This is a genomic window from Rhizobium sp. 862_C5_N1_2 (assembly GCF_051811205.1).
GTDB lineage: Bacteria > Pseudomonadota > Alphaproteobacteria > Rhizobiales > Rhizobiaceae > Rhizobium > Rhizobium leguminosarum.
Genome location: NZ_JBPWPT010000001.1, coordinates 4,364,797 through 4,420,980, shown reverse-complemented (window position 1 = coordinate 4,420,980; position 56,184 = coordinate 4,364,797). Strand labels below are relative to the sequence as shown.

The 56,184-nt window shown below is 61.3% G+C and carries 52 protein-coding genes and 1 riboswitch (2 of these 53 cut by a window edge); of the genes, 36 read left to right on the top strand and 16 right to left on the bottom strand.

Translation table 11 applies throughout. The features are described 5' to 3' along the window. Together ACD590_RS21805 and ACD590_RS21800 are read left to right on the top strand one after the other, a co-directional pair. On the top strand, positions 1-451 hold the 3' portion of the coding sequence (locus ACD590_RS21805; RefSeq protein WP_439003344.1) for a cupin domain-containing protein. The gene continues 38 nt to the left of window position 1, outside the view; 451 of the gene's 489 nt are visible here — the last part of the coding sequence; the start codon falls outside the window, past its left edge; its stop codon occupies positions 449-451. Positions 452-518: 67 nt separating this feature from the next. Beyond that, positions 519-953: a DoxX family protein gene (locus ACD590_RS21800; RefSeq protein WP_018244065.1), complete on the top strand. Its 435-nt coding sequence runs from the start codon at positions 519-521 to the stop codon at positions 951-953. 66 nt (positions 954-1,019) lie between these two features. Here the strand turns inward: ACD590_RS21800 and ACD590_RS21795 are convergent, their stop codons facing one another. Further along, complete coding sequence (locus tag ACD590_RS21795; protein WP_018244064.1) at positions 1,020-1,934, bottom strand: polyprenyl synthetase family protein; 915 nt, start codon at positions 1,932-1,934, stop codon at positions 1,020-1,022. Between the two features lie 136 nt (positions 1,935-2,070). Between ACD590_RS21795 and mtgA the strand changes: the two genes are divergently transcribed. The 5 genes from mtgA (at position 2,071) to ACD590_RS21770 (ending at position 5,337) form a co-directional block, all read left to right on the top strand. Then, on the top strand, positions 2,071-2,808 hold the full coding sequence (mtgA, locus tag ACD590_RS21790) for a monofunctional biosynthetic peptidoglycan transglycosylase (protein WP_018244063.1): 738 nt from the start codon (positions 2,071-2,073) through the stop codon (positions 2,806-2,808). Positions 2,809-2,954: 146 nt separating this feature from the next. Beyond that, on the top strand, positions 2,955-3,677 hold the full coding sequence (locus tag ACD590_RS21785) for a DUF1868 domain-containing protein (protein WP_018244062.1): 723 nt from the start codon (positions 2,955-2,957) through the stop codon (positions 3,675-3,677). 13 nt (positions 3,678-3,690) lie between these two features. Next, entirely contained in the window at positions 3,691-4,338 is a 648-nt protein-coding gene (locus ACD590_RS21780) for a glutathione S-transferase family protein (protein ID WP_018244061.1), read from the top strand. Positions 4,339-4,493: 155 nt separating this feature from the next. Beyond that, complete coding sequence (rpmF, locus tag ACD590_RS21775) at positions 4,494-4,679, top strand: 50S ribosomal protein L32 (RefSeq protein WP_003543812.1); 186 nt, start codon at positions 4,494-4,496, stop codon at positions 4,677-4,679. Between the two features lie 250 nt (positions 4,680-4,929). Further along, positions 4,930-5,337, top strand: coding sequence for a hypothetical protein (locus tag ACD590_RS21770; protein WP_003543801.1), 408 nt, complete (start codon positions 4,930-4,932; stop codon positions 5,335-5,337). Here ACD590_RS21770 and phaR read toward each other — a convergent pair. Continuing rightward, positions 5,332-5,904 carry a polyhydroxyalkanoate synthesis repressor PhaR gene (gene phaR / locus ACD590_RS21765; RefSeq protein ID WP_003543798.1) on the bottom strand — a complete coding sequence of 191 codons (573 nt, stop codon included), beginning with the start codon at positions 5,902-5,904 and terminating at the stop codon, positions 5,332-5,334. The two genes, ACD590_RS21770 and phaR, sit on opposite strands and share 6 nt — an antisense overlap. A 239-nt stretch (positions 5,905-6,143) precedes the next feature. On the opposite strand from phaR, the gene ACD590_RS21760 reads away from it, so the two are divergent. Together ACD590_RS21760 and ACD590_RS21755 are read left to right on the top strand one after the other, a co-directional pair. Continuing rightward, positions 6,144-7,325 carry an acetyl-CoA C-acetyltransferase gene (locus ACD590_RS21760; RefSeq protein ID WP_018244060.1) on the top strand — a complete coding sequence of 394 codons (1,182 nt, stop codon included), beginning with the start codon at positions 6,144-6,146 and terminating at the stop codon, positions 7,323-7,325. A gap of 71 nt (positions 7,326-7,396) precedes the next feature. Further along, on the top strand, positions 7,397-8,122 hold the full coding sequence (locus tag ACD590_RS21755; protein ID WP_026230971.1) for a beta-ketoacyl-ACP reductase: 726 nt from the start codon (positions 7,397-7,399) through the stop codon (positions 8,120-8,122). Between the two features lie 95 nt (positions 8,123-8,217). On the opposite strand, the gene ACD590_RS21750 is transcribed toward ACD590_RS21755, so the two are convergent. From ACD590_RS21750 to ACD590_RS21740, 3 genes are all read right to left on the bottom strand, one after another. Beyond that, positions 8,218-8,376, bottom strand: coding sequence for a hypothetical protein (locus ACD590_RS21750; protein WP_439003343.1), 159 nt, complete (start codon positions 8,374-8,376; stop codon positions 8,218-8,220). Positions 8,377-8,568: 192 nt separating this feature from the next. Then, complete coding sequence (locus tag ACD590_RS21745) at positions 8,569-8,826, bottom strand: YMGG-like glycine zipper-containing protein (RefSeq protein ID WP_018244057.1); 258 nt, start codon at positions 8,824-8,826, stop codon at positions 8,569-8,571. 27 nt (positions 8,827-8,853) lie between these two features. After that, positions 8,854-9,009, bottom strand: coding sequence for a DUF3309 family protein (locus ACD590_RS21740; protein ID WP_007632343.1), 156 nt, complete (start codon positions 9,007-9,009; stop codon positions 8,854-8,856). Between the two features lie 865 nt (positions 9,010-9,874). On the opposite strand from ACD590_RS21740, the gene ACD590_RS21735 reads away from it, so the two are divergent. The 5 genes from ACD590_RS21735 to ACD590_RS21715 all read left to right on the top strand — a co-directional run bounded on the left by ACD590_RS21735 (position 9,875) and on the right by ACD590_RS21715 (position 16,291). Continuing rightward, complete coding sequence (locus ACD590_RS21735) at positions 9,875-13,144, top strand: helicase-related protein (protein WP_439003342.1); 3,270 nt, start codon at positions 9,875-9,877, stop codon at positions 13,142-13,144. Positions 13,145-13,146: 2 nt separating this feature from the next. After that, on the top strand, positions 13,147-13,551 hold the full coding sequence (locus ACD590_RS21730; RefSeq protein ID WP_012759434.1) for an RNA-binding S4 domain-containing protein: 405 nt from the start codon (positions 13,147-13,149) through the stop codon (positions 13,549-13,551). 194 nt (positions 13,552-13,745) lie between these two features. After that, complete coding sequence (gene fdxA / locus ACD590_RS21725) at positions 13,746-14,084, top strand: ferredoxin FdxA (protein WP_026188554.1); 339 nt, start codon at positions 13,746-13,748, stop codon at positions 14,082-14,084. Positions 14,085-14,477: 393 nt separating this feature from the next. Then, on the top strand, positions 14,478-15,050 hold the full coding sequence (locus ACD590_RS21720; protein ID WP_003543775.1) for a CarD family transcriptional regulator: 573 nt from the start codon (positions 14,478-14,480) through the stop codon (positions 15,048-15,050). Between the two features lie 377 nt (positions 15,051-15,427). Further along, a complete protein-coding gene (locus tag ACD590_RS21715) occupies positions 15,428-16,291 on the top strand; it encodes an RNA polymerase factor sigma-32 (protein WP_018244054.1) in 864 nt (287 codons plus the stop codon). Positions 16,292-16,442: 151 nt separating this feature from the next. Here ACD590_RS21715 and ACD590_RS21710 read toward each other — a convergent pair whose 3' ends face one another. Together ACD590_RS21710 and ACD590_RS21705 are read right to left on the bottom strand one after the other, a co-directional pair. Next, on the bottom strand, positions 16,443-17,987 hold the full coding sequence (locus tag ACD590_RS21710) for a M48 family metalloprotease (protein ID WP_047620233.1): 1,545 nt from the start codon (positions 17,985-17,987) through the stop codon (positions 16,443-16,445). 387 nt (positions 17,988-18,374) lie between these two features. Further along, positions 18,375-19,913: an MDR family MFS transporter gene (locus ACD590_RS21705; protein ID WP_439003341.1), complete on the bottom strand. Its 1,539-nt coding sequence runs from the start codon at positions 19,911-19,913 to the stop codon at positions 18,375-18,377. Positions 19,914-20,029: 116 nt separating this feature from the next. On the opposite strand from ACD590_RS21705, the gene ACD590_RS21700 reads away from it, so the two are divergent. The 4 genes from ACD590_RS21700 to ACD590_RS21685 all read left to right on the top strand — a co-directional run bounded on the left by ACD590_RS21700 (position 20,030) and on the right by ACD590_RS21685 (position 23,887). Then, positions 20,030-20,557, top strand: a complete 528-nt coding sequence (locus ACD590_RS21700; protein WP_018448324.1) for a MarR family winged helix-turn-helix transcriptional regulator — start codon at positions 20,030-20,032, stop codon at positions 20,555-20,557. A 102-nt stretch (positions 20,558-20,659) separates the two neighbouring features. Further along, entirely contained in the window at positions 20,660-21,316 is a 657-nt protein-coding gene (locus ACD590_RS21695; protein ID WP_439020954.1) for a thiamine diphosphokinase, read from the top strand. A gap of 3 nt (positions 21,317-21,319) precedes the next feature. After that, the gene (locus ACD590_RS21690) at positions 21,320-23,137 is read left to right on the top strand and encodes an ABC-F family ATP-binding cassette domain-containing protein (RefSeq protein ID WP_222286125.1); all 1,818 of its coding nucleotides are present in this window, start codon (positions 21,320-21,322) and stop codon (positions 23,135-23,137) included. Between the two features lie 120 nt (positions 23,138-23,257). Then, positions 23,258-23,887, top strand: a complete 630-nt coding sequence (locus tag ACD590_RS21685; protein WP_439003339.1) for a hypothetical protein — start codon at positions 23,258-23,260, stop codon at positions 23,885-23,887. Between the two features lie 71 nt (positions 23,888-23,958). Here ACD590_RS21685 and ACD590_RS21680 read toward each other — a convergent pair whose 3' ends face one another. Then, a complete protein-coding gene (locus ACD590_RS21680; RefSeq protein ID WP_334540537.1) occupies positions 23,959-25,848 on the bottom strand; it encodes an ABC transporter ATP-binding protein/permease in 1,890 nt (629 codons plus the stop codon). 112 nt (positions 25,849-25,960) lie between these two features. Next, positions 25,961-26,038, top strand: a riboswitch (SAM riboswitch). A 47-nt stretch (positions 26,039-26,085) separates the two neighbouring features. Between ACD590_RS21680 and metA the strand changes: the two genes are divergently transcribed. The 6 genes from metA (at position 26,086) to ACD590_RS21650 (ending at position 32,223) form a co-directional block, all read left to right on the top strand. Continuing rightward, positions 26,086-27,009, top strand: a complete 924-nt coding sequence (metA, locus tag ACD590_RS21675; RefSeq protein WP_018244046.1) for a homoserine O-acetyltransferase MetA — start codon at positions 26,086-26,088, stop codon at positions 27,007-27,009. Positions 27,010-27,235: 226 nt separating this feature from the next. Then, complete coding sequence (locus ACD590_RS21670; protein WP_439020952.1) at positions 27,236-28,258, top strand: aldose epimerase family protein; 1,023 nt, start codon at positions 27,236-27,238, stop codon at positions 28,256-28,258. A 162-nt stretch (positions 28,259-28,420) separates the two neighbouring features. Next, a complete protein-coding gene (locus tag ACD590_RS21665; RefSeq protein ID WP_003543751.1) occupies positions 28,421-29,194 on the top strand; it encodes a GntR family transcriptional regulator in 774 nt (257 codons plus the stop codon). Further along, positions 29,191-30,222 carry an SIS domain-containing protein gene (locus ACD590_RS21660; RefSeq protein ID WP_439003337.1) on the top strand — a complete coding sequence of 344 codons (1,032 nt, stop codon included), beginning with the start codon at positions 29,191-29,193 and terminating at the stop codon, positions 30,220-30,222. The genes ACD590_RS21665 and ACD590_RS21660 overlap by 4 nt, the downstream gene beginning before the upstream one ends. Then, positions 30,222-31,373, top strand: a complete 1,152-nt coding sequence (gene nagA, locus ACD590_RS21655; protein WP_018448316.1) for an N-acetylglucosamine-6-phosphate deacetylase — start codon at positions 30,222-30,224, stop codon at positions 31,371-31,373. The genes ACD590_RS21660 and nagA overlap by 1 nt, the downstream gene beginning before the upstream one ends. Positions 31,374-31,494: 121 nt before the next feature. Next, entirely contained in the window at positions 31,495-32,223 is a 729-nt protein-coding gene (locus ACD590_RS21650) for an SIS domain-containing protein (protein ID WP_439003336.1), read from the top strand. Between the two features lie 63 nt (positions 32,224-32,286). On the opposite strand, the gene ACD590_RS21645 is transcribed toward ACD590_RS21650, so the two are convergent. The 4 genes from ACD590_RS21645 to ACD590_RS21630 form a co-directional block, all read right to left on the bottom strand. After that, entirely contained in the window at positions 32,287-33,483 is a 1,197-nt protein-coding gene (locus ACD590_RS21645; RefSeq protein ID WP_018244041.1) for an NAD(P)/FAD-dependent oxidoreductase, read from the bottom strand. A gap of 210 nt (positions 33,484-33,693) precedes the next feature. Then, the gene (locus ACD590_RS21640; RefSeq protein ID WP_018244040.1) at positions 33,694-34,494 is read right to left on the bottom strand and encodes an amino acid ABC transporter ATP-binding protein; all 801 of its coding nucleotides are present in this window, start codon (positions 34,492-34,494) and stop codon (positions 33,694-33,696) included. After that, on the bottom strand, positions 34,491-35,240 hold the full coding sequence (locus tag ACD590_RS21635; protein ID WP_018244039.1) for an amino acid ABC transporter permease: 750 nt from the start codon (positions 35,238-35,240) through the stop codon (positions 34,491-34,493). Before ACD590_RS21635 ends, ACD590_RS21640 begins: the two co-directional genes overlap by 4 nt. A 9-nt stretch (positions 35,241-35,249) precedes the next feature. Next, positions 35,250-36,176, bottom strand: coding sequence for a substrate-binding periplasmic protein (locus ACD590_RS21630; protein ID WP_439003335.1), 927 nt, complete (start codon positions 36,174-36,176; stop codon positions 35,250-35,252). A gap of 145 nt (positions 36,177-36,321) precedes the next feature. Between ACD590_RS21630 and ACD590_RS21625 the strand changes: the two genes are divergently transcribed. Further along, complete coding sequence (locus tag ACD590_RS21625) at positions 36,322-36,996, top strand: GntR family transcriptional regulator (protein WP_018244037.1); 675 nt, start codon at positions 36,322-36,324, stop codon at positions 36,994-36,996. Positions 36,997-37,166: 170 nt separating this feature from the next. On the opposite strand, the gene efp is transcribed toward ACD590_RS21625, so the two are convergent. Continuing rightward, entirely contained in the window at positions 37,167-37,736 is a 570-nt protein-coding gene (gene efp, locus ACD590_RS21620; RefSeq protein ID WP_018244036.1) for an elongation factor P, read from the bottom strand. Between the two features lie 148 nt (positions 37,737-37,884). Between efp and epmA the strand changes: the two genes are divergently transcribed. From epmA to ACD590_RS21575, 9 genes are all read left to right on the top strand, one after another. Then, positions 37,885-38,946, top strand: coding sequence for an EF-P lysine aminoacylase EpmA (epmA, locus tag ACD590_RS21615; RefSeq protein ID WP_439003334.1), 1,062 nt, complete (start codon positions 37,885-37,887; stop codon positions 38,944-38,946). Next, the gene (locus tag ACD590_RS21610; protein ID WP_439003333.1) at positions 38,943-39,998 is read left to right on the top strand and encodes a lysine-2,3-aminomutase-like protein; all 1,056 of its coding nucleotides are present in this window, start codon (positions 38,943-38,945) and stop codon (positions 39,996-39,998) included. Before epmA ends, ACD590_RS21610 begins: the two co-directional genes overlap by 4 nt. A gap of 264 nt (positions 39,999-40,262) precedes the next feature. Continuing rightward, complete coding sequence (locus ACD590_RS21605; protein ID WP_003543737.1) at positions 40,263-40,514, top strand: acyl carrier protein; 252 nt, start codon at positions 40,263-40,265, stop codon at positions 40,512-40,514. Beyond that, the gene (locus tag ACD590_RS21600; protein ID WP_439003332.1) at positions 40,514-41,695 is read left to right on the top strand and encodes an acyl-CoA dehydrogenase family protein; all 1,182 of its coding nucleotides are present in this window, start codon (positions 40,514-40,516) and stop codon (positions 41,693-41,695) included. Before ACD590_RS21605 ends, ACD590_RS21600 begins: the two co-directional genes overlap by 1 nt. Before the next feature lie 5 nt (positions 41,696-41,700). Next, positions 41,701-42,609 carry an amino acid--[acyl-carrier-protein] ligase gene (locus ACD590_RS21595; protein ID WP_439003331.1) on the top strand — a complete coding sequence of 303 codons (909 nt, stop codon included), beginning with the start codon at positions 41,701-41,703 and terminating at the stop codon, positions 42,607-42,609. After that, positions 42,600-43,580 (top strand): DUF1839 family protein, encoded by a 981-nt coding sequence (locus tag ACD590_RS21590; protein ID WP_439020963.1) that lies wholly within the window; start codon positions 42,600-42,602, stop codon positions 43,578-43,580. The genes ACD590_RS21595 and ACD590_RS21590 overlap by 10 nt, the downstream gene beginning before the upstream one ends. A 16-nt stretch (positions 43,581-43,596) precedes the next feature. Further along, positions 43,597-46,074 (top strand): glycosyl hydrolase 2 galactose-binding domain-containing protein, encoded by a 2,478-nt coding sequence (locus ACD590_RS21585; RefSeq protein WP_439003329.1) that lies wholly within the window; start codon positions 43,597-43,599, stop codon positions 46,072-46,074. A gap of 45 nt (positions 46,075-46,119) precedes the next feature. Then, entirely contained in the window at positions 46,120-47,298 is a 1,179-nt protein-coding gene (locus ACD590_RS21580) for a glycosyltransferase family 4 protein (RefSeq protein WP_439003328.1), read from the top strand. 88 nt (positions 47,299-47,386) lie between these two features. Beyond that, complete coding sequence (locus ACD590_RS21575; protein ID WP_131605681.1) at positions 47,387-50,698, top strand: oligosaccharide flippase family protein; 3,312 nt, start codon at positions 47,387-47,389, stop codon at positions 50,696-50,698. 227 nt (positions 50,699-50,925) lie between these two features. Here ACD590_RS21575 and ACD590_RS21570 read toward each other — a convergent pair whose 3' ends face one another. The 3 genes from ACD590_RS21570 to ACD590_RS21560 form a co-directional block, all read right to left on the bottom strand. Beyond that, on the bottom strand, positions 50,926-52,104 hold the full coding sequence (locus tag ACD590_RS21570) for a glycosyltransferase family 4 protein (RefSeq protein ID WP_439003327.1): 1,179 nt from the start codon (positions 52,102-52,104) through the stop codon (positions 50,926-50,928). A gap of 272 nt (positions 52,105-52,376) precedes the next feature. Further along, positions 52,377-52,613, bottom strand: coding sequence for an Lrp/AsnC ligand binding domain-containing protein (locus ACD590_RS21565; RefSeq protein ID WP_003543721.1), 237 nt, complete (start codon positions 52,611-52,613; stop codon positions 52,377-52,379). Between the two features lie 68 nt (positions 52,614-52,681). Beyond that, on the bottom strand, positions 52,682-53,590 hold the full coding sequence (locus ACD590_RS21560; protein WP_439003326.1) for a LysR family transcriptional regulator: 909 nt from the start codon (positions 53,588-53,590) through the stop codon (positions 52,682-52,684). Between the two features lie 84 nt (positions 53,591-53,674). Between ACD590_RS21560 and hglS the strand changes: the two genes are divergently transcribed. Both hglS and ACD590_RS21550 read left to right on the top strand, forming a co-directional pair. Continuing rightward, the gene (gene hglS / locus ACD590_RS21555; protein WP_439003325.1) at positions 53,675-55,105 is read left to right on the top strand and encodes a 2-oxoadipate dioxygenase/decarboxylase HglS; all 1,431 of its coding nucleotides are present in this window, start codon (positions 53,675-53,677) and stop codon (positions 55,103-55,105) included. Positions 55,106-55,173: 68 nt separating this feature from the next. Further along, positions 55,174-56,184: the 5' portion of an NAD(P)/FAD-dependent oxidoreductase gene (locus ACD590_RS21550; RefSeq protein ID WP_439003324.1), read on the top strand. It continues 273 nt past the right edge of the window; 1,011 of the gene's 1,284 nt are visible here — the first part of the coding sequence; it begins with the start codon at positions 55,174-55,176; its stop codon lies beyond the right edge, outside the window.

Sequence of the window (56,184 nt, the reverse complement as noted above, 5' to 3'; positions counted from 1 at the left end):
TGCGCCGATGACCGTCCATTTTCTTGGCAATATCCTCACCTTTCGTGCCCGCTACGCGGATACCAAAGGCAGCTTCACCGTCATCGAAGCCTATACGGCTCCGAACGCCGGCCCGCCGCCGCACACGCAGACGGATCAGGAAGCCTTTCTCATCCTCGAAGGCCGTTACGAGATCGTCGTCGGCGACGAGACCAAGCATTGCGGCCCCGGCGATTTCGTCCACGTCTCTCCGGGCAAGCTGCATTCCTTCCGGAATATTGCCGAGACGCCCTCGAAGCTGCTTTTGATCAATTTCCCCGGCGATCTGCATGAGGAGTTCTTCATGGCGGTCGGCGAGCCGGTCGCACCCGGCACGACAGCCTTTCCGCCGATGAGCGCGCCCGACGTTCCGAAGATCGTCGCGACGGCCGCCCGTTTCGGCATCGACATTCCGCCGCCGCCGCAGGCGTGAGCCCGCGGCCCCGGGAGCAAGCGCTGCGACGCCGATCCCAATCCTTTCGACAATCGAGGAATCAACAATGAGAATGCATCATGTCGATCGCCTGCTGGCATCGAGCAGCTTTCGGATCTTTGCCCGCATTCTGCTGACGCTGGTCTTCTGGTCGAGCGGGCTTGCGAAGCTCTTCGACTTCCCGACCGCGATCGCAGAGATGGAGCACTACGGCCTTGCGCCTGCTGCGCCGACTGCGATTGCCGTCATATTCGTGCAGCTAGCCGGCTCCGCCCTTGTCATCTCAGGTCGGCATATCTGGCTCGGGGCGGGCGCTCTCGGCGTCTTTACCGTGCTGACGATCCCGATCGCGCACGCTTTCTGGTCGATGAGCGGCCAAGCCGCCTTTCTCGAGATGCTGTTTGCGATCGAGCATCTGAGCGTCGTCGGCGGTCTGATGATCGTTGCGATCCTGGGGCGGCGAACAGCTGCGGTTCAGGCGCCTGTTTTAGCCGGCGCCTGAACGATCGGATCATCGGCGTCGGGGAACAGTCAAAGCTCCCCAACGCCGGAGGTGGGCCTGGGGATGTCAGCTCTTCCGATCGGCGATGAAATGCGCCGCGGCGGTGAGGATCGAGGCGCGGGGGCCGTAGGGGGCAAGCAGCGCCTCGGCATCGCGGACATGCTCACGGAGCTGGGCTTCGGCCCATTCCATGCCGCGAAGAGCTACAAGTGTTCCCTTGCCGCGGGCCGCATCCTTGCCGGTTGCCTTGCCCATGGTCGCGGTGTCCGAGGTCAGGTCGAGAATGTCGTCTGCAAGCTGGAAGGCAAGACCGATCTTTTCGCCGAAGGCGCGCAGGCGGCGGCGATCTTCCGGCGGGCTTGCCGAGATGACGGCGCCGGCTTCACAGGCGAAGCGGATCAGCGCACCGGTTTTCATCGCCTGCAGGCGGATGATGCCGGCTTCGTCGGGGGCCTGCTTTTCTGCCGCGAGATCGAGCGCCTGGCCGCCGGCCATGCCGCCGAGACCGGCTGCGCGGGCAAGGGCCAGCACCAGCGATGCCTTGCTGGTATCGGGAAGGGTCGTTTCCGGCGCAGCGATGATGTCGAAGGCGTAGGTCAGCAGGCTGTCGCCTGCGAGGATTGCCGTCGCTTCGTCGAACTTGATGTGTACCGTCGGTTTGCCGCGGCGCAGGTCGTCATCGTCCATGGCCGGCAGGTCGTCATGCACGAGGGAATAGCAGTGAACGCATTCAAGGGCGGCGCCGACGCGAAGTGCCGCCTCTGCGTCGCCGCCGAGAAGAGCTGCACTTTCGACGACGAGAAACGGGCGCAGCCGCTTGCCGCCGTTCAGCACGGCATAATGCATGGCATCGCGCAGCGTCTCGGGCCTGGCGATTTCATCGGAAAGGCTGCTCGGCGAGAGCAATAGGTCGAGCAGCGCCTCGATCTCGTGGGCGTTGTTCTTCAGCCTCGTCTCGAAAGTGTCCCGGTTCGCGTCCATGGGCGCTGTTTGGCATGAGCGCCCACGGGCTTGCAACGGAATTGTCGATGGCGGCAGCAAGATTCGCCACGCACTCTGGCATAAGCTCTGCACAGGCGTTATGAGAACGACAGGAGCGAAATCGGACTTGGGGACATTGGATATAGCGCCAGAGAGAGAGGACAGCGTCGACATGCCGGCTCGTCGGCGATGGTTCGAAGACCGGCGTGTGTTGAAACGCATTGTTCTTGCCGTGCTGATCTTGCTGATCCTTCCCTATGCACTGATCTTTTTCTATCTGCTGCCCTTCATTCACCCCGTCTCGACGCTGATGCTGCGCGATCTCGTGCTGCTGCGTGGTTACGACAGGCAATGGGTGTCTCTTGATGACATCGCCCCGGTTGTGGTGCAGTCGGTGATGATGTCGGAGGACGGGCAATATTGCTTTCACGGTGGCGTCGACTGGGCGGAAATGCGCATGCTGGTCGAGGATACGCTGAAAGGTCAGGCGACACGCGGCGGCAGTACCATTCCGATGCAGACGGCGAAGAACCTCTTCCTCTGGAACAGCCGCTCCTTCGTGCGCAAAGCGCTGGAACTTCCGCTCGCGGTGACCACGGATTTCGTCCTGTCGAAACGGCGGTTGATGGAAATCTATCTCAACATTGCTGAATGGGGTCCCGGCATCTACGGCATCGAGGCCGCGGCCCAGCATCATTTCAAGGTGCCGGCCTCGAAGCTGACGCGGCGCCAGGCATCGCTGCTTGCCGTCTCGCTGCCGAACCCGATCGACCGCAATGCCGGCAAGCCTGGACGAGGCCTTCGCCGGCTGGCCGGCGTCATCGAGAGACGCGCACAAGGTTCAGGCGACTACATCAGGTGCATCTATGATTGACATCAGAACTTGTCGTTAGAGCAGGATGTCGTCCGAAAACCGCTCACACTTTTCGGCATCATGCTCTAGAAGCGGCAAGTGTCATCTGACATTCTTGGTTCTGCCATATGGGCGAATGCAGTCCAACCAGAGCCCCCGAGTCGCCCATGACCACCACGACGTTTTCGCCCGAACTCCTCCTTTATTCGAAGAGGCATAATCCGACCCCGCCCGTCCATCTCGGCAGCCGCTATCGCAAGGTCGGCGGCTTTCTGCCGGAAGCCGGCAACACCATCGTCTGCCATCTCGAGAAGGGCTCGCAGACGCAGACGGCGCTGATCGAGGCGCGTGAGAAATATCTGGCGATGCCCGAGGCCCCGCAGTTCCTCTTCACGCCGATATCAAGCATTCACATGACGCTTTTCGAAGGTGTCATCGAGACCAGGCGCCGGCAGGATTCCTGGCCGGGCGACCTCCCACTCGATACGCCGATCGAAGACATGACCGCGCTGATGGCGGCCAGGCTCGAAGGTTTCTCGATGTTCGATCCCTTCAAGGTCGCCATCGTCGACGCTCGCCCATCGGGCCTGCTCGTCGACGGGGCGACGGAGAACGACCGCAGGGTCATGCGCGCCTGGCGCAATGCGCTGGCTGATCTTCTGGGCTATCGCCAGCCGAGCCATGAGGAATACAAGTTCCACATGACCTTTGCCTATGCGATCGAACGGCTGGAGGATGAAGCCTTGCCGCGCTGGCAGGCGATGCTCGATGAGGTGGCCGACGATATCCGCCGCAAGGCCCCTGTTCTCGAGCTGACCCCGCCGGCATTCTGCGTGTTCGAGGATATGAACCATTTCCACGAATTGCTGATTTTCGATTTCGAAGCCTGAACGGGAGAGGCCCATGGATAAACCGACGCTGTACATTGCCAACAAGAACTACTCTTCCTGGTCGTTCCGGCCCTGGATGGCGCTGACGGGCGCCGGCGTCGATTTCGAGGAAGTCCTGATCCCCTTCGACTATCCTGGTGGCAATCCCAATATCAAGGCGATTTCGCCGACCGGGCGGGTGCCGATCCTGCAGCACGGCGCATTGAAGATCTGGGAATCGCTGGCGATCATCGAGTATGTCGCCGAGCTTTATCCGGACGCCGGCCTTCTGCCGAGGGATCGTGCCGAGCGGGCGCTCGCCCGTTCGGTTTCGATGGAAATGCTCTCGAGCTTCCGGGCGCTGCGTAGCGCCTGCCCGATGAATATCCGCCGGCCGAAGGGCAAGATCGCGCTGCCGGATGGTGTCGACGCCGATATCAGCCGCATCGAGACGATCTGGCGCGACCTGCTGCAGCAATCCGGCGGACCATTTCTGTTTGGCGCGTTCAGCGGGGCGGATGCGATGTTTGCGCCTGTCGTCAACCGGTTCGACATCTACGATCTCGTCAGCCGAAACGATATCCTGGCCTATATGGAGACCATGAAGGCGCATCCGGCCTGGCGGAAATGGGAAGAGGCGGCCCGCGCCGAGCCTTGGATCGTGCCGGAAGACGAAGTCTGAGCCTGGAATCATCGGCTTCGCAAAAAATACGTATGGGGACTGGTCAAGGCCACACCTTGCATGTATAAGCGCGCCAAATTCCGAAATCGCGACATGTCCGTTTCGGCCGCCAGTCTGGCCGTGGGAATGTTTTGCCCGCAAGTGGAGTAAGTGAAATGGCTGTACCGAAGAGAAAAACAAGCCCGTCCAAGCGCGGTATGCGCCGTTCGGCAGACGCACTGAAGGCTCCGACCTACGTCGAAGACAAGAATTCCGGCGAACTGCGCCGCCCGCATCATATCGACCTGAAGACCGGCATGTATCGCGGCCGCCAGGTCCTGACGCCGAAGGAAAGCGCATAATTTCCCGATCCGGCTTGTCCGATCGAAGTTTCAAGGCCGGCGTCATGCCGGCCTTTTGCATTTCGACAATATAATATTTGCAATGACTTGCAGTCAGACAACGGTTTGCGGCAGTATTCTTCTTGCGCGCTACTGTGCCGCGCGTCTTTTCAGACGCGCAAAGGACGCTGTAGCACTTTGAAGCTACGCATCATGCTTTCCGAAAATCGCATCCGATTTTCGGAAAGCATGATGCGCTGGGAGATTGCCGATGATAGCCGCCATGCCCCTGATGATTATCCCGTTTATTCTTTACAATCTGGCGATGCTGGGCCTGATGGGCGATGGCGGCATTCCGGCACTGCAGCATGATATCATCGTGCTGTCGATGATCTCGGGCGCGATCTGGAGCATGGCGCTCGGCGATCTTTTCATCGTCATCGCACTTGTCGTGCTGTTCTTCGAAATTCTCAAAGCGACCAGAACCGGTCCCGGCAATCTCGTCAACCACATGTTGTCGATGCTGGTCTTCATCGCCTTCCTGGTCGAGTTTTTGCTCGTCCGGGATGCTGCGACGCAGGTATTCTTCATTTTGATGACGATCGCTCTGATCGATGTCATCGGCGGTTTTGCCGTGTCGATCCGAAGCGCCGGGCGGGATGTCTCGATCGGACTATAGGTTGTCGAGCTTGTTCTGAAGGGCGCGGAGCTGTTCCTTCAGCTCGTCGATATCCTTGGCCTCGGCCTTGCGGCTTTCCTTGGCAGGCGGCGTCATGAAGGGCGAGAACATCTGCATTGCCTGCTGAAACAGCTCGGTGTTGCGGCGAACATGGTCCTCGACCATCTGCATCGGCAACTGCAGGTTCTTGCCGAGCGGCGTTTCGCCGAAAGCGCGGGTCACCTGCTCGCGCATCTGGGCTTGTTGTTCGGTGAAGGAGCGCATCGAATGTTCGAGAAAGCTCGGCACGACCATCTGCATCTGGTCGCCGTAATAGGTGATGAGCTGGCGCAGGAAGGAGATGGGGAGCAGTGTGTTTCCGGTCTTTGATTCCTGTTCGAAGATGATCTGGGTCAGCACCGAATGGGTGATGTCATCTCCGCTTTTTGCATCTTGTACGGTAAATTCTTCGCCCTTCTTCACCATCTCCGCCAGGTCTTCCAGCGTCACGTAAGTGCTGGTGCCCGTGTTGTATAGGCGGCGATTGGCGTATTTCTTGATAACAATCTGACCCTCATGCTTCGCCATATCAGTCTCCTGAACCCCCGTCTGATTTATGGATATTCCTCCAGTTGAGACTGTAAACGCAAAAGAAGGCCGGTGACAATCTCTTTGTGCGATGCGGCAAACCTTTCACAGAGCAGATGAATCGGGCTTTCGCGGGCTGCTGCCGAAAAATGACGGCAGCCGGTCTTCGCGTTTGACTTGTGCTCCAAGCTTTGCCAGTTTCCACTTATGTAAGTGAGACGAAAACGAGGAGCGTCCCCATGAGCAATCCATCCATCGTCATCGCCAGTGCAGGGCGAACAGCAGTCGGCGCTTTCAACGGCGCTTTCGCGACGGTTCTCGCGCATGAGCTCGGGGCGGCCGTCGTCAAGGGCGCGCTCGAGCGCGCCGGCGTCGATCCCGGCGAGGTGGACGAGGTGATCCTCGGCCAGGTGCTCTCCGCCGGCGAGGGCCAGAACCCGGCCCGCCAGGCGGCGATGAAGGCCGGCATTCCGAAGGAGGCGACCGCTTGGGGCGTCAATCAGCTTTGCGGCTCGGGGCTGCGCGCGGTTGCGCTCGGCATGCAGCAGATCGCCACCGGCGACGCCAAGATCATCGTTGCCGGCGGCCAAGAATCCATGTCGATGGCCCCGCATGCCGCGCATCTGCGCGGCGGCGTCAAGATGGGCGACATGAAGATGATCGACACGATGATCAAGGACGGCTTGACCGACGCTTTCCACGGCTACCACATGGGCATCACCGCCGAGAATGTTGCGCGCCAGTGGCAGCTTTCGCGCGACGACCAGGATCAATTCGCCGTCAGCTCGCAGAACAAGGCGGAGGCAGCGCAGAAGGCCGGCCGCTTTGTCGACGAGATCATCCCTTACGTCATCAAGACACGTAAGGGCGACGTTACGGTCGATGCTGACGAATATATCCGTCACGGCGCCACGCTCGAGGCGATGGGGAAATTGCGCCCGGCCTTCGACAAGGACGGCACGGTTACGGCCGCGAACGCGTCCGGCCTCAACGATGGTGCCGCTGTGGCGGTGCTGATGAGTGAAGCGGAGGCAGTCCGGCGCGGCATCCAGCCGCTCGCTCGCATCGTTTCCTGGGCAACGGCAGGTGTTGATCCGCAGATCATGGGCACCGGACCGATCCCGGCTTCGCGCAAGGCGCTCGAGAAGGCCGGCTGGTCGGTGAACGATCTCGATCTCGTTGAAGCCAACGAGGCCTTCGCGGCGCAAGCCTGCGCCGTCACCAAGGATCTCGGGTGGGATCCGTCGATCGTCAACGTCAACGGCGGGGCGATCGCGATCGGCCACCCGATCGGCGCCTCCGGCGCGCGCGTTCTCAACACGCTGCTGTTCGAAATGAAGCGCCGCGGTGCGAAGAAAGGTCTTGCCACGCTTTGCATCGGGGGCGGCATGGGTGTGGCCATGTGCTTTGAAGCGCTTTAAATAGCATACGATCCATGTTTGATTGAAGATCCCGCCACGCGGCGGGGCGAAAAACAAAAGGGGAGCGGAACATGAGCAGAGTGGCTGTGGTCACTGGGGGTACACGCGGCATCGGCGCGGCAATATCCATGGCACTGAAAAACGCCGGATACAGGGTCGCGGCCAGCTATGCGGGCAACGACGAGAAGGCCAAAGCCTTCCATGATGTCACCGGCGTTCCGGTGTTCAAATGGGATGTTTCGGATTACCTCGCCTGCGGCGAGGGAATTGCCAGGATCGAAAGCGAGATCGGGCCTGTCGAAATCCTCGTCAACAATGCCGGCATCACCCGCGACGCGATGTTCCACAAGATGACGCAGCAGCAGTGGCACGAGGTGATCAATACCAACCTCACCGGCCTGTTCAACATGACGCATCAGGTCTGGACCGGCATGCGTGACCGCAACTTCGGCCGTATCGTCAATATATCGTCGATCAACGGGCAGAAGGGCCAGATGGGCCAGGTGAATTATTCGGCGGCCAAGGCGGGCGATCTCGGCTTCACCAAGGCGCTGGCGCAGGAAGGGGCAAACAAGAACATCACCGTCAACGCCATTTGCCCCGGTTACATCGGAACGGAAATGGTGCTTGCCGTGCCGGAGAAGGTGCTGAATGAACGCATTATTCCGCAGATCCCCGTCGGCCGTCTCGGCGAACCGGAAGAGATCGCGCGCTGCGTCACCTTCCTCGTCTCCGACGATGCCGGCTTCATCACCGGTTCGACGCTGACGGCCAATGGTGGGCAATACTTCGCCTAGGCAATTCCATTCCTCGAGTCGGTAATACGGATTATCGGCAGATTCAAAGCGATGACGCGCCGGGAGACGCGCCATCGCTTATTTCATTTGCTGGATCAAAACCGGCGGTCGGTGTTTGGATGTCGCTGTTTCCGAACTCTGGCTGGGACTTTGGCGAGCGAGCGGTCGCCGCTGCTGAGGGCTGATATCGCGGTCGTCAGGAAAGCCGATGCGATGAGAGCGGCGACGAGGGAATTCAGGAAAATCTGGATCATGGAAACGTTCCTTTCCGGTGCGCCGGGCGGCTCTGCCTGTCCGTTGCGCTCGTGAAGGAGATATGGGCCTGCCCGTCGGGCGGCGGTAGATTTGACTTTCGCAACCGAGTGTCAACGACTCGTTGACGGGTGTGAGCGGCAAAGAAAACGGGCGCCGAAGCGCCCGTCGGGAGTCCGATATGCCTTTGCCGATTAGCGGCAACGAGCCTCGTAGCGGCGGCCGTAGCGGTCGCGATAGACGCAGTAGCCGCGGCGTTCGACCGAATGACCGATCAGAGCACCGGTCAGACCGCCTGCAACGGCGCCGACGGCTGCGCCGCCCCAGCTGTTGGTGACGACACCGCCAATGACCGCACCGGTGCCGGCGCCGATCGCCGTACCTTGCTCGGTCGCCGTGCAGGATGCCAGAGCGCCGACGAGCGCACCAATAAGAACAATCTTCTTCATCATGTCGTAACTCCCCAGGTTTGTAGGCCTTTAGACGCGGCCCATGAGTACAAGGATAATGATAATGACGAGAACTAGCCCCAAACCGCCAGAAGGTCCATAGCCCCAGCCACGGCTGTAACCCCAATTCGGCAGGGCTCCGATCAGAAGCAGAATAAGGATAACAAGAAGTATCGTGCCGAGCATAGTGTGTTCCCTTCATTTCATCTGCAATTCGAATGGACGAGAAACACTTATTGGCGATTTTTGTTCCCGGCTAAGCTCTCGAAATGTGACGAAACCTTGTTTGCGGTTTTCTGAGGAGCATGGCCGCTTTCACGAACGGTCGGCAGCATCGGTCGAATTCGACCATCCCGGGAAATCACCCCTATGGTTAAAAACTCCTTTAAATACAATATGTTGCGGTGAACAAAGCGGGAAAATCGTGATGTCGCCGATTCGTCAGCGATTCGTTCCCTCTTTGATCAACGCCTGCACTCGGCACCCGTATCGGCTGCCGCAGTTTAACGCGATCTGAATCCGGCTCCCGAAAGATTAATGCCGGTGCGATGAGGTGGAACGAAGGCCCCTGCCGCCGATCCGCATCTAGCGCCCGGACCTGAAGCTGCTACCAGATGTGGCCGTGAACGAAAGGCGAAAACGACGGAGTCAGCGATTCGTCTCCGATTCGTTCCGGCTTTGGTCGAGAGGTTAATTTCGGGCGGATTTTCGCTTGTTCAAGATCAGGCGGGAATCGGTCACTCACGATAGCGAAAATACGAACAAGAGAGAGTCTCACGATTCAGCATCTAGTGGGAAAAAGTGATTCAAAATCAACACTTAGCCGTGAACAAAAGCTGAATCAGCTGGAGTCACCGATTCGTCGCTGATTCGTTCTCACGCTGTTCCGAATCGGCAATTCGGGCGCTCCACGGGACTCGCAAAGGTCGTAATCCCCGAGGCATTTTGAAATCTGCCCTTGCGTTTGCGGCGGCAGCTGTCCATGTGTTCACTGGCTTCCATCGAGGAGCCGAGATTTTCCTGGGGCCACCCGCCTCATTTGCATGGACTCATGACTCTGACTTCGCAGCCGATGATTCTGAGTGGGCGCGGTGTGACCGCGGTGCTCGGGCCGACCAATACCGGCAAGACCCATTATGCCATCGAGCGCATGGTTGCGCACGGGACGGGCGTGATCGGCCTGCCGCTCCGGCTGCTAGCGCGCGAGGTCTATACGCGGGTGGTGGAGAAGGTCGGCGTGCAGAATGTGGCGCTGGTCACCGGCGAGGAAAAGATTTCGCCGCCCAATGCGCGTTTTTCCGTCTGCACCGTCGAAGCGATGCCGCGCGAGACTAAGGCCGCCTTCGTCGCGATCGACGAGGTGCAGCTCGCCGGCGATCTCGAGCGCGGCCATATCTTCACCGACCGCATCCTGCATCTTCGCGGCCGAGAGGAAACGCTGCTGCTCGGTGCGGCGACGATGCGGCCGATTCTGCTGCAGCTGCTGCCCGGCATCAATATCGTCGAGCGGCCGCGGCTTTCGCATCTTTTCTACGCCGGGCAGAAGAAGATCACCCGGCTGCCGCAGCGTTCGGCCATCGTCGCCTTCTCCGCCGACGAGGTCTATGCCATCGCCGAGCTCATCCGCCGGCAGCGCGGCGGCGCCGCGGTCGTGCTTGGCGCGCTCAGCCCGCGCACCCGCAATGCGCAGGTGGCGCTCTATCAGGCAGGCGACGTCGAATATCTGGTGGCGACCGATGCGATCGGCATGGGCCTCAACCTCGATGTCGATCACGTTGCCTTCGCCCAGGACCGGAAATTCGACGGTTACCAATTCCGCAATCTCAATCCTGGCGAACTCGGCCAGGTCGCCGGGCGCGCCGGGCGACACGTGCGGGACGGGACCTTCGGCGTCACCGGACAGGTCTCGCCCTTCGACGATGAGCTGGTGCAGCGCATCGAGGGGCACGAGTTCGACAACGTCAAGGTTTTGCAGTGGCGGACGACGGAGATGGACTTCTCCTCAATCGCATCGCTGCGCGCCAGCCTTGAGGTGGGACCGCGCGTACCGGGGCTGACGCGGGCGCTGCCTGCGGTCGACCAGCAGGCGCTGGAACAGCTTTCGCGCTATCCCGAGGTCATCGATCTCGCCGACAGGCCGGCGCGCGTCGAAAAACTCTGGGAGGCTTGCGCGCTTCCCGACTATCGGCGTATCACCCCAGCACAACATGCCGATCTTATCGCGACCCTCTTTTCCGATCTCGTCCGCTATGGCACGGTGAACGAGCAGTTTCTGGCGGAGCAGGTTCATCGCTCCGATCGAACAGATGGGGAAATTGACACGCTTTCGGCGCGAATCGCGCAGATAAGGACCTGGACCTACGTTTCGAATCGGCCCGGTTGGCTTGCCGATCCGACACACTGGCAGGAAAAGACGCGGGAAATCGAAGATCGATTGTCCGACGCGTTACATGAAAGGTTGACGAAACGCTTTGTTGATCGCAGGACATCTGTGCTCATGAAGCGCCTGAGAGAGAATGCGATGCTGGAAGCTGAAATCAGTGTGAATGGCGATGTCTTCGTTGAAGGACATCATGTAGGGCAGTTGAGCGGATTCCGTTTCACGCCGGTGGCGGGAACGGACGGACCGGATGCCAAGGCGGTTCAGGCTGCGTCGCAGAAGGCGCTCGGGCTCGAGTTCGAAGCCCGCGCGGCGCGGATGCATGCCGCCGGCAACAGCGATCTGGTGATCGGCTCGGACGGTTTGATCCGTTGGCTGGGCGACCCGGTGGCGCGGCTTTCGGGCAGCGATCACATCATGCGTCCGCGCGTGATCCTGCTGGCCGACGAACAACTGACGGGCAATGCCCGTGATCACGTCGCCGCCCGCATCGAGCGCTTCGTCAATCATCATATCAGCACGGTGCTGAAGCCGCTCGATGATCTGTCGCGCGCCGAGGACCTGCAGGGTCTCGCCAAGGGGCTTGCCTTCCAGCTCGTCGAGAATCTCGGGGTGCTCTTCCGTCGCGACGTGACCGAGGAGGTGAAGTCGCTGGACCAGGAGGCCCGTGCCTCCATGCGCCGTTACGGCGTGCGTTTCGGCGCCTATCATATCTTCGTTCCGGCACTTCTGAAGCCGGCGCCTGCCGAGCTCATCACGCTGCTCTGGGCGCTGAAGAATGACGGTCTCGACAAGGCGGGTTATGGCGATCTCATTCCGGTGCTTGCCGCCGGCCGCACCTCCGTCGTCACCGATCCGAGCTTCGAGCGGATGTTCTACAAGCTCGCCGGCTTCCGTTTCCTCGGCAAGCGTGCCGTGCGCATCGACATTCTGGAAAGGCTTGCCGATATCATCCGACCGCTGCTGCAATGGAAGCCCGGTCAAAACAACCGTCCGGAGGGCGCCTATGACGGCCGCCGCTTCACGACGACGACGGCGATGCTGTCGATCCTCGGTGCGACGCTCGAGGACATGGAAGAAATCCTCAAGGGTCTCGGCTATCGCGCCGATGCCGTGAAGGCGGAAGAGGCATCAGTACATCTTGCGACGCAGGATGCGGCCTCAGTGCCTGCTGCCACTGCGGAAACGCCTGCGGAAGAGACAGCCGAAAAGGCCGATCACGACGATGCCGACGGAGCGGCGGAAGAGACTGCTGCCGAAGCGTCTGCAACCGAGACGGCTCCGGCGGTTGCTGACGCGCCCGTAGCCGAAGCGGTCCAGACCCCCGCTCCGGTCGAAGCGATCGAGACATCGGCTCCGGTGGAAGCGTCTGGGGAAGCGGTGTCCGCTCCCGAGGAAGCAGCACCTGCTGCTGGGGAAGCAGCACCTGCTGCTGGGGAAGCCGGCGAGCCGGTGGAACCGAAGCCGGTTCTTCTGTGGCGTCTCGGCGGCCGCAACGACAATCAGCGCCAGGCGCGCGGCGGGCATGGCGATCGCCGTGGCGGCCAGGGTCAGGAGCGCGGTCAGAACCAGGAACGCGGCGACCGCAATCGCCGGCCCGGCGGCGGTGAAGGCGGCGAGGCCAATCGCGGCGGCGACGGCCGTGACAACAATCGCCAGAACCGCGGCAAGGAAGGCGGCGGTCGCGATGGCGGCCGGCCGCAGCAGGCAAGGGGCGACCGCAGCAACCAACCACGGGGCGACCAGCCGCGCGGCGACCGGCAGGACCGTGGCGATCGCAAGGATCGCGGTGACCGCAACGATCGTAACGACCGCAACAACAATCGCGGCGGCTCGCAGCCGCTGCGCTTTGAGGCCAAGCCGCCGCGCAAGGAGAAGCCGATCGATCCGGATTCGCCTTTCGCCAAGCTCGCGGCCCTCAAGGAGCAGATGAAGAAGTAGTCATGAGCGGGGAGACACAGCCGACAAGCGGTTCGCGCCAGCGCATCGACAAGTGGCTGTTCTTCGCGCGCATGGCGAAGTCACGCTCGGTGGCGCAGAGCCATATCCAATCAGGCCATGTGCGCATCAACGGCGAGCGCTGCAGCCAGCCGAGCCAGATGGTCAAGCCGGGTGACCGTATCGAGCTGACGCTGGAGCGGCGCGATGTCGTTCTCGTCGTGCGCCTTGCCGGCGAGCGGCGGGGGCCCTACGAGCAGGCGCGCCTGCTTTACGACGACCAATCCCCGCCGCCCGATGAGGCAAAACGTCTCACGCCTTACGAGCAGGCAATCCGGGCGACCGGCACCGGCCGTCCGACCAAAAAGGAAAGACGTGCAATCGACAGGCTGATGTCGGACGAGGATTAGAAAACTCTGTCTGCGGCGGCGGCTTTTGCAGATCGTTTATCCTTGAAATCCGGCGATAAAGCCGATACGTCACTGACAACCTGCCGGAAGCGTGCTTGCCTCCCAAGCCTGCTCACGCTTTTCCTCCGGCACGGGGATAGGCGCGACGTTCCAGGTTGCCCGGCCCCATCCGCATGGAAATCCTGGAGTTCTTCATGACCTATGTCGTGACCGACAATTGCATCAAGTGCAAATACACCGATTGCGTGGAAGTCTGCCCTGTCGACTGCTTCTATGAGGGCGAGAATTTCCTCGTCATCCATCCCGACGAATGCATCGATTGCGGCGTCTGCGAACCGGAATGTCCCGCCGAGGCGATCAAGCCCGATACCGAGCCGGGCCTCGACAAATGGCTGAAGATCAACACCGAATATGCGACGATCTGGCCGAATATTACGGTCAAGAAGGAGCCGTTGCCTGAGGCCAAGGAAATGGATGGCGAGTCCGGAAAATTCGAGAAATATTTTTCCGAGAAGCCTGGTTCCGGCGATTGAAACAGTGTCCACATTCGGTCGCCGGATTCGGGCGACCGCGGGCCGAAACGTTGTAAAAGCTGCGTGAGGCATATGGGTGACATGTGTTGCCCGCATGACTCAAGCGAAGCAAATTATTGATTTCCTCATATTTTTATGATAGGTTTCTGTTACTGTTCCATTTGTGGCATGACGCATGCCCAAAACCATCACGAAAGCAAAACCAATCCGTACGCGGTTTCCGTGACATATCAACGCTTTGAGCGCCGGGTCCCAAGATCGCGCGCAAGAAGTCTTTGCTTTTGCCCGATGGGACCAGAGTGAAGTCACCCGACGGATACTACCGTCTCACCCGGGCCTGACTGACCCGGCTCCGGCCGCCGCCGGAAGCGTAACAGGGAGTTTTTGAATAGAATGACGACTCAGCAGAAAAAGCCTTCTACAGCACGTCACGGCTTCAAGACCGGTGAATCGATCGTCTACCCCGCTCATGGCGTCGGTACCATCACCGCTATCGAAGAGCAAGAAGTTGCCGGCATGAAGCTCGAACTTTTCGTTATCGATTTCGAGAAGGACAAGATGCGTCTGAAGGTTCCGGTTGCGAAGGCAATGAGCATCGGTATGCGCAAGCTTTCGGAAACGGATTTCGTCGAGCGTGCATTGAAGGTCGTGCAGGGCAAGGCGCGTGTCAAGCGCACCATGTGGTCCCGCCGCGCCCAGGAATATGATGCCAAGATCAATTCCGGCGACCTGATTTCCATCGCTGAAGTTGTGCGCGATCTCTATCGTGCCGAGAACCAGCCCGAGCAGTCCTATTCCGAACGCCAGCTCTATGAGGCTGCGCTCGACCGCATGGCGCGCGAAATCGCCGCTGTCAACAAGATGTCGGAAACCGAAGCCGTCCGTCTCGTCGAGACCAATCTCAACAAGGGTCCGAAGCGCGGCAAGGCGATTGAAGAAGACGATTCGCAGGACGAAGCCGCGTAAAGCGACCCTGTTTTTCTGTCAAAAAACCCGGCCTTCGTGCCGGGTTTTTTTATTGGAACTTTTTCCCGACTGCCGCGTTTATCACACGTAATTGCGGACTGCTCGTCAGGCAATGGCCTCAACGAGCGAACTGCTATTCCGTCAATGTTCGATGAGGAGCGGATCATGCCTTTTCTATATTGCCCATCCGGCAAAGTGAAGAAACAGGTCCAGCCCAGCCGTCTTACCGGCACATGATGAGAAATAGGGCCTCCCCCTGAAAAGTCCAGGGGCGAGGCTTTTATGCATTCAGAACCCATTCAATCCGGACAGCGATGTTCCGGAACATGAGTTTTATTGTTCATTTCAGGGCGAGAGGCCTGCTTTGGGAGATCGAAATGAAGAACATGTCTGCAGATCGGCGCATGATCAAAATCGCGATGGCCGCCCCCTATCTTGCCCGTCAGGAAGAGCACGATCTCGCCACCCGCTGGAAGGATCACGACGACCGCGGCGCGCGCAACCAGATCGCCATGGCCCATATGCGCCTCGTCATATCCATGGCCGGCAAGTTCCGCAATTTCGGCCTGCCGATGAGCGATCTCGTGCAGGAGGGCTATGTCGGCCTGCTGGAGGCCGCCGCACGCTTCGAGCCGGAACGCGACGTGCGCTTTTCGACCTATGCAAGCTGGTGGATCCGGGCTTCGATCCAGGATTATATCCTGCGCAACTGGTCGATCGTTCGTGGTGGCACGAGTTCAGCGCAAAAGGCGCTGTTCTTCAATCTGCGTCGTCTGCGCGCCAAGCTCGCCAAGGGTGACACACAGCTGACGCTGCAATCCATTCACCAGGAAATCGCCGCGGCCCTCGGCGTGAGCCTCGCCGATGTGCAGACGATGGATGCCAGGCTTTCCGGTAACGATGCTTCGCTGCAGGCGCCTTCGGTCTCCGGCGATGCCGAGAGCGCAGAGAAGATGGACTTCCTCGTCAGCGACGATCCCCTGCCGGACGAGCAGGTTTCAAACATGATCGACGGCGAGCGTCGCCGCGTCTGGCTCGCTTCGGCGCTGAAACATCTCAACGAACGCGAGATGAAGATCATCAGCGCCCGGCGTCTGGCGGAAGACGGTGCCACGCTCGAAGAACTCGGTGCCGATCTCGGCATTTCCAAGGAACGTGTGCGTCAGATCGAAAGCCGGGCGATGGAAAAACTCCGCAGCGCCCTCGTCAGCGCCGATCCGCATATGGCGGCCTACGCCTGAACCGAAAGCGCGTCGCGATCTTTCAGATTCGCCGGTCGCGCTTTAGGTGTTTTTTTACGCATGTCGTTATCGCAAAACCGCTGCCCACTTTTGCGCGACATGCTTGTCCCCTCCAGCAGCACAGACTGGCCCGGCGTAAGCCGGGCCTTTTTTATTCGGCGATGATCTTGACGCGATCGCCCGTTGAAACGGCCGCACCCGTGGGCAGGGCGTTGATGAGCTTGAAGAGATCGAGCTTGCGGTCGGTGCCCATCATGCGGGCGGCGAGCGTCGAGATGTTCTCACCCGGCCGGACGGTGACGACGCGGATGCGCAGCGGCTTCAGCGATGCCGCCTCTGCCGGCGTCATGCGCCGGAAACTGGCGCGTAGCACATTGGCCGTTGGCTCAAGGGCGTCGCTGCCTTTCGGTACGGCCGTCAGGAAACGGAAGATCTGCGAATTGTTGCGGATCACGGTGACATCGAAATCCCAGCGGTCGGCGCTGGCGCGCGCGGTGGCTGCTTCCATGCCGTTGATGGTGATCGGCTGGATGGTTGACGGGTCGAGGCCGGTTACCCAGCCGCTGGAGATATAGTTGGTGAGGCTCTGGTTCTGATTGTCGGCGACGCCGTCGAAACGGACGGCGATGTCGTTCGGACCGGTGGCCATCACCGCCTCGACCTTGTTGTCGATGTGGAAATCCGGCGGCACGTCGAAGCGGATGCCGAGGCCGCCATGCAGGAAGGTCTGGCCGCGCACATAGCCTTCTTCCGGGCTGTCGCCGTAGAGCAGTCCGTCTATGCCGTCGAGATAATAATCGCGGCCCTTGTCGCCGACAGAGCCTTCCTGGCCGAAGGCGCGGGCGTGGGTGCGGGCAAGCTCTATGCGCTGCGCCGAATTCGGATGGCTCGACAGGAAGTCGAGGCTCTGGTCGGCTTCGGGATCAACCGACATGAAGCGGCTGTAAGCGGCCATGGAATCGAGGAAACGGGCAGCGGCATAGGGGTCGTAGCCGGCTTCGCCGAGCATGCGCACACCGATGACATCGGCCTGCAGCTCCTGCTGGCGGGAGAAGGCGGCGAGCCGCAGCTTGCCGCGGGCAAGCGCCTGCTTGCCGGCGATGTCGCTGGAAAGGACTTCGGCGACGACGCGGCTGGCGATGACCTCAGCCTCTTCGCGCTTCTGCCGCTCAATGCCGTGGTTTGCCGTCACATGGCCCATTTCGTGCGACAGCACGGCGGCAACTTCCGAAGCGTCGTTGGCAAGGGCGAGCAGGCCGCGGGTGACGTAGAGATAACCGCCCGGCAGCGCAAAGGCGTTGATCGCCGGCGAATTCAGGATGGTGATGCGGTAGGACTGGCTCGGATTTTCCGACACCGCCGTCAGCGCGCCGGCGATGCGGGCGACCAGGCGCTCGGTTTTGGCGTCCTTGTATTCGCCGCCATAGCTTGCCACGATGCGCGGATGCTCACGAGCGCCCATCGCCGCGCGCGGGTCGTTCTTCTGCACCTCGTCGACGATCTGTGGATTGGAAGAAGGTGAGACACTCGGCTGATAGGATTGGTCGATCAGCGTTTGGCAGCCATTCAGCGCCATTGCGACGGCCGAAAGCAGCATCAGGCGACGCGCGAAGCGCCGCGGCGCAGAGATGGCATCACTGGAAAGCGCGGGCGATTTCCACGTCGTCAAGCTGTCCAGTCTGTTTCTCCGCATCATGTCGCTGTTTTGCCGGTTTGCCTGAGATTCGGACCGACCATGGCAAAGGGAATTCAACAGGTGCGCACCCCTGATCTCGCGCTGCACAATCGGCCGATACAAGTCTTTGCTGTAGCTGATTTACGCATCGGTTGCATAGCGAGACTCTGCTTAAATGTGGCGCCGTTGCATTTTGGCAAGCCTCAGGCATTAAGGCCTCCCTTCGCTCGGATGAAATTATGGCGAAAGTTCCGTCACAAAGCGGAGATTCGTCGGCAGCGCGGAAAAAGAACGGGTCGATTGAAATAACCAGCCAGACAGCAATGTCCATGCGTGAAAATTGCAACCAGAAATATGTTCTTGGTGAGGAGACGCCTCTTGGTAAGGCATTTCCGCGGGGCGATTCGACTATTCGGCAGCTTCCGCTGTCGCCGGTTGCGGCCTCGTCGTTTCGCCGGCGCGGGGCAGTTGCACCGGCTTCAGCATGATGGCGGCCGCAAGGCCGATCAGCGCAATGGCGCAGGAAGTCATGAAGAGCGGTGAGAAGGCGGCGGCATAGGTATCGGCAACGGCCTGGCGGCTCGCTTCGGGAAGGGCGGCCATCATTTTCGGCGTCAACTGCTCGATATCGGCGACGCCGGGAATGGAGACGCCGACCTTGCCGAGCTCAGAGGCGATGATGGCGCCGTAGATGGAAATAGCGATCGAGGCGCCGCCCATGCGCGACAGAGTCACCGAGCCGGTGGCGGCGCCGACGTCGCGGGCCGGTGCTGCATTCTGTACGCCGATGACGGGAACCTGCTGGGCAAGGCCGATGCCGATGCCGTGCAGCATCATGATCGCGCCGATGAAGACGATCGGCGTTCCGGCGTGGATCTGCGACATCAGCGCAAAGGCCGTGGCGCTGCAGGTGAGGCTTGCGATGGCGAAGGGCTTGTAGCGCCCCGTCTTCGAGATGATCCGGCCTGCTGTCAGCGATCCGCAGACGAGGCCGCCGGTCAGGAGGATGAAGAGCAGGCCGGCGGCCGACGGCGAAAGGCCGGTCGTGGTCTGCAGGAAGAGGGCGAGATAATTGACCATGCCGATGGCGATGGCGCCGCCCATGATCGAGATCACCAGGAGCAGGCTGAAGGTCGAATTGCGAAACAGCTGCAGAGGAACGATCGGCTCCGGCGCGCGGCGCTCTGTGAATACCCAGGTGACGGCGCAGATGACGCCGAAGGCAACGATGCCGATGCTCTGCGGCGAGATCAATGCGCCGAACAGTTCGCTGCTGTCGGTGGCAAGCACGATGCTTGTCGTCGTCATGGCAAGCAGGAGCGCACCGGCATAATCGATCTTGGGGCGGCGATGCGGTTTGCGGCAGGGCAGCATGAAGGCAAGGCCGGTGAGCACGATGAAGCCGATCGGCACATTGACGAGGAAGATCGAGCGCCAGCCGAAGAGATCGCTCATCGTGCCGCCAAGCACAGGGCCGATCGCGCCCGATGCCATCAGCACAAGGCTGGAATAGCTCTGGTAGCGAGCCCGCTCGCGCGGCTCGAACAGATCGGCGTTGACGGCGAAGATCGACACCATGATGCCGCCGCCGCCAAGGCCCTGCAGCACGCGGGCGGCGATCAGCGTATTCATCGAGACCGCAAGGCCGCAGACCGCCGAGCCGACGGTGAAGATCATGATCGCCGTCATCATCACGTATTTTCGGCCGAACAAGTCGCCGAGCTTGCCGTAGAGCGGCATGACGGCGCTCAGCGACAGGAGATAGGCCGAGCCGATCCAGCCGAAGCGCTCGAGATGGCCGAATTCACCGACGATCGTCGGCAGAGCCGTGGAGACGATCTGATTATCAAGCGTCGCCATGAACATGGCGGTCATCAGAAAAAGGAAGAGGATAAGCCGGCGACGAGGATCCGTCACGAGCGGCGCAGGCGCGAGTTGCATGTCCATGGGAGGCATCGTTCCGGGTTGATGTGCTTTTATGTGCTAACAGCATATAGTTGTCAATGGCACATTAATGACGCCGGCATATTCAATTTTCGAATCGGCTCTGTTATGGTCCTGTGATGAGCGACGTCCTGACCAAGACCCTTTCTGCGGAGCCGGCCGAGCCGGATCGTGAAAACGTGCCGCGTATCGGCCGGAGCATGGCACGCATGCGGCTGATGACCGGGCGGCGGCTGATCGGCCGGCTGGCGATCCAGAGTGCTGCACCAGGCCTTGAGCTTTCGCATCTCGACGTGCTCGATGCCGTGCGGAGGGCGCAGTCCGCCGGCGAGGTCACGGTCGGCCTGATCGCGGAGATGCTGCGCATCGATCCGTCACGGGCAAGCCGGGTGGTCGCCGACATGGTCGGGCGTAACGTGTTGCGCCGCGAGGCCTCGCAGGCCGATGCGCGGCGGATCGTCGTCGTCATGACCGAGGTCGGCCAGGACCTGCTTGCCGAGATCGTCGCGCAGAAGCTTGCGATCATTTCCGAGATCGTTTCCGACTGGCCGCAGGAAGATGTCGAGCGCTTCGCAGCGCTTTTCGAGCGCTTCATCGGCGGCTACGAGGCGGTCTTCCTGTCGCGCGACAAGGATACGCCGGGCTAGGCGGCAGTTCAAAGTGATCGAGCGTCCTGTTGGTGTTGGACGCGCGGCGCTTTCAGGCAAGCGGCGCCCCTTCCCCTCGACCCCCCGTTTGCGCTAAGGGCAATGCCCATGAGCCAATCCACCTTCACCATTCTCCTTGGCGGCGAACTCAGCCTGACGGAGCGCCTGCGCCACGCCATCGCCGACAGCCGCTTCATTGCGGCCGATGGCGGCATGCGGCATGCGGCAGCACTCGGCATCGAGCCGGAGCTCTGGGTCGGTGATTTCGATTCGACACCGGCCGATCTCGCGAATGCATTTCCCAATGTGCCGAAACAGCCTTATCCGGCAGCGAAGGCGGCGACGGACGGCGAAATCGCCGTGGCGGAAGCAATCGCGCGGGGCGCGCGGCGGCTCATCCTCGCCGGCGCGCTCGGCGGCGAACGCTCCGACCACGCGCTTCAGCACCTGCTGTCGGCCGTCAGCCTGGCGGAAGAGGGTTTCGACCTGCTGCTGATCTCGGGCAAGGAAGAGGCAGTGCCGCTGGTTGCGGGTACGATCGAACTGGACCTTCCCAAGGGCAGCCTGTTTTCCGTGCCCGGATTCAGCGAGCTGACAGGGCTTTCCATCGAGAATGCGCGTTATCCGCTGGCGGATTTCCATCTGCCTTTCGGCTCGTCGCGCACCATTTCCAATGTTGCGGAAGGCACCGTTCGCTTTTCGCTCCGCAGCGGCCGGGCAATCGTGCTCGCCCGGCCCTATGATCTTTCCGGAGTCTGATTTTTGGCCCCTCCCATTCTAAAACTCGACGATATCTTCCTAAGCTTCGGCGGCGCACCGCTTCTGGCGGGTGCTAGCCTGCAGATCGAGGCCGGTGACAAAATCTGTCTCGTCGGGCGTAACGGCTCGGGAAAATCGACGCTGCTGAAGATTGCCGCCGGCCTGGTCGAGGCACAGTCCGGCGAGGTCTTCCGCCATCCGTCCTCGACGGTGCGCTATCTCGAGCAGGCGCCGGACTTTGTCGGCTTCAACACGGTGCAGGCCTATGCCGAGGCCGGCCTCGGGCCGGGCGATGACCCCTATCGTGTCACCTATCTGCTGTCTCATCTCGGGCTGACCGGCGATGAAGACCCCAGAATGCTGTCCGGTGGCGAATCGCGGCGCGCTGCCCTTGCTCGGGTTATGGCACCGGAGCCGGACATTCTTCTGCTCGACGAACCGACCAACCATCTCGACCTGCCAACGATCGAATGGCTGGAAGGCGAGCTGCAAAAGACGCGCAGCGCCTTGGTGCTGATCTCGCACGACCGGCGTTTCCTCGAAAAGGTCTCGACGGCAACCGTTTGGCTCGACCGCGGCACCTCGCGCCGGCTCGACCGCGGCTTTGCGCATTTCGAAGCTTGGCGCGACCAGGTGCTGGAGGCCGAGGAACTGGAGCAGCACAAGCTCGGCAAGTCGATAGAGCGCGAGGAGCACTGGCTGCGCTATGGCGTCACGGCGCGGCGCAAGCGCAATATGCGCCGTCTCGGCGAGCTGCAGACGATGCGCTCGAACTATCGCGGCCACAAGGGACCGCAGGGCACGGTGCAGGCGACGGTTTCGGACGCGCAGGAATCCGGCAAGCTGGTCATCGAGGCCGACAAGATCACCAAGAGCTTCGGCGAGCGGGCAATCGTCACGCCGTTTTCGATCCGCGTACATCGCGGCGACTGCATTGGTCTCGTGGGGCCGAACGGCGCCGGCAAGACGACGCTGCTGAAGATGCTGACCGGGCAGCTTTCGCCTGACAGCGGCACGGTGAAGCTCGGCACCAATCTGGAGATCGCGACGCTCGACCAGAAGCGTGAGGATCTCGACCCCGAGGATACGCTTGCCAATTATCTGACGGACGGGCGCGGCGAAAACCTGCTCGTCAACGGCGAGCAGCGCCATGTCACCGGCTACATGAAGGAATTTCTATTCCAGCCGGAACAGGCGCGTACGCCGATCAGAAACCTCTCCGGCGGCGAACGCGCCCGGCTGATGCTGGCGCGCATCCTTTCGCGCCCGACGAATCTCTTGATCCTCGACGAGCCGACCAACGATCTCGATATCGAAACGCTCGATCTCCTGCAGGAGATTGTCGCAGGCTTTCCCGGCACCGTCATTCTCGTCAGCCACGACCGCGATTTCCTCGACCGCACCGTGACCTCGACGATCGCACCCGCCGTGCCGGATGCGCCTGATGGCCGCTGGATCGAATATGCCGGTGGCTACTCGGACATGCTTGTGCAACGCAAGGGCGCGCTCGAGGAGCGCAGAAAAGCCGAGAAGGCGGCGGAGAAGCCGAAGACGCAGGAGGCACCAGCGCCAGGCAGCTCGAAGGTCAAGCTCTCCTTCAAGCAGAAATTCGCACTGGAAAACCTGCCGAAGGAAATGGCGAAGGCCGAAGCCGAAATCGCCAAGCGCGAACAGGTGATGGCAGATCCCAATCTTTTCACGCGCGATCCTGCGGCCTTCAACCGGCTTGCCAGCGAAATGGAAAAACTGCGCGCCGGCCTGACAAAGATGGAAGAGGAGTGGCTGGAGCTCGAAATGCTGCGGGAAGAGCTGGAAGGCTGAGATTTTCTCGAGGCTGAAGGCTCACTTTTCCTTGATTCGTCAGTGTGTCGTCCTGCGGCATAAGGTGCCGTCCGGCAGCCGGGGATATTGCCGATCGCAATGGCGACAAGGAAAAGTCAGATGTCTCGCAAGCCCTATTCCGGAATTTTCACGGCGTTTGTCGCCGGTAGCCTCGTGACCCTTGCCCTGTCGCAAGCCGCACAGGCGCAGGATGCCCAGCGCATTCGTGTTCGCGGCGCCATCGAAAGCCTCAGCGGCGATACGCTCGTCGTCAAGACGCGCGAGGGTAGCGATGCGACGATCGCGCTGAAATCCGGTTGGAAGGTCGGCGGCATCAAGAAAGCCTCGGTCGAGGATATCAAGCCCGGCGATTTCGTCGGCGTCGCTTCACTTCCGAAGGGCACAGGCCCGGACGGGGCGATCGAGGTGCTGATCTTTCCGGCGTCGATGAAGGGAACCGGCGAGGGCAACCGTCCCTGGGATGCGCAGCCGAACAGCCAGATGACCAATGCGACCGTCAGCAACGCCGTCAAATCCGTGGACGGCCACACGATCACGCTGACCTATCAGGGCAAGGAAAAGGCCATCGCGATTGCCGATGGCACGCCGATCGTGACGTTGGCGCCTGCGACCAAGGATGATCTGAAGCCCGGCGCGGGCGTCGTCGTCACCGGCGAAAAGGCGGCGGACGGCAGCATCTCGGCCAGCCAGATCGCCGTCGGCCTCAACGGCATCACGCCGCCGATGTGACCAGCGGCTCAAGTCCTTACCTTATGCAGGCCGTCATCCCAAAACAGCTCCACAGTTTTGGGCCGCATGCATTAAAGCGCCGGCGCGGGCACGGCGGCAGCGCCCGCACTGGCGCTGGCGCCGGTCTGGGCGACAGGCGGCTCCTCGGAAATTGACGGCAGCGCCTGCAGATGCAGCACGCGCGGCTTCAGCGCCTCGAGATAGGCCTCGGAGCGGCCGATATAGATCATGCCGCTTTCGGGCATGGAGACGAGCAGGTTGGCCATTGTTTCCTGCAGTTCCGGCTCCATGCCTTCCAGCACTTCGTCGAAGATGATCCAGCGCGGGCGCACGAGCAGGAGGCGGGCAAATCCGATCGCTTTCTGCTGGTCGCCGTCGAGCAGCTTGTCCCAGCGGGCGCGGGTATCGAGCCTTGCGATCAGCGAATGCAGGCCAACCTTGTCGAGGGCCGCCTCGACGGCGGCTTTCTCGTAGGCTTCGGGACGTTCGGGAAAGGCCAGCGCCTCGCGCAGCGTGCCGCCGGGAACATAGGCAACCTGCGGAACGAAGAGCATGTCGTCGATTGGCGGCAGGCCCATCGTGCCACTACCGCACGGCCAGAGGCCGGCCATCGCCTGGAACAGCAGCTTGCGGTTGACGCTGTGATCGCCGTTGATCATGATTTTTTCGCCGGCCTTGATCACGACATTGGTTTCACGCAGTCGGAAACCGCCGCATTCCTCGATATCTTCGCCAACCTTGGCGACGATCACCACATCCTTCAGCGTCAGCGTGTCGGGCGCGGCGTTTTCATAGGCGATGCTGTCCTTCAGGTCGAAGTCCTCGTCCATGTCGAGCAGCGCCTGGCGGAAATCGGTGACGCGCATCAGCGTGGCGCGCCACTCGGCGATCGGGCCGAAATTGGAGACATACCAGCGCAGCGCCGTGTTGACCTGGTTGAAGGCGCCGACCGACATCATCAGCTGGCCGAGGGTGAGGCCGCCGGAGAAATAAGCGGGGGCGGCAACGATGATCGGGATGACGATTACCAGCCAGCCGTAGCCGGCCGAAACCCAGGTGAGATTGGTATTGGCCATGGCGAGCCGCTTGACGACTGTCAGTACCGAGCTGATGTCGGTGTTGATACGTCGGCGCTCGTTCTCCTCGCCGCGGGCAACGGTGATCGCCGGCATGTTCTCATTGGCATGCATCAGCGTGAAGCGAAGCTCGGCTTCTTTCGAAAAACGGTCGGCATTGAGCTTGACCAGCTTGCGGCCGACGACCTGGCTCAGCACCGAGGCGGAAGCGGCATAGAAAATCGCCGCCCAGACCATGTAGCCCGGAATGGAGAAGCTGTGGCCGCTGATGCGGAAGATGAAGCCGCTCGAAAGCTCCCAGAGCACGCCGATGAAGCTCACCAGGAGGATGGTCGACTGCAGCAGGCCGAGAACGAGCCCTGTCGTGCTTTCGGCAAGGTTGCGGGAATCCTCGTGCAGACGCTGGTCCGGATTGACGCCGATCAGGCCGCTGGAGGCAAGCCGCAGTGCCCGCTTGCGCTTCAGCCACTGGTCGACGAGATCGCGTGACAGGCCTTCACGCATATAGAGCGCCGTCATCTGGTTCAGCCAGGCCTGCAGCACGTTGAGCAGCAGCAGCGTGCCGGCGATCATCGCGAAGATTTCGAGTTGGTGGAAGAATTCGCCGAGGTCGCGGCGCTCCAGCGAGTCATAGAAGGGCGCATTCCACTCGTTCAATATGACCTGGCCGTAGGACGTCGCCAGGATAACGAGGATCAGCACGGTCGCCAGAAACAGCACCCTGCCACGCACTTCCGAATTCCAGAATGCTGAGAACATGACGCCGAGGCGATATGTCAGGCTGAAATCATACCCTACCCTATCCTGCCTTCGGATGCCCGGCCTCCCCTCAATCTTATCTGCCATTACGCTTTTCCAAATCGCCCATGCCCCTATAAATAACATGGTGGCGTTACGGGTCTATCAACAGATTCTATCATTCATTAAACTGTGATGATGCGGCAGAGGTCACTTGACTGCAGTCGACAGTTGATTCGCGACCCGACTGGGTCTAATTAAAGCGCTCCGTGGTGATTTGGCCGGCCGGCTTGCAGCCACGTTAAAAAAATCGCTAAAGGGCCGCGTGCGGACCGGTAGCGATTTTTTTCGCCGCCGGTTTTTGTTTTTGATCGAGTGACCGCAATGCCCATCAAGATCCCCGATACGCTGCCCGCCTTCGAAACCCTGGTTCAGGAAGGTGTGCGGGTGATGACCGAGACGTTGGCGATCCGTCAGGATATCCGACCGTTGCAGATCGGGCTGCTCAACCTCATGCCGAACAAGATCAAGACCGAATTGCAGATGGCGCGTCTCGTCGGCGCCTCGCCGCTGCAGGTGGAACTGTCGCTCATCCGTATCGGCGGCCACAAGGCGAAGAATACGTCAGAAGATCATTTGCTTGCCTTCTACCAGACCTGGGAGGAGGTAAAACATCGCAAGTTCGACGGCTTCATCATCACCGGGGCGCCGATCGAGCTTTTGCCCTATGAGGACGTCACCTATTGGGCGGAGATGCAGCAGATTCTCGACTGGACGGAAACGAATGTCCATTCGACGATGAACGTCTGCTGGGGCGCGATGGCCGCGATCTATCATTTCCACGGCGTTCCGAAATACGAGCTCAAAGAGAAGGCCTTCGGGGTTTACCGCCACCGCAACCTGAAGCCTTCGTCCATCTATCTCAACGGCTTTTCCGACAATTTCGAAGTGCCGGTGTCGCGCTGGACCGAAGTGCGCCGCGCCGATATCGAGAAGTCCGAAAACCTGGAGATCCTGATGGAATCACCCGAGATGGGCGTGTGTCTCGTGCACGAGAAGAAGGGCCGGCGGCTCTACATGTTCAACCATGTCGAATATGATTCCACCTCGCTTTCCGACGAGTATTTTCGCGACGTCGATGCCGGCGTGCCGATCAAGATGCCGCACAATTACTTCCCGCATAACGATCCGGCGCTTGCGCCGCAGAACCGCTGGCGCAGCCATGCGCATCTCCTGTTCGGCAACTGGATCAACGAAATCTACCAGACGACGCCCTTTGATGTGGAAGAGATCGGCACGGACCTCTGACCTTGCCGATCGCGCCCCGAGCCGGTGCCGCCGCCTCACTGCTGCGGCATTTTCTTTCTGATCCGCCGGTTGCGGATTGAAGCAAATGCGGGCAGGTTCCTGTCCCGAACCCTACCACACCGCGCGTCTTCATCGGACGTGCAATGCACAGTTTGAATCGCTGCAAATTCCTCAAATCGATTCCGAATTGAGGAATTTGCAGCAGAGATAGAATGGACGGTCGATCATGTCGGATAAGTTGGAGCGGGACGTTTTCGGGCAGACGAAGGCGGGCGAGACCGTCTATCGCGTCGTGATCAAGGGCGGTGGGCTGACGGCCAAGATCATGAGCTGGGGCGCAGTCATCCAGGATCTGCGCCTCGAGGGACATGACGCGCCGCTGCAGCTCGGCTTCGACGATTTCGACAGCTACCCCCTCTATTCGTCCTATTTTGGCGCGACACCCGGCCGCTGCGCCAACCGCGTCGGCGGCGGCAGGTTTACGCTTGACGACAAGGACTATCAGCTCGAACTGAATGAAAACGGCGTGACGCATCTGCATGGAGGCAGCGACAATATCGCCAAACGCAACTGGACGATCGTCGAGCATGACGTCGACCGCGTGGTGCTGAAGATCGTCGATCCCGATGGCCGCGCCGGCTATCCCGGCAATTGCACCATCCAGGCGACTTTCTGGGTGCATGGCAACGGTGAACTGTCGATCACCTACGAATCGACCAGCGACCAGCCGACGCTCGCCAATGTCTGCCAGCACGCCTATTTCAATCTCGACGGTCGCGACGATGCGCTTGGCCACGATATCATGATTGCCGCCGATTATTATCTGCCGACCGATGAGAAGCAGGTGCCGACCGGCGAGATCCGTTCCGTCGAGGGCACCGAATTCGATTTCCGCGAGATGGCGCCGATGAAGCGTTTCGTCGGCAGCGAACAGGTGTTCTACGACCATAATTTCTGCCTGTCCGCCGAGCGCACCGCCAAACGAACCGTTGCGCTCGCCCGCAGCCTTTATTCCGGTGTGTCGCTGGAAGTGCGCAGCACCGAGCCAGGCGTACAGTTCTATGCCGGCTTCAAGCTCGATACCGGGGCTCCCGGCATCGGCGGGCGCAAATACGGTCCATTCGCCGGCTTTTGCCTGGAGACCCAGGTCTGGCCGGATTCCATCAATCACCAAGGTTTTCCGAATGCGGTTCTGCGCCCCGGCGAAGTGCTGCGCCAGGAGACGGATTATATCTTCACCAAGAACTGAGCGTCCTCCAGCGCCGCGCGTTTCTAACGCGGGGCGCTGTCGACGCACGGTTGTCAAAATTGGTCGCTATGAAACCCTCGCCGGCCCGCCGGCGAGGGTTTTTTCTTTCGGCACTCGATTCTGTCTTGCCGATTGGTCCTATATAGGTTCTATTGTGCGTCCATGGATAGAACCAGTCTGATAGCGGAATTGAATAGCCGCGGCCTGCGTGACGAGGCATTGACCGGGCCGCTTTACAAGCGGCTGGCGCAGACGCTGACCGGCCTCATTCAGGAAGGGCTGCTGAAGCCCGGCACCGCACTCCCGGGCGAGCGCGACCTTGCCGAAGCTCTGAAGCTCGGTCGTGTCACCGTGCGCACCGCCTATCGCGATCTGATGGCGTCCGGCGCATTGGAATCGCGCCACGGAAGCGGTACTTTCGTGTCGAGCAGAGTGGAGCGCATGGAACAGTCGCTCTGGCGGCTTTCCTCCTTCTCCGCCGACATGCGTTCACGCGGGCGTCTGCCGGCCGCACGGATATTGTCGCGGGCGGTCAATACGCCGTCGCCGGAGGAATCCTTCCTGCTCGGCCTCGGCGGCGACGAGCCGGTGCTGAGGCTCGACCGCTTGCGCCTTGCCGACGGCCTGCCGCTGGCGATTGAACGCGCCGTGGTGCCGATCAAGTTCCTCGGGCACGATGCCGGCGGCGAGGGATCGCTCTACGATGCGCTGACGGCCAGCGGCCACAGGCCCGTGCGCGCGCTGCAGCGGCTGACGGCGGTCACGCTCGACCCGTCCTCCGCCGCAATCCTGAACGTCAAATCGGGCGCGCCGGCGCTCCTGATCGAACGTGTCTCGCGCCTGGAAGACCAGCGCGTCGTCGAATACACCCGCTCGCATTATCGCGGCGATGCCTATGATTTCGTAGCCGAATTGAGAATCGGAGATGACCTATGAATGACAACCAGTCACTGATGCTGCAAGAAGCCGGCCAATCGCCAGAGGTGGTGGCCACGCTTCTCGAAAAGGAAAAACCGGTCTTTGCCGAGATTGCCCGGCTGTTTTCGTCCGCCCGCCCGAGCGTGGTGACGACGGCGGCGCGCGGCTCCTCGGACCACGCCGCCACCTTTTTCAAATATCTTTTCGAGATTACCTGCGGTGTTCCGGTCGCCTCGGTCGGTCCGTCGATCGCTTCCGTCTACGGTGCGGCGCTGCATCTGAAGGGCGGCGTCCATTTCACCGTCTCGCAGTCGGGTGCCAGCCCCGATATCGTCGCGTTGCAGGATGCGGCGAAGAAGGGCGGAGCGACGACGATCGCCGTCGTCAACGTCACCGACAGCCCGCTTGCGAAACAGGCCGATATCGTTCTCGGCCTCAGTGCCGGTGCGGAAAAGAGCGTCGCGGCGACGAAATCCTTCATCGCCTCGGTCGCCGCCCTTGCCGGGGTGACGGCTGCGATCGGCGGCGCGTCCGACCTGCAGACCGCGCTCGACAAGCTGCCGGAGGCACTGTCGGCGACCGCCGGGATCGACACGGCGGCAGCCGAGGAGGTGCTGTTCAATGCGACCTCGCTCTATACCGCCGGCCGCGGCCCGGCCTTTGCGATCGCACTCGAAGCGGCGCTGAAGGCCAAGGAAACCTCCGGCCTGCATGCCGAGGCCTTCTCGCTGGCGGAACTGATGCACGGCCCCATGCGCCTGGTGCAGCCGGGCTTCCCGATCGTCGCCTTCGCACCCGACGATGCGGCCTTCGCCAACAATGTCCAGGCGCTGGAGCGCCTGCAGAAGCTCGGCGCCACCACTGTCGGCTTCTCGGCGCAGCCGCTTTCCGGTGTCCATCTGCGCGTGCCGACGACGGGCAACGGCCTCGTCGATCCGCTGGTGTCGCTGCTCGTCTATTACCGGCTGATCGAGTCGGTGACGCGCCGCAAGGGCTTTGATCCCGACAAGCCGGCGAACCTGCTCAAGGTGACGGAGACGGTCTGATGGTCCGCAAGATCTTCCTCGGCGCCCGCATCTTCGACGGCGAGCGCTTCCATGACGACAAGGCGCTCATCGTTGCCGATGGACAGGTCGAAGCGATCGTCGCCAGAGATGATCTGCCGGACGGCGAGGTGGTGACGCTTGCGGGCGGTATTCTGTCGGCCGGCTTCATCGATGCGCAGGTCAATGGCGGCGCCGGGCGGATGCTGAACGACGAGCCTTCCGCTGCCTCGATGGACATTATCGCCGGCGGGCACCGGCCCTATGGCACGACGTCGCTGCTGCCGACACTGATTACCGATACATCAGAAGCGTCCATTGCCGCCATCGAGGCGGCCAAGGAGGCTGTCAAAGCTAACCGCGGCGTTGCCGGTCTGCATCTCGAAGGTCCGCATCTGGCGCCTGCGAGGAAGGGTGCGCATCTGGCCGAACTGATGCGACCGGTGGAGGACCGCGACGTCAAGGCCTTCATCCAGGCACGCGAGGCGATCGGCACGCTGCTCGTCACAATGGCGGCCGAGCAGGTGACGGTTGCCCAGGTGCGCGAGCTTGCGGAAGCCGGTGTCACCATCAGCATCGGCCATTCCGATTGTTCGAGCGAGGCGGCGGAAGAACGTTTCGATGCCGGCGCGCGGGGCGTCACGCATCTCTTCAACGCCATGAGCCAGCTGGGACACCGTGCGCCCGGTCTCGTCGGCGCGGCGATCGATCATCCCTCGACCTGGTGCGGCATCATAGCCGATGGCCATCACGTCGATCCGAAGGCCTTGCGCACGGCACTGCGCGCCAAGCGCGGCGAAGGCAAGCTGTTCTTCGTCACCGACGCGATGTCGCTTGTCGGCTCGGAGAAGGATTCGTTCACGCTGAACGGGCGCACGGTCCGGCGCGAAAGAGGCGGCTTCTGCTCGAAGCTGGTGCTTTCCGATGGCACGTTGGCCGGTTCCGATGTCGACATGATCTCAACGATCCGCTACGGCGTCACCTATCTCGATCTGACGCTCGCCGAGGCGTTGCGCATGGCGACCCTTTATCCGGCCCGGTTCCTCCGGCTTGCTGATCGCGGCCATCTCTCGCCGGGGACACGCGCCGATCTCGTGCATCTGACCGATGCGCTTGCCGTCACCGCCACCTGGCTCGGCGGCGAAGCGGCCTGAACGCTAAGGCGCGTCGCGATCTTTCAGATTCGCTCTTCGCGCTTTAGATCTTTGTTTTTACGCATGTCGTTATCGCAAAACCGCGGCACACTTTTGCGCGACATGCTCTAGGAGAAGTGGGATGACCGACATTACAGATGCCTATTTCTCCAACCTGATCGGCCGGCTGGAAGAGCTGAAGAAGGTGCTTGCCGAGCCGATGGCGCAGGCAGCAGCCGTCATCCTCGATGCTGCCCACGGCGACAAGCGCGTCTATGTCTTTGGCACCGGCCATTCGCATATGCTGGCGGAAGAGGTGCACTATCGTGCCGGCGGGCTCGCTTTCACCGTGCCGGTGCTCGTCGGCTCGGCCATGCTGCACGAGGGTGCGGTCATCAGTTCGGTCTATGAGCGCACACAGGGCCTGGTGCGGCCAATGCTGGAGCGTTACGGCATGCAGCCGGGCGATGTCATCATCATCGCCTCCAATTCGGGCGTGAATGCCGCGCCGATCGAGGCCGCCGACTATGCGCGCGAAATCGGCGCAAAGGTGATTGCCATCACTTCGATCGCCTATTCCTCAGCGATCGCCAATGGCCGCCGGCGGCTCGCCGACGTGGCCGATGTGGTGCTCGATAACGGGCTGCCACCGGGTGACGCCGTTGTCGATCTCGAAGGCACGGGGCTTCGGGTTGGGCCAGTCTCGACGGCGGTCGGGGTGACGGTCATCAATGCGATCTTTGCCGAAGTCGCCTCGGAGCTTTCGAAATCCGGCGATGCGCCAATTTATCTCAGCGCCAACATGCCGGGTGCTGCCGAGATCAACCAGAAGCTCGTGCGGAAATACCGGCCGCGCAACCCGCATCTCTGATGATGGGAGCGAAGCGGTGTCGCAATTCACAGTTCCGTATGTCACGACATGCTCCTGACGCGATCAAGCGGCAAGAATGGAGCTGACCATCCGAGCCGTCCGCGGTGCCAGCGTCAAACCGATATGCCCGTGTCCAAAAGCAAACACCACGTCCCTTCCTCCTCTTGAAGGCCGGATGACCGGAACGGAATCGGGCATGGAAGGGCGGAAGCCCATCCAACTGCGGCTTGGTTCGCCAAGCGTCGGGAAAATCCTGCGAGCGTTTGCCAACAACACTTCGAGGCGCCTTGGGTTCGAAGGCGCGGTGATGCCTCCGAGTTCCACAGTGCCGGCCACCCGCAGGCGGCCGCGCATCGGGCAAAAATAAAATCCGTGATGCGTCGGGCATACCGGTCGTTCCACCGGCAATGTTTCCATATCGAATTCGAGATGATAACCCCGCTCGGTATCCAGGGGGACCCGCTCTCCGAGCTGCAGAGCCAGACCGCGGGAATGGGCGCCGGCAGCGATCACCGCCGCTCGGGCATGGATGCCGTGGGCCGAAGCCATCATCCTCACTCCGCTCCGCTCACGCGAAATAGTCGTCACCGAGTCTCGAACGAACTCGACGCCCGCTCGTTTGGCGGCGGCTTCCATCACGCTCATGACCTGGCCGGGATCGGTGAAGTTTATCGCTTTCGGAAAGAAAAGCCCTCCGCCATGGACCTGCGGCAGCCGAGGCTCCAGGCTTTGCACTTGGTCGGGTGTGAGAAGCTGCTGCGCTATCCCATAGGTTCGGCGAAGCTCGACATCCGAAGCGGCTGCCTTGAAGGCCTCGGGCGTCTGGTAGAGATAGAGGCATCCCTTCGCGCTCAAAAGATCGGATGCGCCGATCTCTGCCGCGAGTTCGAGCCATTCCGATGAAGCGTCGGACAGAAGGTCGGCGATGCGGCTCGTATTGTCTCTGTATCTGTGCGGGAGAGATTCGTAGGCAAAACGCATCAACCAAGGAAACAGCGTGGGCAATGCCGTTTTGCGGATGGACAGCGGGCTGTCGGAATTGAGAAGCAGCGAGGCCAGGTTTTTGAGGACGGCGGGCGTACCGACGGGAATGATTGCATAGTCGGCGATCGTTCCAGCATTGCCGTAAGATGCTCCCGAACCGGGTTTGTTAGGTTCGATCACTACGACATCGCGACCGTCTGCACGTAGCCGCAGCGCGGTTGCCACGCCGATCACACCGCCGCCGATGACGGCGATATCTGTCGTTAGTTTGTCCATGAAATTATGTATCTACCTCGGCGCCTTGTGATGCCGCGATCCGTTATGTGAATTCGCCAACCCGGCGGCGCCATGCGCCGCCGGGCCGGTTCGGTTCAATCGAGGACTAAGGCGCGTCGCGATCTTTCAGACTCGCTCCTTGCGCTTTAGCTCTTTATTTCTACGCATGTCGTTGCCGCAAAACCGCTGCACACTTTTGCGCGACTTGCTTTAGCCTGGCGAAGCGTAGCGCGCGACATAAGCCGCCGTGCGTGCTTCGGTTGGACGGTCAAGGACATCTCCGGCGGTTCCCTGCTCGATGATAAGACCACCGTCGATGAACACGACCCAGTCGGACACTTCCTTCGCGAAGGGCAGCTCATGCGTGACCAGGATCATCGTCATGCCGTCGGCCGCAAGTTCCCGCATGACGCGTAGCACTTCCCCGGTCGATTCAGGATCGAGCGCCGATGTCGGCTCGTCGAACAGCAACACCGTTGGTTCTAGCGCCAGGGCGCGTGCGATCGCCACACGCTGCTGCTCGCCGCCCGACATCTGTTCCGGATAAGCCATCGCCCGTTTGGCGAGGCCTACTCTCGTCAGAAGTTCCACGGCCCGTTCCACAGCCTCTCTCTCGCCGATCCCGGCTGCATGCATCTGAGCGAGAACGACGTTCTCCACGGCCGTCAGATGCGGGAACAGATTGAAGCGCTGAAACACCATGCCGACACGTTGCCGAAGCTTTGCAAGGTTGCGGCAGGTCACCTCGCCATTGGCGAAGAGCGTCTCATCGCCGACAGTGATCGTTCCCTGATCGGGACGTTCAAGCAAATTGACGCAGCGCATGAGGGTGGTCTTTCCTCCGCCGCTCTGGCCAATGATGCTCACGATCTTGCCAGCGGGAACCTCGAGATCGACGCGGTCAAGCACCAGGCGCCCATCGAAAGACTTGCGCAATCCGCTGATTTTGACGGCCGGGCGTCCGACCGGCTGCCGTGACACGAAAGGAGTTTTGGCAGGGATGGTCGTCATGGGCAGATCTTCCCCTCGGCGAGGTAGGTCCTCGCTAATTTCAGCCGGCGCCTTCTGGCCAAGGACAATGGCACGCCCGCATGGATCTTGCGCTCCAGCAGAAGCAGACATTGTGACACCGGGTAGCAGATAGCGAAATAGGCCGTAGAGATCACGAGATACACTTCAAGCGCTCGGAATGTTTCCGAGGCTATCAACTGTGCCTGCGTCATCAGTTCGGCGGCGGAGATCGTGACAAGCAGCGAGGTCGACTTGATCAGGTCGACGAACATTGTGTTCGTACCGGGAAGCGCGAGCCGCACTGCCTGCGGCAGGACGACATGGGTGAACGTTTTGCCGCGCCCTAGCCCGAGAGCTTGAGACGCCTCTTGCTGTCCTTGGTGTACGCCGGCGATAGCGGCCCGAAAGATCTCGGACAGGTAAGCGGCGTAGAAGAGCACCAAGCTCAACACTCCAGCCTCGAAAACCTCCAGCCTGATGCCTACGGAAGGCAGGCCGAAGTATGTGAGGAATATGATCGCCAGAAGCGGTACGTTTTTAAAGAGCTCGGTATAGAACGCTGCAGGGACGCGGACGAGCCGCAGCCGGTTGAGCCTCATCAACGCAAGTGCAAGACCAAGAATCGTCGCGCCAATGAAGCTGGCCACGGTGTAGCCGAGGGTCCTGAGCAGACCCCCGGCAATGCTTCCGACGTAGTCATTCCAGGGAACCTGGAAAACATCGGTGAAGGATGACAGCGCCGTCATGCCCCGATCTCACTTCGCGATGGAAGGCGGGTTCCAGTCGGCGGGACGGTCAACGCCGCGCCGCTGTGCCGCCATCTCGGGCGATGGAACCAGGAACTGCTTGGGATCGCCGCCCCATTTCGTGATCAAAGCCGCAAGGGATCCATCCTTGTACATGCCGTCGATCTGATCGGATACAGCCTTGGCCAGCTTCGGCGACTGCTTGGGAAGGTAGAATCCGGTCATGTAGGCTTGAAAATATTTGTAATCGGGGTGTGCGGCCACCTGTTCGTTTGTCGGCGGCTTCAGATATTCGATGCGGACCTTCATGTCGGGGCGCTGCTGCTGTTGATAGGTGATCAGCAGCGGATCAAGAAAGCCAACGTCCAGACGTCCGGAAGAAATATCCTGGAACACACCTTCGGCGTTCGGGAACGTATGTGGTGATGCGTTAGGGACCTGCGCGATCGATTTCGCCCAGACATACCCCGTCACAGTGCCGAGATTTTTGCCTTCCAGACTCGCAACATCCGGAAAGCTCGCCGTGCCGCTCACCGCCATGGCCGGCGGCGAATAGTACGGAGGGTCCGTGAACAGGCCGACCTTCTGGCGAGCGTCGGACCATGCAATTCCGCCAATGGTTATATCAGCCCGCTGCGTCTGGACGGAAGCCAGCATGCCTGGAAAGTCGGTGACGTTGATTTCCATTTTGAGGCCGAGCTTATCGGCCACGGCTGTCAGGATGTCGCTGTCGAGACCGACCAGCTTTCCACCCTTGACCGCCGTATAGGGCATGTAAGGCTGCACTGCAACGACGAGCGTGCCCGGCTTCATCAGCTCCAGATCGTCGGCGTTTGCAGTGGATGGCACCGCCGTCGCGAATAGCCCCAAACCCAAGACCGCCAAGGCAATAATCCCGTTGGCCTGCGATTTTTTCGTCAATTCAGCATGTTTCATTAGAACCCCTCTTTGTGGTTATATATTGCTGATATATTAAGAATATGCAGACATGATATGGAGTCAAGCAGATTCGTTGAGCGGCTTTCTAGGCGGAAAAGCGTCTAGCTATGCGGAAACGGGCAGAGAGAGGAAAACGCTGAATATGTCGGCATTCGAAGTGGATTACGAAGCGGCGGAATCGACACTGGCGGAACGGACGTACATTCGGCTGCGCGACGACATCATTACGACGCTGCTTCCTCCGGGCACACTTCTGCGCGAAGCCGAAATCATGAAACGCATGGACGTCGGGCGCACGCCGGTCCGGGAGGCGATTCAGCGTCTGCAATATGATGGTTTCGTTGTCGTCAGCGCGCGGCGCGGCACATTTGTGAGCAAGATCGATATCAATGATCTTACTGCGGTTTATGAGGCGCGAGCACGGATCGAGTCCTGGGCGACCCGACTAGCTGCGGAAAGGCTGCGCGAGTTCGAGCGGCAAGAAGCGCGGCAACTGATCGATGAGCTCAAGCAAACAACCGGTCCGATGGCGTTGGAGGACATACTTGCTCTCGATCGCCGGGTTCACCGCTTCATTTACAAAGTGGCGAAAAACCCTTTCCTGTCCGATACGCTGGATCACTACCACAATCTGTCGCTGAGAATTCTGTACGTCGCCATGAAACGGTTTCCAAGTTTGGTGCCGCGCCTTGAGGACGTCTTGCATGATCAGGTCCTCATGCTTGAGGCGGTGTGCAGAGGTGACGCAGATGAGGCCGAAAAGATCGCGATGGCTCATGTCATGAGCTTTGAGAGCGAGGTCCGGAAGGTAATCTGAATTCGGATCTGGGGATTGGATGCAGCTTCAGCTGAACTAAGATATTTCCTGCAGAATGAGCCGTCCGAAACGATCTCGTGCTGCGAGTGGACTCGGCATCGACACCTGCCTGAATTCCACATCTCAAGAGGCCAGTGTGAGCCGGCCTCCTGAACGGATGAAAACCAGGATCAGTCCTTGGCGCGTTCGACGTAGGAATTGTCTTCCGTGGCGATGACGACGCGGGTGCCGGCATTGATGTGCGGGGGCACCAGGGTGCGGACGCCGTTCGACAGCATGGCCGGCTTGTAGGAGGACGATGCCGTCTGGCCCTTGACGACCGGTTCCGTCTCCATGATTTCGAGCGTGACGTGGCGCGGCATCTGGATCGCCAGCGCAATGCCTTCATGCATTGACAGAACGCAGGTCATGCCTTCCTGCAGATAAGCTTTGTCGTCCCCCATCGTGTCGACATCGACGACGACCTGATCGTAGTTTCCAGGGTTCATGAAGTGAAAGCCTTCGCCGTCCTCGTAGAGGAATTGATGGTTCACGTCCTCGACGAAGGCGCGCTCGACCTGTTCGGTGGTGCGCCAACGCTCGGAAACCTTCACGCCGTCGACGATGCGGCGCATGTCGACCTGGGTGACCGGTGTGCCCTTGCCCGGATGAAAGTTCTGGGCGGTGAGAACGACGTAAAGCTTGCCGTCGACATCGAGAACGTTGCCCTTGCGGACCGAAGAGGCGATGACCTTGACCATAAGACTTCCTTGTAACTCGGCTTTCGGCGTCGTAGATGACTGCCGAGACGCTCCGAAGACGCAAATGTTTTTCTTTGGGGCGCAACTAACCTAAAATCCGGGAAATAGCCACCCCCTATACCGGCTTCTCCGGCGAAGAAAGCTTGGAATGAACTCTTCGGCGAAAGCGTCCCCCTGGTGGACCCCGTCCGCGCATGCCGACCGCCGTCCGTTCCTGATCGGGCGCAATGCGATCCAGGCGGCGTTGCGCGGGTTTTTCGCGCGCGAGGATTTCGTCGAGGTGGATACGGCTGTGCTGCAGGTCTCGCCCGGCAACGAGGCACATCTGCATGCCTTCGCCACGGAAGCACTGACGACGGATGGGCAAAAGGCGCCATTCTACCTGCACACCTCGCCGGAATTCGCCTGCAAGAAGCTGCTTGCGGCGGGCGAGGAGCGCATCTCGTGTTTTGCCCATGTCTATCGCAACCGCGAGCGCGGGCCGCTGCACCATCCCGAATTCACCATGCTCGAATGGTATCGGGCCGGCGAAAGCTACGAGAGCCTGATGATGGATTGCGTGCGGATCCTGGCGCTTGCAGCCGAAACGGTGAAGACCGGGAAGCTTGCCTATCGCGGCGCCGAGAGCGATCCCTTTGCCGGGCCGGAGCGAATCGGCGTTGCCGAAGCGTTTGAGCGTCATGCCGGCATCGATCTTCTCGCCTCGGTCGCCGCCGACGGTTCGACCGATCGCGACCATCTGGCGGCCGAGCTCAGGCGCGTCGGCATGCGTGTTGCCGATGACGACGGCTGGGCCGATCTCTTCAGCCGGGTGCTGGTCGAAAAGATCGAGCCGTATCTCGGCTTCGGCCGTATCACCATCCTCGACGAATATCCGATCTCGGAGGCAGCACTTGCGCGTCCCTCGGCACGCGACCCCAGGGTTGCCGAGCGTTTCGAGCTCTATGCATGCGGCGTCGAGCTGGCGAACGGCTTCGGCGAACTGACCAACGCTGCCGAACAACGGCGACGGTTCGAGATCGAGATGACCGAGAAGGCACGGATCTACGGCGAGACCTATCCGATCGACGAGGATTTCCTTGCCGCAGTGGCGCTGATGCCTGAGGCAAGCGGCATCGCGCTCGGCTTCGACCGGCTGGTGATGCTGGCAACGGGAGCATCACGCATCGACCAGGTGCTCTGGGCGCCGGTTGCGGAGTACGGAAGATGAATGCCGTCAAACCGATCAAGAGCGTCGATGATCTTGTAAAGGCAGGGCTGGTCGCGCCTGCCGATCGCGCAAGTCTCGAGGAGGTTGCCGCGCGTTACGCGATTGCGCTGACGCCAGCGATCAGCAAGCTCATCGACCGCACCGATCCCAGTGATCCGATCGCTCGGCAATTCGTGCCTGATGCAGCCGAACTCACTGTCGCCCGCGAAGAACGCGCCGATCCGATCGGCGATCATGCCCACAGCCCCGTCGAAGGCATCGTTCACCGCTATCCCGATCGTGTGTTGCTCAAGGCCGTGCATGTCTGCCCGGTCTATTGCCGCTTCTGCTTCCGGCGCGAAATGGTCGGGCCGCAGGGCCTCGGCACGCTCGATGCGGCAGCGATGCAGGCCGCTTTCGATTATATCCGCGGTCACGAGGAGATCTGGGAAGTCATCCTCACCGGCGGCGATCCGCTGGTGCTTTCGCCGCGCCGGCTCCACGAGATCATGGAGACGCTTGCCGGGATCGCGCATGTGAAGATCGTGCGTTTCCACACCCGCGTTCCGGTCGTCGATCCCGAAAAGATCGATGCGGCGCTGATCGACGCGCTGAGGGCAAGCGGCAAGACGGTTTATGTGGCGCTGCACGCCAATCATGTGAGAGAACTGACGCCGGAAGCGCGGGCCGCCTGCGCCCGCCTCGCCGATGCCGGCATCGGCATGGTCAGCCAGTCGGTGCTGCTCAAGGGTGTCAACGACGATCCCGCCGTGCTTGCGGAGTTGATGAAGGCTTTCGTCGAAATCCGCGTCAAACCCTACTACCTGCATCATCCAGATCTGGCGCCTGGCACCGGCCATTTCAGAGTGACGATCGAAGAGGGGCAGGAGATCGTCGCGGCGCTGCGCGGGCGGATTTCCGGTCTCTGCCAGCCGGCCTACATCCTCGATATCCCAGGCGGTCACGGCAAGGCCGTCGTCAGTGGGAGCGCGATCCGGGCGACCGGCGACGGATGTTATTCCGTCACCGATTATCGCGGTGGCGAGCATTCCTATCCTCCGCCCGTTGATTGAGACAAAAGTCGGCGTTTTGCGTGTCATTTCTGTACTCGCCACTTCAGACGCTAGAGTGTGTCGCAGCGTCGAAATTATCATAAGTCACTGATATAAAATGGTTGTTTACGATAGTGCGGAAAGGATCGCTAAAATCCTAACTATGAGCCTTAGTCATATTTAACTCAATTAATTAGCGGAATGTTCTGTTTTCCGCACTAAAAGAACGCTCATGACAAGGCGATGAACGCCGGTTCGGGATCATGAGAATCTTGGAGTGATGGGATGAATAAGGCAATCCGCGACCTCGTAGCCAAATTCGGCAAGCTTCCTGGGTCGATCGACCAGGTCGCCGACGACGCCGATCTTTATGCGGCAGGTTTGACGTCCTTTGCTTCTGTGCAGTTGATGCTTGGCCTCGAAGAGGCCTTCGACATCGAATTTCCCGACAATCTCCTGAACCGCAAATCCTTCGCGAGCATCTCGGCCATCGCCAGGACAGTCGATCTCATCCGGGACAGCCGGAAGGTCGCCTGATGAATTTCCCCGTCAAGATCATGCAGGACGGTCTTGTCGCAAGGGTGGCCCGCGTCGCCGAAATCGCTGCGAAACACGCGGATACCGTTGATGCTGAAGCCCGTTTCCCCCGGGAAGCCGTCAATGCGATGAAGGCCGAAAGGCTGCTCGGCATCCAGGTGCCGCGCCATTTCGGCGGCGAATCCGCCTCGATCACCGAGATCGCCGAATTGTGCTCGCTGCTCGGCCAGGTTTGCGCCGCGAGCGCCATGGTCTTCGCCATGCACCACATCAAGCTGTCGAGCCTCGTTGAACACGGCGCCGACAGCGAATGGCATCGCGGTTTCATGCGCCGCATCGCCGCCGAGCAGTTGCTGATCGCATCCGCCACCACCGAAGGCGGTATCGGCGGAAACCTGCGCAACAGCATCTGTGCGGTCGAGGTCGATGGCGACACGTGCCGTCTCGAAAAGGATGCGACCGTCATTTCCTATGGCTCGCATGCCGACGCCATTCTCATCACCTCGCGTGCCCACGCGCAGGCGGCCTCTTCCGATCAGGTGCTGACGGCCTTCCTCAAGGACCAATACACGCTCGAGAAAACGCATGTCTGGAATACGCTCGGCATGCGCGGAACCTGCTCCGACGGCTTCCTGTTCAAGGGCGAAGCGCCGGCGCATCAGATCCTGCCGAAGCCTTTCGCGGAGATCGCGGCGCAATCCATGCTTGCCTCCTCGCACCTCTTGTGGAGCGGCGTCTGGTACGGCATCGCCGTCGATGCCGTTGTGCGCGCCCAGGCTTTCGTGCGCGCCGCTGCCCGCAAGGCGCCGGACGCCCAGCCGCCGGGCGCGCTGCGCCTTGCCGAGGTTTCGAACCTGCTGCAGATGGTGAAATCCAACGTGGTTGCCGGCCTCAAGGCCTATGAAGATGCCAAGGCCGATGCCGACAGGCTCTCTTCGATGGGATTTGCGGTGGCGATGAACAACGTCAAAATCGCCTCGTCCGAGACGATCCTGGAGATCGTCAACCATGCGATGCTGATCTGCGGCATCATGGGCTACAAGAACGGCACGCCCTTCAGCCTCGGACGCCATCTGCGCGACGCGCATTCCGCACAGCTCATGATCTCGAATGACCGCATCCTCGGCAACACGTCGAGCATGCTTCTCGTCCATAAGCAGGACACTAGCCTACTGGGGTGACAGTCATGGATATGCAGACCTCGTTTCTGGACCGGCTTTTCGAATCCGGCCTGCTGATCGATACCGGCATCGACGGGCTCTACGGCCGTAGCGGCCAGTTCGAAGACGTGATCGCTGCCTTCGAGCGCCTGATCGACACGTTCGGCGGCGCCGATGGTGCGGAGGCCATGCGCTTTCCGCCCGGCATGAACCGCGCCTTCTTCGAAAAGAGCGGCTACATGAAGAGCTTTCCGCAGCTCGCCGGCACGGTGCACAGCTTCTGCGGCAGCGAGCTTGATCATGTCAGCCTGCTGCAATGCATGGAAGTCGGCGAGGACTGGACCAAGGGGCAGGAGGCGACCGACATCGTGCTGACGCCGGCTGCCTGCTATCCGCTCTATCCGACGATCGCCAAACGCGGCAACCTGCCGAAGTCGGGCGGCCTCTTCGACCTGCAATCCTATTGCTTCCGCCATGAGCCGTCGAAGGACCCGGCCCGCCAGCAGCTGTTCCGCATGCGTGAATATGTCTGCATGGGCACCGAGCTGCACGTCACCGATTTCCGCCAGCGCTGGATGGATCGTGGCGTCGAGATGATGAAGGCCGTCGGTCTCGAGGTGACGATCGACGTCGCCAACGATCCGTTCTTCGGCCGCGCCGGCAAGATGCTCGCCAATAATCAGCGCGACCAGAACCTGAAGTTCGAGCTGCTGATCCCGATTACCTCGGCTGCCAATCCGACCGCCTGCATGAGCTTCAACTACCATCAGGATGCCTTCGGCACGAAATGGGGTCTCAATCTCGAAGACGGCAGTGTCGCGCACACCGCCTGCGTCGGCTTCGGACTGGAGCGCATCGCCCTTGCCCTCTTCCATCATCACGGGCTCGATGTGAAGCAATGGCCGACCAGCGTACGGAAAGCGTTGTGGGGCTGAGCAAATCGATGACATCGGTATTTTCGGGAATCGACCCGGAAACCCATCGGGCGCATGCGCTGCATTCCGGCGAGCGCGCCTGGCCGGAAACCAATTGCTATGTCGATCTCTGGATCGAGGTTCTGGCGACATCAGGCGTTGCGCCAGAGGCGATGCTGGGTTTTACCCTGACGCAGGATTTCGAGGGCGACCAGTTTACCTTCTTCAAGGTGCCACTCGAGGATCTCGAAGCGCTTTACGGCATTCGTGCGACCGAGCTTGCCATCTACGACCGTGTCGAACGCCATGTCGAGCTTCAGATCGCGCGGGGCCGTCTCTGCCTGATCGAAATGGATTCCTTCTACATGCCGGATACGCGCGGCACCGCCTACCGGCAGGAGCATGGCAAGACGACGGTTGCGATCAACCGGCTGGATGTTGCGGCAAAGCGCGTCGATTATTTCCACAATGCCGGTTATTTCCGTCTCGAAGGCGAGGATTTCGACGGTCTGTTCCAGCTGCAGCTGACGGAAAACGACCCGCCGTTCCTGCCCTACACGGAATTTGCCCGATTCCCGGAAAGACCGGCTGATGAAGAGCATCTGCGATCGACCGCGCGGCGGCTGGCCGGCTTTCACTTCATCAGGCGTCCCCGCGAAAACCCGATCCGCGCCTTTGCAAGCATCTTTCCGCAACAGGTCGAGGCGGTGGCGGAACGGCCGTTCGGCTTCTTCCATAAATACGCCTTCAACACGCTTCGCCAGGTCGGCGCCAATTTCGAGCTGGCGGCCGATCATCTCACCTGGCTCTCCCCTGGTGAATTTGCGGCTGCCGCCGAGCATGCCAGGCGCATTTCGGAGGTGGCGAAATCGGTGCAGTTCCAGCTTGCCCGCGCTGTCACCCGCAAGAAGTTCGAGCCGTTGCAGGCAGCTCTTGATCCGGCCGCCGATGCATGGGATTCCATGATGGCGTCGCTTGCGGGGCGAATCTGAGGCCGGAGATCTGACCATGCGGGGGCGTTTGGCGAGCATCGGTGCCGAGGAAAGTCTACTTTCCGAAGGCTGGAACCTGATCCTGACGGAGCCGGGCGCCTGCGCCGTGCCGCACGACATCCCGCTCTCGGCGCAGTTGATTCCAGCACCGGTTCCCGGCACCGTCGCCGCCGCGCTTGAAAAAGCCGGGCTCTTCGACCGGGAAAATCCCGAGCCGCTGAACACACGGGATGCCTGGTATCTCTGCCGGCTTTTCGATGCCGAGCCCGGCGACGCGATCCTGCGTTTCGAAGGACTGGCGACGCTCTGCCATGTCTTCCTGAACGGCCAGGAAATCCTGTTTTCCGAGAGCATGTTCACGGCGCATGAGATTCCGGTGACGCTTTCGGGCGGCGATGAACTGGCTTTGTGCTTCCGGGCGCTCGGTCCCCGCCTGTCGGAGCCGGGGCCCCGTGCGCGCTGGCGGCCGCAGATGATCACGCCGGCGGGCTTGAAGAATTTCCGCACGACGCTGCTCGGTCATATGCCGGGCTGGTGCCCCGATATCCATGCCGTCGGGCCATGGCGGCCGATTTCGATGGTGCGGCGCAATCCCGTCTCGATCGACAATGTCTCCATCCGCGCCGTATTCGAGGAGAGTGGTGTCGGCCGTCTCAGCGTGTCCCTGCATAGCAATGCCGAGAATCCCTCAATGTTGCTGCGCTGCGGCGGGATGGAGCAGCCCTTCGAGAAGGTCGGCGACAGTCATTACTCGGCTATCCTCAAGCTTTCCGATATCGAGCCCTGGTGGCCGCATACGCATGGCGCTGCGCGTCTCTATGAGCTGACGCTGGTTTCCGACGGGGTGGAATATCCGCTCGGCAGGACCGGCTTCCGGCGCATCGACGTCGACCGCGGTGCAGATGGCGATGACTTCGCGCTCCTCGTCAACGGCGAACGCATCTTCTGCCGTGGCGCCGTGTGGACGACGGCCGATATCGCGCGATTACCGGGCGGGCGGGCGGATTATGAGCCGTTCCTGCGGCTTGCCGCCGGAGCCGGCATGAACATGATCCGCATCGGCGGCACCATGGCCTACGAAACGCCTGATTTCTTCGCGCTCTGCGACGAGCTCGGTCTGCTCGTCTGGCAGGATTTCATGTTCGCCAATTTCGATTATCCGCGCAACGACAAGGCTTTTCTCGGTCACGTGCATGCGGAGGTCGAGGAATTTCTGCACGGCGTGCAGGCGTCGCCTTCGCTGGCCGTGCTCTGCGGCGGCAGCGAAATCCACCAGCAGGCGGCAATGCTCGGTCTGCCGGCGGAATTCTGGAGCGGACCGGTCACCGATGAAATCATCCCGGCGGTCGTCGCGCGCATGCGCCCCGATGTGCCCTATGTCCCGAACTCGCCCTATGGCGGAGCGATGCCCTTTTCGCCGAATGCCGGTATCGCCCATTATTACGGCGTCGGCGCCTATATGCGGCCGATTGCCGATGCGCGCCGCGCCGATGTGCGTTTTGCCTCCGAAAGCCTCGCCTTCGCGCATGTGCCGCAGCAGAGGACGCTGCAACGTCATCTCGACGTGCCCGCCGTCCACAGCCCGCTATGGAAGGCTCGCGTGCCCCGCGACCGCAGCGCATCGTGGGATTTCGAGGATGTCCGCGACTTTTACCTGCAGCTTCTCTACGGTTTCGATCCGGCCCAGCTGCGCCGCGAAGATCCGGAACGCTATCTCGATCTCTCCCGCGCCGTCACCGGCGAGGTGATCGAAGAGACTTTTGCCGAATGGCGGCGCAAAGGCTCGGCCTGCAATGGCGCGCTTGTCTGGACGCTGCAGGACCTGCTGCCCGGCCCCGGCTGGGGGGTGATCGATTCCACCGGAGAGCCGAAGCCCGTCTGGTATGCGATGCGCCGTGCCTTCCGGCCGGTTCAGGCAATCTTCACCGACGAGGGAACGAACGGTCTCGACGTGCATGTCGTCAACGAGACGGATACCGCGCTCGACGTCGAGCTCGAGGTCGTCTGCCTGCGCGACGGAAAACAGCAGGTCGTCAGCGGCAGCAGGGCCTTCAAGCTGGCGGCAAGGGACACGGAGCGCCTTGCCTGCACCGCGCTGTTCGGCGCCTTCTTCGATGCGACCTATGCCTTCCGTTTCGGACCGCCGGCGCATGATGCAAGCGTCGCACGCCTGCGCTCGCTGGTAGACGGCGCCATTCTCGCCGAGAGCTTCCACTTCCCCTGCGGACGGGGGAGGGCGCTGCATGACGCAGGGATCGAAGCATCATTCGGCAGAGACGACGACTGGTTCGTCGATCTCAGGACCGACCGGCTGGCGCAATCGGTGCATATCGACGTCGAGGGCTATCGGGCCGACGACGACTGGTTCCACCTTGCCCCCGGCGCGATGCGGCGGGTGAAACTCCACCCGCTGTCCGGCGCGCAAAGCGATACTCCGCCTGCGGGAGAGATCAGAAGTCTAGGCAGTTCGCATCGCGTCGCAATCGAGGGCTGATGCCCCTGCGAAGAATGATGCCGATCCATTGGGAAAGACCGTGATTTGAGAACGATATACCGCCTTCTGCGCGCCCATGTCCTGCAGCGGCTGATCCCGCGGTCGCGTGTTGCCTTCAACCCACGCAGGCCGGTGGAAGTCGTCGGTTATCTCTCGATGGCGGTCGGTGTCGGCGAATCGGCAAGGCTCTGCGCCGACGCATTGTCGGAGGCGGGGCTGGCGATTTCACTCTCCGACGTCAGCACGCATCCTGACGAGAATTCCTTCGCCGGATGGACGCCGTCGCATCTTTCCACCGAACCGGCGGGAAGCCGGATCTGGCATCTTAATCCGCCGATGCTGCCGCGCGCCATCCTGAAGAAGGGCGTTGCGAATTTCAGCCGCGCTTTCAACATCGGCTATTTCGCCTGGGAGCTCGAAGTCGTGCCGGCGGAGTGGCGCAATGCGATGCATTACATGAATGCCGTCTTCGTGCCGTCGGAATTCACCAGGCGGGCGATTGCGCCGCTCACCACGGCGCCCGTCATCGTCGTTCCGCATCCCGTTACCGAGAAGCCGGCGACCGAAGGCATGCGCCAGAAATTCGGCATTGAGGAAGACGCCTTTCTCGTCAGCTTCATCTTCAGCGCCGGCTCCTCGATCAACCGGAAGAATCCGCAGGCCGTCATCGAGGCCTTCCGGATATTTGCCGCCGAATGCCCCAGCGCCTTCCTGTTGATGAAGGCCAGCGGCGATATCGGCAAGGACGAAGGCCTGCGCGAACTGGTCGCTTCGGTTAAGGGCAATACCCGGATCAAGATCGTCACCGACAGGCTGTCGGACTCCGATATCAACGGCCTCATCCGCTGTTCCGACGCCTATCTTTCGCTGCATCGTTCCGAGGGCTTCGGGCTGACGGTTGCCGAGGCGATCATGCAGCGTACGCCCGTCATTTCCACGGCCTGGTCGGGCACAGCGGACTTCTGCGATCCCGACAATAGCTGGCTGGTTGCCTCCTCCCTCATTCCGGTGGTCGATACCCATCCCGAATTTGCCGGGCTCGAGGGTGCGGTCTGGGCCGACCCCTCACCCGAGGCGGCGGCCGGGTACTTGAGGGAAATTTTCCGCGCGCCAGAGCGTGCACGAGAGAAGGCCGGGAAGGCGCGGGAGTTCCTGCTGCGCTACCTTGCGGAAAACAGCTACGAGAAGGCGCTTCAGACATTGACGGCGATGCAGGCCAGCTAAGCTGAGGTCGTCACTCCGCTTTATTTTAACATTTTCGCATTAGAGATGGCGGGTATGCGGCGGTAGGCCGATCCTGACGGATGGACAGATGTCGAAGGGTATTATCGCAAACTCGGTGATGAACGCGGCGGCAGGCATGCTGCTGCTGCTGACGGGCTTCGTTTCCTCGATCATAACCGCGCGGTTGCTCGGGCCGGAAGCCAACGGCATCGTCGCCTTTTCGCTCTGGCTGGTGGTGACCGGCGCCTCGATTGCCGAGCTCGGCTCCAGCATCACACTGCTGAAGACGTTGCCGCAACTTTCGGCGGAGGGTTTCGATGCGCGTCGCCGGCGGGGCTTTGCCGCCATCCTCGTCAGCTTCATGATGTTCTCGACCGTCGTGCTGCTGGCGCTCTACGCGCTGTTCTTCCTGACGTCCGAAAAGATGCACTGGGCCGACACCGCGCCATCCGTCGCTCTGGTCACCGGCGTGCTGTTCTTCATCCAGGCGATCGGATCCTTCGTCAAATTCTACCTGATCGGCGAAAAGAAGCTTGGCGCCTTCTTCAAGCTGACGGTCGCCGTCTCGATCGTGCAGCTTGCCGGCGTTGCCGTCGGTGCCGTTTTCTATGGCGTCGAGGGTGTTCTCGTCGGTTATGCGCTTGGCCAGCTGGTGCTGTTTTTCGCCACGCTGCCGATCCTTCTTGCACGGCGCGACTGGTGCGGGGTCTCGCTGAAATATCTCGCCTCTTCCTCCGTCATCCTGTCGATCCAGTTCATCATCGATTCCATTTTCCTCAACCGGCTCGAGCTGCTCTTCCTGCAGCAGTTCTGGTCGGTGGAGATGGTCGGTTATTATGCCGTCGGCCTGTCGATCGCGAATATCGCGCTGCAATTGCCGATCCAGATGACCGGCAGCCTGCTGCCCTACTATTCCGAGCGGCGCCACAGCAGCGACGATTCGACATTGCCGGTCGAGGTCTTCGCCGCCGTCACCCGCAGCATGGCCTATATCGTGCTGCCGATGAGCCTCGGGCTTGCCGCGATCTCCAGCGAACTGGTGCTCGTGGTGTTCGGCGAAGCGTTCCGCCGCAGCGGGACGGTGGTGGCGCTGCTTGCGCTCGTCGCTCCCGCCTATACCTTCATGCAGATCCTCAGCCTCTACCTGCTGTCGATGGACAGGGCCCGCTCCCGCCTGAACATCAGTGTGATAGGTGGCCTACTGATGGTAGCGGGTTGTTTACTGATCGTACCTAGGCTTGCGGCCGAGGGTGCCGCACTTGTGCGCATCCTCGTATTCGTTGCGATGTCGGTGATGATGATCAGACAGACAGGATTCGGATCCCAGCTTTCGGGTCTCTACGCAAGCCTGACGAAGGTGACCCTCGCCTCCGTCCTCTGTGCTTGCGGAGCGATTTCCGTGCTGGAATTCGTCCAAGGTCCGGCCGGATTGGTCGGCGCGATCATCGCCGGCGCATTCGCCTATTTCGCGGCGCTCCGGGTGCTGCGCGCCGTGCCGGGCGAGGATGTCGAAGTCATGCGCTCCATTCTCGACAAGATGCCGTCCCTGCTGCGGCGACCGGTTGGCCACGCGATCAATTTCATCGCGCCGCGGCTTCCCGGCGATCCCGACCGCGCCAAAGTCGCGCCCGGCGAATTCTCGCTGGAGCCGGCCGAGGGGGCGGGACGCAACGCTGCCCTGCCTGTCGTCTTCGACGGCACGATCGGGCTGTTCATGCCTGAGAATCCTCTCACGAAGAAACGTTCGGCCGCCGTGCTCTTCGTCAGCCCCTGGGGTTTCGAGGAGATGTGCAGCCGCAAATTCTTCCGCGTCGCGGCCGAGCATTTCTCGGATATTGGCGTGCCGAGCCTGCGCTTCGACTATCGCGGCACCGGTGACGCGCTCGATTTCGGGGCGCTGCCGGCAAGGCTGGAAACCTGGGAAAACTCGATCCGTGCGGCAGCTGACAAGCTGAAGTCGCTGAGCGGCTGTGACCGTATCATCCTCATCGCGCAGGGCCTCGGCGCGACGCTTGCCCACCGCGTCGGTTCTTCGATCGAAGGCGTCGACAGCCTCGTCATGCTGGCGCCGGTGCTGAGCGGCAGGGCCTATCTGCGCGAACTCAACATGTGGTCCAAGATCATCGATGCCGATCTCGGCCTCGGCAAGGAGCATGTCCAGACCGCGAAGGTGCAGATCGCCGGGCTCGTCATGCCCGAGGAAATCGCTGCCGAGCTCGGCAAGCTCAACATCGCCTCGCCGCAGGGGCTCGCAGCCTCGCGCTATCTGATCCTCGAACGTCCTGCCAAGGCCGAGGATACCGGCTTTGCCGATGCGCTGAAAGCGCTTGGCGCCGATGTCGAGCAGAAGGCCTTCGAAGGCTATGACGAACTCGCCACCAATCCGCTGTTTGCCAAGACGCCGATGGCTGTCGTCGCGCTGCTGACGACGTGGCTGGAGGCAACAACGACAGAGACATCCGCCGCCCATTCGCCGGCGGTGATCGACAACCCGCTGCTTGCCGGCGATGATTTTGCGGAAACGCCTGTCCGTTTCGGAAGCCATAATCATCTGGTCGGCGTCGTCAGCCGGCCGCTCGGCGAGATCAAGGGCAATGCCGTGCTCTTTCTGTCGACGGCCTATGACCGGCATGCCGGCTGGGGACGGACGACGGTCGACATGGCGCGCGAGCTCGCCCGCCAAGGCGTCGTGTCGCTGCGTTTCGATTCCGCCAATGTCGGCGACAGCCCGCCGCGGCCGGATGCACCGGAACAGGTACTTTATTCCGATACGCAGACCGGAGATGCGGTCGCCGCGCTCGATCTGCTCGAAGGCGTCGTCGCCGGCCCGGTCATGGTCGCCGGCCGATGCAGCGGCGGCTATGTCGCCTTCCGCGCCGGCGTCGCCGACGAGCGCTTGAAGGCTGTCGTGTCGATCAATCCCTTCGTCTATTACTGGGATCCTGACATGCCGGTGCGCAGGGAGCATGTCGTCTCCGTTCCCCGCAGCCTGGATGACTACAGCCAGCGCCTGGCGCGGCTCGACACGCTGAAGCGGCTGCTGCGCGGCCAGGTGGATGTTGTTTCGGCGCTGCAGAATATCGTCATCGCTGCCGGCCGCCGGCTGTCGCCGTGGATCGCGCCGGTGCTCGAGCTGCTTCCCGACCGGCGCCATATCGCCCGCGAGGTCCGGCACTCCTTCGCGCTGTTCGGCAAGCGCAGGGTGCCGTTGACGCTGATCTACAGCGAGGGCGATGTCGGGCTCGACCACGTCTATTTCCACTTCGGGCCGCGCGGCGCCAGGCTCTCTCGCTATCCGAACGTGCGCCTGCTGATGCTGCCGGATGCCGACCACAATCTGACGCCGCCGCAATCACGCAAATTTGTGCTCGACGAGATCATCCGTCTCGCCAGAGCATGACCGGGATTTCAGCTAAAGCGGTTCAGCTTTTAACGGAAGCGCAGGACCGCTCTAGCCTTTTGTTTTTACGCAATTCCGGACGGAAAACCGCTTCGCACTTTTCCTGGAATTGCTCTGAAGCATGTCGCGCAAAAGTGTGCAGCGGTTTTGCGCCGAAGACATGCGGAAAGCAAAGATCTAAAGTCTGGCAAGCGAATCTGAAAGATCGCGACGCGCTTTAGGCGGGATCAGATGTTTTCCGCGGCGACGACATCAAGCGATCTGTAGAGATCGATATAGCGTTCGGCGACGATATCCCAGGAATAGCCGCGCGCGGCGTCGAGAAGCCCGGCCCGCACCACGTCCGGTTGGCGCGAAAGGTCTTCATAGGCCGTTTCGATCGCCGTGGCGGCGGTCTCAGGATTCGTGAAATCGGCAAGCATGAGAACGGGATGCCGGGCGGCAAGCGTCGCAAAGGCATCGTTGGCGTTCAGCACCGGCAGGAGGCCGGCGCTCATCGCCTCCAGCGCCACCAGGCCGAAACCTTCATATTCCGAGGCGGAGGCGAAAATCGAGGATTCTGCGATGATGCGCCGGATGGTGTCGTTGTCGGGCGACACATGCAGGGTGACGCGGCCGGAAAGATGACGGCGTTCAATTGCGCCTTCGACATCCGCCCGGTTCAGGTCGGATTCGGCGCCGACGATGTCGAGATGCCATTCCGGGTCGCGGGTCTTCAGCGCGGCCATCGCATCGAGCAGATGGTCGATGCGCTTGTTCACGGAGAACCGGCCGATCGTGACGATGCGGCGCTTTGCCCAGCGTGATGCGGTGTCGGCGAACTTGCCGATATCGGCGCCGTTTTCGATCAGGAGACTGTCTGGCACGATCTCGGAAAACTGCTTGAGGTCGGAGGCGCTGCAGCAGACGACGCGGCGATAGGCCATCGCTGAAGCGCGGGTCAGCGTCCGGAACCAGATCTTCTTGATTGCCGCGTATTTCCGCGTGTGGAAGAAGCCGCCATGGGTGGTGACGATCATCGGTTTTCCGTGCAGCAGCCGGCCCCAGGCGAGCGCGTCGAAGAAGAAGTCGATGGCGTGGACATGGACGAGATCGGCATCGGCGAGATGGCGGAAAACCTGCGGTGCCAGCGGATAGCGGCTGGAGCCGGACCAGGGAATGCGCACCACCTCGATGCCGTCGATATCTTCGCGAAGCGGCAGCTTGTCTTCAGGCGCGGTGAAGAGCGAATCCAGCGTGACGACGCGCACGCGGTAACCGCGGCGCACGGTCTGGCGGGCGAGATTGGCGACCACGTCTTCCAAGCCGCCGCGATTGGGCAGGAATTGGCGCACGACATGGACGATTAGCGGAGCTGTTTCCAACTTCGGCTTCGCGCGCACCCTATCTGCCTCGACGATCGACATTTTCCACCTATCGCTGCACGTGCCGGCCCGCGCTGATGCGGGCCCGTGATAACAACGACCAGATATGCCCGGCGTTAAGGCGCGGTTTAGGCGACCGCTTGCGAGGGCCAATCTTCGCGAAAAGGGTTAACCGTGTCTGACGGGAATTTAGAGCGTTTCCGTTTTTCTCGAATCACGGAAACGCTCTATCTCTTTTGTTTTCACGCAATTCCCGGCAAAAGCGTTTCACGCTTTGCCTGGCAAAACCGCGACGCACTTTTGCTGGAATTGCTCTAGAATGCCTTGAAGGTCAGCGTGGTCAGCGAGCGGACGATGCCGGGAATATTGGCGATGTTGTCGTTGATGAATTTGCCGATATCCTGGCCTTCCTCGATATAGACCTTCAGCAGCAGATCGTAGTCACCGCTTGTGGAATAGAGCTCCGAGACCAGTTCGGTCTGGTAGATGGCGTCGGCGACATCATAGGTCTTGCCGGGTGCGCATTGGAGCTGGACGAAGATCGGCTTCATGGAGATTTCCTGCAATGTTGTTTGGTAGGCATAATGGTCGAAAGCGCCATGCCGATGCAAGCCGTTCGTCACACAGACGGGTTGGTGGTGGCTTCCGCGACGATCCAGTCACGAAAGGCGGCAAGCGGCGCATAATCGGCGCGCTCGGGCGGAAAGGCGAGATAATAGCGCTCGCGACTTTCCATTTCACGGTCGACAGCGGCGACGAGATCGCCGCGCCTGATCTCCTCCTGCATCAGGAATGTTGGTAGCAGGGCGACGCCGAGGCCGGCGATCGCCGCCTGCGCGGCCGTGGCGAACTGGTCGAAGAGCATGCCGTGGACGTTTTCGAAGGAAACGTCGTTGCTGGCGAACCACTGCTCCCAGGCGTCGGGACGTGTCGTCAGATGCAGAAGCGGAACGGCGAGCAGATCCTCCGGTCCTGAGATCGCATATTGCTTCAGAAAATCCGGACTGCAGGCCGGCACCGTGCGCTCCGACATCAGGAAGGCGAGTTCGGCGCCCGGCCAGTGCGGATGGCCGAAATGGATGGCGGCGTCGATCGAATCGAGGCGGAAATCGAAGGGTGAAAGTCGGGTCACCAGATTGATGGTCACGCCGGCATTGGCGGCGAGAAAGCGCCCCAGGCGCGGCGCTAGCCAGCGCGTGCCGAAGGTCGGCAGGATGGCGAGATTGAGCGTGCCGCCATGCGGATTGGCGCGCAGGTTGAGCGAGGCGCTCGATATCCGCCGCAGCGCCTCGCGAATCTCGCGGGCATATCCGTCGCCGGCAAGCGTCAGCCGCATGGTCTGGCGTTCGCGCAGGAAGAGCTCGACGCCGAGCTGCTCCTCCAGCGCGCTCACCTGGCGGCTGACGGCGCTCTGCGTCAGATCGAGTTCGCGCGCCGCTGCCGTCACGCTGCCGGTGCGGGCAACCGCCTCGAAGGCGGCGAGATGCGAAATCGATGGCAGAAATCGTCTTGAAGTCAGCATGATCATTCCGTTTCAGAATGGGCTATTTCCGAAATAGCGATATTTGCGGCTTTGTCGCGCGTGTAAAGAGGTTCATCCTGCAAAAACGGAATGAGCCGGAGTTTCCCAATGCCGCAAGCCTTCGTTTCCCCAGACCGCATCCGATCGCTGTTCACCGAGGCGATGTCGCAGATGTATCGGGCGGAGGTGCCGCAATATGGCACGCTGATCGAACTGGTGGCGGATGTGAATGCCGGCTGCCTCGAAAACGATCCCGACCTGCGCGAACGTCTGGCCCAAGCCGGCGAGCTGGAGCGCATCGATGTCGAGCGCCACGGCGCCATCCGGCTCGGTACGGCTGACGAGCTCTTCACCATCCGCCGGCTGTTTGCAGTCATGGGCATGCAGCCGGTCGGCTATTACGATCTTTCGGTCGCCGGTGTGCCGGTTCATTCCACCAGCTTCCGGCCCATCGACGAGGCAGCGCTCAACGTCAACCCATTCCGCGTCTTCACCTCGCTGTTGCGATTGGAGCTGATCGAGGACGAGGAGTTGCGCGGCGAAGCCGAAGCCATTCTGGCGAAACGGCGGATCTACACGCCGCGTGCCGTCGCGCTGATCGAGCGCCACGAGCAGAACGGCGGCCTGACCGAGGCGGAAGCGACGGAATTCGTCGCCGAGGCGCTGGAAACCTTCCGCTGGCATGGCGAGGCGACAGTCAGCGCCGAAACCTATAAGCGGCTGCATGATGCGCATCGGCTGATCGCCGACGTCGTCAGCTTCAAGGGGCCGCATATCAACCATTTGACGCCGCGCACGCTCGATATCGACGCGGTCCAGGCCCGCATGCCGGAACGCGGCATCACGCCGAAGGCTGTCATCGAAGGCCCGCCGCGCCGTCATTGCGATATCCTGCTGCGACAGACGAGTTTCAAGGCGCTGGAGGAAGCGATCGCCTTTTCCGATGATGACGGTGCGGTTCAAGGGACGCATACCGCCCGCTTCGGGGAGATCGAACAGCGCGGCGTGGCGTTGACGGCGAAGGGCCGGGCGCTCTACGACCGGCTGCTCGCCTCGGTTCGCGGCGAGGTGCAGGTGGGCGCCGGCGGCGCCAAGGCCGGCGCCTACGACGACGAACTCGCCGCACGTTTCAAGGCACTGCCGGATAGCTGGGATGAGTTGCGCAGGGCGGATCTGGCCTTCTTCCGCTATGCCGCGACGCCTGCGGGCATTGCCGCCGCGGCCGGCAGCATGCTGCCCGGCGATCCGGAGGCGCTGATCGCCAAGGGTTACCTTGCCTTCACCCCGATCGTCTACGAAGACTTCCTGCCCGTCAGCGCGGCCGGCATCTTCCAGTCGAACCTCGGCACCGACCAGCAGCAGAACTACGCGACCCGCTCGAACCGTGACGCCTTCGAGGCAGCACTGGGTGCTACCGTTCAGGACGAGCTGGCACTTTACGCCGAACGTCAGGCTGCATCGCTGGATTCGGCACTGGCCGCGCTCGACCTTGCGGGCCTGCGGCTGAAGACCGTTGCGTGAAATGGCAGGTTCAACACTTTCTCTTATACATTAGAGTATCCGCGATTTCGCTCTGATCGGACTGAGCCATGCTGAATGATCCGCGTTCCCACGGCCTTTGGGAAAAGACAGCGCCCGAAGCGCCGACGACCTCGCCTCTCGACGGCGCGATTTCGGCCGACGTCGTCATCGTCGGCGGCGGTTACACCGGCCTCTCTTCCGCCCTTCATCTTGCCGAAGCCGGGTCGAAGGTGGTGTTGCTGGAGGCCAAGGAGATCGGCTTCGGCGGTGCCGGGCGCAATGTCGGGCTGATCAATGCCGGCATGTGGGTGATGCCCAACGATCTGCCCAGCGTGCTCGGCCCGGTGCATGGCGAACGTCTGCTCGATCTGCTCGGCAATGCGCCGAAGCTCGTCATGGAGCTGATCGACAAGCATCAGATTGCCTGCGAACTCGAACGGAACGGCACGCTGCATTGCGCGGTCGGCGCGGACGGGCTGAAGGAGATCGAGGATCGCGCGGCGCAATGGTCCGCCCGCGGCGCAGCCGTGACGCTGCTTGACGCGGCGGAAACGGCAAAACGCATCGGCAGTGATGCCTATACCGGTTCGCTGCTCGACAAACGCGCCGGCACGCTGCAGCCGCTTGCCTATGCGCGCGGCCTTGCCCATGCCGCCGTCAAGGCCGGCGTCGCCATTCATACATCCAGTCCGGTCGTCGCTACTGAGCGGAATGGCAGCCGCTGGACCGTGAAGACGGCAACCGGCGAAGTCAGCGCCGAGTGGATCATCGTCGCGACAGATGCCTACAGCACCGGTCCGTGGGAGCAGGTGCGCAGCGAACAGGTGCATCTGCCCTATTTCAATTTTGCCACCGTGCCGCTCGGCCACAATCTGCGTCAGTCGATCCTGCCGGGGCGCGAAGGCGCATGGGATACCAAGGAAATCCTCTCCTCCTTCCGCATGGACCAGGCCGGCCGGCTCGTTTTCGGCAGTGTCGGGGCGCTGCGCAATACCGGGTTGGCCATACACAAGGGCTGGGCCAAACGCGCATTGAAGCGGCTCTTCCCTATTATCGGCGATGTCGAATTCGAGTGCGAA

Excerpts from the sequence above, each read along its gene's own strand:
- ACD590_RS21800 (WP_018244065.1), top strand. The coding sequence starts at position 519 with ATGAGAATGCATCATGTCGATCGCCTGCTGGCATCGAGCAGCTTTCGG.
- ACD590_RS21795 (WP_018244064.1), bottom strand. The coding sequence starts at position 1,934 with ATGGACGCGAACCGGGACACTTTCGAGACGAGGCTGAAGAACAACGCC.
- ACD590_RS21785 (WP_018244062.1), top strand. The coding sequence starts at position 2,955 with ATGACCACCACGACGTTTTCGCCCGAACTCCTCCTTTATTCGAAGAGG.
- ACD590_RS21780 (WP_018244061.1), top strand. The coding sequence starts at position 3,691 with ATGGATAAACCGACGCTGTACATTGCCAACAAGAACTACTCTTCCTGG.
- rpmF (WP_003543812.1), top strand. The coding sequence starts at position 4,494 with ATGGCTGTACCGAAGAGAAAAACAAGCCCGTCCAAGCGCGGTATGCGC.
- ACD590_RS21770 (WP_003543801.1), top strand. The coding sequence starts at position 4,930 with ATGATAGCCGCCATGCCCCTGATGATTATCCCGTTTATTCTTTACAAT.
- phaR (WP_003543798.1), bottom strand. The coding sequence starts at position 5,904 with ATGGCGAAGCATGAGGGTCAGATTGTTATCAAGAAATACGCCAATCGC.
- ACD590_RS21760 (WP_018244060.1), top strand. The coding sequence starts at position 6,144 with ATGAGCAATCCATCCATCGTCATCGCCAGTGCAGGGCGAACAGCAGTC.
- ACD590_RS21755 (WP_026230971.1), top strand. The coding sequence starts at position 7,397 with ATGAGCAGAGTGGCTGTGGTCACTGGGGGTACACGCGGCATCGGCGCG.
- ACD590_RS21750 (WP_439003343.1), bottom strand. The coding sequence starts at position 8,376 with ATGATCCAGATTTTCCTGAATTCCCTCGTCGCCGCTCTCATCGCATCG.
- ACD590_RS21745 (WP_018244057.1), bottom strand. The coding sequence starts at position 8,826 with ATGATGAAGAAGATTGTTCTTATTGGTGCGCTCGTCGGCGCTCTGGCA.
- ACD590_RS21740 (WP_007632343.1), bottom strand. The coding sequence starts at position 9,009 with ATGCTCGGCACGATACTTCTTGTTATCCTTATTCTGCTTCTGATCGGA.
- ACD590_RS21735 (WP_439003342.1), top strand. The coding sequence starts at position 9,875 with ATGACTCTGACTTCGCAGCCGATGATTCTGAGTGGGCGCGGTGTGACC.
- ACD590_RS21730 (WP_012759434.1), top strand. The coding sequence starts at position 13,147 with ATGAGCGGGGAGACACAGCCGACAAGCGGTTCGCGCCAGCGCATCGAC.
- fdxA (WP_026188554.1), top strand. The coding sequence starts at position 13,746 with ATGACCTATGTCGTGACCGACAATTGCATCAAGTGCAAATACACCGAT.
- ACD590_RS21720 (WP_003543775.1), top strand. The coding sequence starts at position 14,478 with ATGACGACTCAGCAGAAAAAGCCTTCTACAGCACGTCACGGCTTCAAG.
- ACD590_RS21715 (WP_018244054.1), top strand. The coding sequence starts at position 15,428 with ATGAAGAACATGTCTGCAGATCGGCGCATGATCAAAATCGCGATGGCC.
- ACD590_RS21710 (WP_047620233.1), bottom strand. The coding sequence starts at position 17,987 with ATGATGCGGAGAAACAGACTGGACAGCTTGACGACGTGGAAATCGCCC.
- ACD590_RS21705 (WP_439003341.1), bottom strand. The coding sequence starts at position 19,913 with ATGGACATGCAACTCGCGCCTGCGCCGCTCGTGACGGATCCTCGTCGC.
- ACD590_RS21700 (WP_018448324.1), top strand. The coding sequence starts at position 20,030 with ATGAGCGACGTCCTGACCAAGACCCTTTCTGCGGAGCCGGCCGAGCCG.
- ACD590_RS21695 (WP_439020954.1), top strand. The coding sequence starts at position 20,660 with ATGCCCATGAGCCAATCCACCTTCACCATTCTCCTTGGCGGCGAACTC.
- ACD590_RS21685 (WP_439003339.1), top strand. The coding sequence starts at position 23,258 with ATGTCTCGCAAGCCCTATTCCGGAATTTTCACGGCGTTTGTCGCCGGT.
- ACD590_RS21680 (WP_334540537.1), bottom strand. The coding sequence starts at position 25,848 with ATGTTATTTATAGGGGCATGGGCGATTTGGAAAAGCGTAATGGCAGAT.
- metA (WP_018244046.1), top strand. The coding sequence starts at position 26,086 with ATGCCCATCAAGATCCCCGATACGCTGCCCGCCTTCGAAACCCTGGTT.
- ACD590_RS21670 (WP_439020952.1), top strand. The coding sequence starts at position 27,236 with ATGTCGGATAAGTTGGAGCGGGACGTTTTCGGGCAGACGAAGGCGGGC.
- ACD590_RS21665 (WP_003543751.1), top strand. The coding sequence starts at position 28,421 with ATGGATAGAACCAGTCTGATAGCGGAATTGAATAGCCGCGGCCTGCGT.
- ACD590_RS21660 (WP_439003337.1), top strand. The coding sequence starts at position 29,191 with ATGAATGACAACCAGTCACTGATGCTGCAAGAAGCCGGCCAATCGCCA.
- nagA (WP_018448316.1), top strand. The coding sequence starts at position 30,222 with ATGGTCCGCAAGATCTTCCTCGGCGCCCGCATCTTCGACGGCGAGCGC.
- ACD590_RS21650 (WP_439003336.1), top strand. The coding sequence starts at position 31,495 with ATGACCGACATTACAGATGCCTATTTCTCCAACCTGATCGGCCGGCTG.
- ACD590_RS21645 (WP_018244041.1), bottom strand. The coding sequence starts at position 33,483 with ATGGACAAACTAACGACAGATATCGCCGTCATCGGCGGCGGTGTGATC.
- ACD590_RS21640 (WP_018244040.1), bottom strand. The coding sequence starts at position 34,494 with ATGACGACCATCCCTGCCAAAACTCCTTTCGTGTCACGGCAGCCGGTC.
- ACD590_RS21635 (WP_018244039.1), bottom strand. The coding sequence starts at position 35,240 with ATGACGGCGCTGTCATCCTTCACCGATGTTTTCCAGGTTCCCTGGAAT.
- ACD590_RS21630 (WP_439003335.1), bottom strand. The coding sequence starts at position 36,176 with ATGAAACATGCTGAATTGACGAAAAAATCGCAGGCCAACGGGATTATT.
- ACD590_RS21625 (WP_018244037.1), top strand. The coding sequence starts at position 36,322 with ATGTCGGCATTCGAAGTGGATTACGAAGCGGCGGAATCGACACTGGCG.
- efp (WP_018244036.1), bottom strand. The coding sequence starts at position 37,736 with ATGGTCAAGGTCATCGCCTCTTCGGTCCGCAAGGGCAACGTTCTCGAT.
- epmA (WP_439003334.1), top strand. The coding sequence starts at position 37,885 with ATGAACTCTTCGGCGAAAGCGTCCCCCTGGTGGACCCCGTCCGCGCAT.
- ACD590_RS21610 (WP_439003333.1), top strand. The coding sequence starts at position 38,943 with ATGAATGCCGTCAAACCGATCAAGAGCGTCGATGATCTTGTAAAGGCA.
- ACD590_RS21605 (WP_003543737.1), top strand. The coding sequence starts at position 40,263 with ATGAATAAGGCAATCCGCGACCTCGTAGCCAAATTCGGCAAGCTTCCT.
- ACD590_RS21600 (WP_439003332.1), top strand. The coding sequence starts at position 40,514 with ATGAATTTCCCCGTCAAGATCATGCAGGACGGTCTTGTCGCAAGGGTG.
- ACD590_RS21595 (WP_439003331.1), top strand. The coding sequence starts at position 41,701 with ATGGATATGCAGACCTCGTTTCTGGACCGGCTTTTCGAATCCGGCCTG.
- ACD590_RS21585 (WP_439003329.1), top strand. The coding sequence starts at position 43,597 with ATGCGGGGGCGTTTGGCGAGCATCGGTGCCGAGGAAAGTCTACTTTCC.
- ACD590_RS21575 (WP_131605681.1), top strand. The coding sequence starts at position 47,387 with ATGTCGAAGGGTATTATCGCAAACTCGGTGATGAACGCGGCGGCAGGC.
- ACD590_RS21570 (WP_439003327.1), bottom strand. The coding sequence starts at position 52,104 with ATGTCGATCGTCGAGGCAGATAGGGTGCGCGCGAAGCCGAAGTTGGAA.
- ACD590_RS21565 (WP_003543721.1), bottom strand. The coding sequence starts at position 52,613 with ATGAAGCCGATCTTCGTCCAGCTCCAATGCGCACCCGGCAAGACCTAT.
- ACD590_RS21560 (WP_439003326.1), bottom strand. The coding sequence starts at position 53,590 with ATGATCATGCTGACTTCAAGACGATTTCTGCCATCGATTTCGCATCTC.
- hglS (WP_439003325.1), top strand. The coding sequence starts at position 53,675 with ATGAGCCGGAGTTTCCCAATGCCGCAAGCCTTCGTTTCCCCAGACCGC.